The following is a 57,043-nucleotide window of genomic DNA, read 5'->3' as shown; positions in this document are numbered from 1 at the left end:
GAACACGATGCGGCAGAGGAAACCCAGGGCGACGACCGTGGCCCCGAGGGCGAGGGTGGTCTTGGGGCCGAACCGCTCGGACAGCTTGGCCGACACCGGCGACAGCAGCAGCATCGCGACACCGCTGGGCAGCATCGCCAGCCCACTGGCCAGCACCGAGGAGCCGAAGCCGTAGCCGGTGGCCTCGGGGGCCTGCACGTAGGAGGCGGTGCCGATCAGCATGGCGAACAGGGCGAACCCGACGCACACCGAGGCGATGTTGGTCAGCAGCAGGGACGGCCGGGCGTTGACCACCATGTCCACCAGCGGCGAGGCCACCCTCCGCTCGACGAGCACGAACACCACCAGCAGGACGGCGGCGGCCATCAGCAGGCCGACCGTCCTGGGGTCGTCCCAGCCCCACGTCGTGGCCTGGGCCAGGGGGTAGAGCAGGCAGACGAGCGCCGCGGCGAGCAGGACGGCACCGAGGTGGTCCATCCGGCCGGTGGCGATCCGTGGGGGTTCCTTCACCGCGAGCAGGACGCCGACCATGGCGATCACGCCGCCGACGACGCAGATCCAGAACAGGGCGTGGTAGTCGGCGTTCTCGGCGACCAGCGCGGCCAGTGGCAGGCCGAGGGCGCCACCGATGCCCAGCGTGGCGCTGACCAGGGCGATGCCCGCGCCCGCCCGGTGGGCGGGGAGGACGGAGCCGATCAGGCTGATGCCCAGCGGGATGGCCGCGGCGGACATGCCGGTGACGGCCCGGCCGGCGATGAGCCAGCCGAGGGAGTCGCTGAACGCACAGATCAGCGAGCCGACGGTGAGGGCGGCGGCGGCGACGGTGAGCATCAGCCGCTTGCCGTAGAGGTCGCCCAGCCGCCCGAAGACCGGGACGGCGACGGCGGCGACCAGCAGCGTGGAGGTCAGCAGCCACTGGGTTCCGCTGGTCGAGCTCCCCAGGCTGGCCTGGATCTGCGGCAGCACCGGCACCAGCAGCGTCTGGGTCAACGACACCAGGACGCCGCAGGTCGCGACGATGGCGACCGCGGTGACCTGGCGGGCGTCCCATCCGGTGTCCGGGGCAGCTGCGGCGTCGGGGGACGAGGCCCGGGCGGCCGTGGTGGGTGGGGGTGCCATGGGTTCTCCGTCGCGGAGGAGGGGTGCAGGAGCCCGGTGGCGACGGCAGTGGCGTCCGGGAAGGCGATGGCAGTTTGTGCCACCAGGCAGACTAGGCGCTGAGATGGTGGTGGCGAGCCGCTCCGGCGGCGGTCACCCGACTTGCGGGGTGTGGTTGGTCACTGCAACCGCATCGCGGCGGCGGGACGGTGGCGAGGTGGAGGGCGGGGAGGATGGCAGCCGAGAACGACGACGCCGGCATCGTGGGCGTCCGAGAGCGCAAGCGGGCGCACAGTCGCGCGACGACGGTCGACGCGGCGTTGACCCTGTTCGCCGAGCGCGGCTACGACGAGGTGACCGTGGCCGACATCTGCGAGGCGGCCCAGATCGCGCCCCGCACCTTCTTCCGGTACTTCCCCAGCCGGGAGGACGTCCTCGCCGAGCCCGCACGGCAGATGGCTGCCCGACTGACCTCGGCGATCACCGCCGCCCCGCAGCAGCTGGACGACGCCGCGGCGCTCGACCACGCGTTGCGCACGTTGGCCGGCTACGTCGTCGACCACCGGGAGCGACTGGCTCTCTTCCTGCGGGTGGCGGAGGAGTCCGCGGCCTCCCGGCCGAGCCCGTTCCTGCAGCTGGCCGACCGGGAGCGTGACGTGGCCGTGCGGCTGCTGGCTCGGCGCGGGGCGTTGCCCCCGGTGGGCTGGCGCACCCGGCTGGTCGTCGCCCGTGCGGTCGCCACGTTCCGGGTGTGGCTCGACGACGTGGTCACCGGCGAGCTGCCCGATCCGCTCGGGCACCTCGACGAGGTGCTCGCCGCCCGCTGAGCCGACCGGCCACCGGTCGGCTCAGCGGGTGTGCAGGTCCCGGGGTCAGACGCCGGTCGACCGGCGTCGTCGCGAGGGGGTGCTCTCCACCGGGGCGTCGGCCGTCGTGTCGTCGCCGAGGTGTCGTTCGAAGTGCGGTGGGACGACGAGGTCGGCCGGGCTGAGCTGGTCGACCGAGCGGTGGCCCAGGCCGACCAGGGCCGACCCGAGGCCGTCGCGGAGCAGGTCGAGGACGTTGCCCACCCCGGCCTCGCCGTTGGCGGCCAGGCCCCACAGGTAGGCCCGGCCGATCATGACCGCCCGGGCGCCCAGGGCGAGGGCCTTGGCGACGTCGCCGCCACGGCGGATGCCGCCGTCCATCAGCACCTCGACCTGGTCACCGACCGCCGCGACGACCGCGGGCAGCGCCCGGATCGCGGCCGGGGTGCCGTCGAGGTTGTTGCCCCCGTGGTTGGACACCGAGATCGCGGTGACCCCGGCGTCCACGGCGCGCTTGGCGTCATCGATCCGCATCACGCCCTTGAGCATGAACGGCCCGTCCCACTGCGAGCGCAGCCACGCGACGTCCTCCCAGGAGGGCATCGGGGAGGCGCTCCACTGCCCGTAGGCCCCGAAGAACGTCGGGGGCTCATCTCCCGGCTTGGCCACCATGTTCGGCACCGTGAGGTCGGGGAGCTTGCGGGTGCGGGCGAAGTCGAGCAGCCACCGCGGCCGGGCCAGCACCTGAGGCGCGTACTTCCGAGCAGCCTCGAAGTCGATCTTCTCCGGGATGAACGGGCTGCCCCAGTCCCGGCCGTAGGCGAACGACCAGTCCAGGGTGGCGATCATGCCGACCGCACCGGCGTCCTTCGCCCGCTGCATCCGGCCCAGCATCTCCTCCCGGGAGCCGACCCAGTACATCTGGAAGAAGGTCTGCGGGTTGGCCGCCACGACCTCCTCGATCGGCTTGCTGGCGAAGGAGGACAACCCCATCGCCACCCCGCGCGAGGCGGCCGCGCGCGCCACCGCGACCTCACCGTCGGGGTCGACCGCCTGCACCCCGGTGGGGCTGATCATGATCGGCATGGAGACCTGCTGGCCCATGATCGTGGTGGCCAGCTGCCGCTCGTTGCTCAACCCCGCCGTGTGCGGGGCGAACCCCAGCTCGGCGAACGCAGCCGTGTTGTCGTCCACGGTCAGCCCACGCTCCGAGCCGGCCACCAGGGCGCCGTACACCCCCTTGGGCAGGCGCTTCTTCGCTCGACGCTGCGCTTCTGCCACCGACTCGAACCACGCGTTCGCCATCTGACTCCTCCGTCGTCCCGAGGTCATGGCACTGAGTGCCAAGACAATTCGTGGCACAGGCTGCCACAACTGGTGGCACTCCGTGCCACGATGGCCCGACGCGCGTCAGGGCCGGGGCAGGAGACCGGCGCACGCCTGCGCTCACCGCTTCACCGACCGAAGGAGACGAGGACGTTGGCAGGACGGCTGGTTGGGAAGGTCGCGTTCATCACCGGCGCAGCGCGCGGGCAGGGACGCGCGCACGCAGTACGGCTGGCCGAGGAGGGGGCCGACATCCTGGCCCTGGACCTCGCCGGCGCCATGCCGCACGTCCCCTACGAGTCGGCGACGCCCGATGAGCTGGCCGAGACGGCCACTGCCGTCGAGGCCCTCGGTCGGCGGGTGCTCACCCACCAGGGCGACGTGCGCGACCTGGAGGGCATGAAGGCGTTCGTGGCGCGTGGGGTGGCGGAGTTCGGCCGGCTGGACGTGGCCGTCGCCAACGCGGGCATCTGCGTGCCGGCCGCGTGGGACGAGGCAACGCCGGAGATCTTCCGCGACACGATGGACATCAACGTCACCGGCGTGTGGAACACCGTGATGGCGAGCGCGCCGCACATGGTGTCCGCCGGCAACGGCGGGTCGATCATCCTGATCAGCTCCGCGGCGGGCAAGAAGATGCAGCCGTTCATGGTCCACTACACGACCAGCAAGCACGCCGTGACCGGCATGACCCGCGGGTTCGCGGCCGAGCTCGGCGCGCACGGCATCCGGGTCAACTCGGTCCATCCCGGCGGCGTGGCCACGCCGATGGGCGGCGGGGACATGATGGGTGCCATCCGGCGCACCTGGGAGACGTACCCGCGGCTCGCCCCCATGGGGACGACGTTCACCGACCCGCCGTACACGACCCCGGACCAGATCGCCAACGCCGTGGCGTTCCTGGCCTCCGACGAGGCCAGCTTCATCACCTCCGAGCACCTCTCGGTCGACGGCGGCACCCAGCACTTCTGACCGGTCCGGTGCTGCGGTGCGTGCTGGACGGTCTGGCCAGCACGCACCGCGGGGCCACGGGTCGTCGCCGCTCGGGATCTCCGTCAGGTGGGGACCGCCGTGACCGGCAGGCGTGGCTCAGGGGGCGGTGACCCGGGCCGTCCTCGCCGCATGGGCGCCGGCCCGGCGACCGGAGAAGATGCAGTCCGCCAGCGCAAGCCCGCTGATGTAGCTGTTCGAGCAGACCCCCACCGCATTGCGCCCGGCCGCGTAGACCCCGTCGACGAGGCCGCCGTCCTCGCGCACCACCAGGCCGGTCTCACCGTCGACCACCAGCCCGCCCAGCGTGAGTCCCGGGACCGGGAAGAACGGCGCGTTCTCGACGGAGATGTCGACGGCGTAGAACGGCGGGTTCAGCACCGGGGTGGAGTACTCGGGGTCCTTGTGCGCCGGGTCGCCGGTCCCGCTGGCGATGCCGGCGTTGTACGCGTCCACCGTCGCCTGCAGCCCGCGGGCGTCGACGCCGGTCTTCCGCGCCAGCTCGGACAAGGTCTGGGCCTTCTTGTGTCCGGCGCTGAACAGGTACATCAGCTGCAGCTTCTGGAAGATCTGGGCCTGCGACCTGACCTGCCCCCGGGCCTTCTTCCAGGTGGTGGAGTCGTAGACGGCCCATCCCTTGCCGGCGAACTCCCGCACCATCACGTTGCCGTGGGTCGCGCCGTAGAGGTCCTCGTTGGCGATCCGGGAGCCGTCCATGCCGACCGTCACGCCTTCGAGGAAGGCGCTGGGCGGGGAGAGGAAGCGCCAGGCGGTGACGTTGCCCATCTTGGCCACCGTGCCGCCGACGTCGAGGCCCAGCTGGATGCCGCTGCCGTCGTCGCCGGGGGTGCCCAGGGGGGAGATCCTGTCGAACTCCGGCGCGTAGCGGGCCATCCACTCGGGGTTGTAGACGAAGCCGCCGGCCGCCAGGACCACCGCGCTTCCGTGGGCCTCCTCGTCGACCGCACCCTCGTCCCAGATCGCATCGGCCTTGCCGTTGAAGAACTCGCCCAGCGGAGGTGACCAGTTGCCGAGCTTGCCGCCGCGCTTGACGTGCTTGGCGTGCCCGGCCCGCGCGGCCACGTCGGCGGGGAGGACGCGGTACTTCACGACGACCTTGCCGTCCACGACCTGGAGGTCGTGGACCCGGGCCAGCGGCAGGAAGGTGACGCCCTTGCGCGTGGCCGACGCGCTGAGGTGCTGCCACAACACCTTGCCCGAGGCCAGCCCCGAGGCGACGGTCCGGTGCCCCCGCGGCGCCGGCTCGGCGCTCAGCTTGTACGGGTGGGCCTTCTCGTTCCCGGAGAAGTAGAGGTAGTAGTCGTCGGTCGGGTAGGAGGTCTTGTACGGGACCAGGGAGCTGGCGAAGCTCGCCCCCTGCGCCTCCAGCCACGGGATCGTCCCAGGGCTCTCCTCGCAGAACCGCCGCAGGGTGGCCTCGTCGACGGCGTCGCCGGCCTCGAGCGCGAGGTAGTCGAACAGGTTCTCCGGGGTGTCGGAGTACCCGTTGGCCTGCTGCTGGGGCGTCCCGCCGCCGGCGTAGACGACGCCACCGGACAGGGCGCTGGCACCGCCGCCGTAGCTCCGGTCCAGGACCAGCACCCGAGCGCCGTTGTCGGCTGCCTCGATCGCTGCTGCCGCGCCGGCGTCGCCGAATCCCACCACGATCACATCGAACGTACGGACGGTGCTCATGTTGTCGACCTCGCTGTCATCGATGTACTCGGGAAGTCCCGCCGTCCTGAGCGCACCCGGGACAGCGGGGCCGCCCCGCCGGTCGGCGGGGCGGCCTTGCCTCAGTGCTGCCGACGGGTGCCGGCTGCGGTCGGTGCCGGTGTCACGCCCGCTGGGGCAGACCGATGGCCTTGAGCTCCATGTACTCGCGGAAGCCCTCGTCCCCGTTGCGCCGCCCCAAGCCGCTCTGCCCGTAGCCGCCCAGCGGCGTGGTGACCGAGAAGTAGTTCCCGCCGTTGACGGCGATGCTGCCCGCCCGCAGCCGCCGGGCCACCTCCAGCGCGCCCTCGTCGGTACCGCCGCTGACCTCCCCGGCGAGGCCGTAGATGGTCGAGTTGGCGATCTCCACCGCCTCGTCCACGGTGTCGTAGGGGATCACGCAGAGCACCGGGCCGAAGATCTCCTCCTGCGCGACTGCCGACGACGGGTCCACGTCGACCAGGACCGTCGGTTCGACGTGGTACCCCGGTCGATCGGTGACAGCGTGGCCACCGGTGAGCAGCCGAGCGCCCGCGGCCACCGCAGCGTCGATGGCCGCCACGATGTTGTCCCGCTGCCGGGCGCTGACCTGCGGCCCGTGGATGACCGCCGGGTCCCAGACGTCGCCGACGGGCACCCGCTCGAACACGGCCTGCAGGATGCGCAGCGCCTCGTCGTACCGGCTGCGGGGGAGCAGCAGCCGGGTCGAGAGCGTGCACCCCTGCCCGGCGTGCGAGCAGACGGCTGCGGTGTTCGGCAGCACCTGCATCAGGTCCGCGTCCTCGAGCACGACGTGGGCGGACTTGCCACCCAACTCGAGGAAGGTCTTCTTGATGGTGGCGGCGCCGGCGGCCAGCACCCGGCGGCCGGTCGCCGTCGAGCCGGTCAACGTCACCATGTCGACCCGCGGATCGGTCGTGAGCATCTCGATGACGTCGGTCGAGTCGGTGGTGACGACGTTGAACACCCCCGCTGGGATGTCGGTCTTCTCCGCGACGATGCGACCGAGCTCCAGCCCGCTCCACGGCGTGAGCGAGGCCGGCTTGAGGATGACGGTGTTCCCCGCGGCCAGGGCGGGCAGCGACTCGGCCACGTTGAGGTAGAGCGGGTAGTTCCACGGCGTGATCGCCGCGACGACCCCGGTGGGCTCGTACCGGATGCGGCGCCGGTGCATCTGCCCCCTCGACTCGTGCGCCGGCCACTCCTCCTCGTACTCGAACGACACCGCCTTCTCCGACCAGTACAGGGCCTCGTCGATCGGCTGCTGCAGCTGGACGCCGTGGGTGAGCGCGATGGGGCTGCCGGCTTCGGTGACGACGATCCGGCGCAGCCGCTCCCGCTCCTCCAGGAGCGCCTCGTGCAGCTGCCGGAGGCAGTGGCTGCGGAACCCGGGGTCACCGGACCAGCGGCCGTCGTCGAAGGCCCGCCGTGCCGCGGCGATGGCCCGCTCCATGTCCGCCGCGGTCGCAGATGCGGCGTGGCCGGCGACCTCACCGGTGCTCGGGTCGATGTTCTCGATCAACCCGCCGTCGGAGGCGAGCACGAGCTCGCCGTCGATGAACAGCCGTCGCTCGCCGGCCAGCGGGCCGGAGCCGGTGTCGGTCTCGGGGAGGGTGGTGGTCATGCGGATGCTCCTCGCTCGTGGGTGTCCTCGTCCTGGGTGTCTGCGTCGTCCTGGGCGTGTGAGTCCGTCGGCGGCGCCTCGGCCGACACATCGGCGATCGCCGCCCTGATCCCGGCCGCCAGGGCCGTGGCGTTGCCCCAGCCGACGTAGTAGGCCAGCTGCAGCAGCACCTCCTGGAGGCCGTCGGCGTCGAACTCCCCGCCCCGCAGGCCGCCGCGCACCTGCACCCGGAGCAGGTCCTCCCGCCCGAGCGCCGCCGTCGCGCCGATCACCAGCAGCCGGCGGTCCCGGATCGAGAGCCCCGGCCGTGCCCAGACCTCGCCGAAGAGGTGCTCGACGGTGTCGGTCAGCCAGGGGTCGGCCTCGGTGGGGGAGAGCCGGGCGGAGAAGCCGGGACCGTAGACGGCGTCCATCACCTCACCGCCGGCGCTCCAGCGGTCGGTCGCCGCGGGCCGGTCCGGCGTCTCAGAGGTCATCGCGGATCAACTCCGCGGCCCGCCAGGCCATCGCCATGGCAGGGGCGTTCAGGTTGCCGGAGAGCATCGCGGGCATCACCGACACGTCGACGACCCGCAGGCCGTCCACACCGCGCACCCGCAACCGGGAGTCGACCGGTGACGCGTCGTCCGGGCCCATCGCGACAGCTCCACTGGAGTGGTAGCCGGTGCCGCCGTAGAGGAAGCCGGCATTCAGGACCGACTCGTCGTCCTCGACCGCGCGGCCCGGCTGGATCTCGGAGTCGACCAGGTCGGCGATCGGCGACTGCGCGACCAGGGCGCGCATCTTCCGGAACATGGCGATCGACACGGAGCGGTCGTGCTCGGTGGAGAGGTAGTTCGGCACGATGCGGGGCGGCACGGTCGGGTCCGCCGACCGGATGTGCACGCTGCCGGTGCTGGTGGGCCGGAGGGTGAAGCCGAGCAGGGAGAAACCGGGACGGTTCTCCACGCCGACGCTCGCGGCACCCAGGCCCATCGAGTACGGGGTGAGCAGCACCTGGGCGTTCGGCCGGTCCACCTCGGGGGAGGTCCGGAAGAAGGAGAGCATGTCGTACGCCGGCGTCCCGATCGGGCCGCGCCGGGTGAGCATCCAGCGGGCGCCGCTGAGTCCCTGGCGCGGCCGGCTGGAGAGCAGCCGGTTGTAGCCGGTGTCCTTCTTCAGGCGCACCTGCAGCGGGAAGCAGCGGTGCTCACGCAGCCCCTCGCCGATGCGTTCGTGCTCGACCTTGACGTCGATGCCGGCCGCGCCCAGCACCTCGGGGGAACCGATGCCGGAGAGCTCCAGCAGCTGCGGGCTGGCGATCGCCCCGGCCGCCAGGATCACCTCTCGTCGGGCCCGGATGGTGACGGTCGAACCGTCGGACACCGCTTCGACGCCGACGGCCCGGCCGTTCTCGATCAGCAGCCTGGTGACCCGGGTGTCGGTGTGCAGCGTGACGTTCGGGCGCTTGAGCGCCGGTCGCAGGAACGCTCGCGCTGCGCTCACCCGGAGCCCGTTGCGGATCGTCGCAGGGGTGTACCCGATCCGCTCCTCGTCGCTGGCGTTCAGGTCCGCGACCTTCTTGATGCCCAGGTGTCCCGCGGACTCCATGAGCAGCTCGCCGACCTCCTCGGTGTCCGGTCGGACCCCCACCTGCAGCGGGCCGCCCGCACCCCGGGTGTCCGAGCCGCCCAGCGAGTGGTCCTCCATCGACCGGTACACCCGCAGCATCTCGGCCCACCCCCAGCCCGGGTTGCCCGCGGCCTCCAGGCCGTCGAAGTCCGCCTGCGAGCCGCGGTTGTAGACCATCCCGTTCACCGAGCTGGAGCCGCCGACCATCTTGCCGCGCAGCCAGTACTCCGTCTGGCCGAACGGGCCGAACGGCTCGGTCGGGTAGTACCACGCGTACTTGGGGTTCTTCAGCGTGAAGGCGATGCCCTTGGGGATCGAGACCATCGGATGTCGATCGGGACCCCCCGCCTCGAGGACGAGCACCTCCAACCCCGGGTCCTCGCTCAGTCGGTTCGCCAGCACGCAACCGGACGAGCCGGCTCCGATGATCAGGACGTCGCAGGACTGTTCGCTCACACTCAACTCCATCGTCGGTGGCACCACTTGCACTCAGTGCAATCCATCGGAGGTTACCCCGGTCACACGTAATGTCGAGGGGTGTCCTCGGCCCCCGTCGTCCCAGCCGCGCCCACTGACGGCGCCAAGACCGATCGGTGGCGCCGGCTGAGATCCGCTGCCATCGACCTGTTCGCCGAGCGGGGCTTCGCCGAGGTGTCGATCGACGACATCGCCGGGCGCGCCGGGGTCTCACGCCGCACCTTCTTCAACCACTTCGACTCCAAGGCCGCCGCGCTCTTCGACCCTGACCCGACCGAACAGGCAGTGCTGGCCTCTCGCCTGGCCGAGCACGCCGGCGGCGGGGCATGGACCGGGCTCACGACGGCGCTGGAGGAGCACCTCGTCGCGGAGCACCGGGTCGTCGCGGCCCGGCGGCAGATCCTGGCCAACGAACCGGAGCTGGACCGGCACCACGTCGTCGCGAACGCGAAGTTCGAGGTGGTGTTGCACCAGTGGCTGCGGGAGCAGGGGCTCGCCCCCTTCCCTGCGCGGGTCGTCGCCGGCATCGCCCTCGCCTGTGTGCGGGAGACGTTCATGTCGTGGGACGCCGCGGCAGGGCCGGAGGAGTTCACCTCGTCCTTGCGAGACGCGTTCGCGCTGGCTGCGGCAGGCACTGCAACAGGGATCTCGGTGTCCGGGGGAGCGAGCGTCGGTCTCTGACCCACCAGGCCCCGCCGTGAGTCGGATCAGGTGACGCGCGTTGCTGACCTGGCGTCGCGGCCGCGGTCCGCTGCTGCTGCCGGTGGTGCCGCAGGAGGGGTGGTGACCAGTTCGAGGAAGTGGCCGAGGATGTCGACGACCGGCAGGTCGCGGTCGTGCAGCCACTGCAGTTGCAGGCCGTCGAGCACGGCGGCCAGGAGAGCTGCGAGGCGTTCGGAGTCGATGTCGTCGGGCACCGCGCCGGCGACGAGGCGGGACCGCAGGTGCGCGGCCATGGCGCTGCGGGCCCCGGCATAGCGCTCGGCGAAGTAGTCGTGGGCCGGATGGGCGGGGCGTGCAGCGGCAGCGGTCATCTCCAGCCACAGCCGGACGAGCTCGGGTGCGGCTTGGCGCTCGGTGAGCAGTTCGGCGAGCAGCGGTGCCAGCGCGTCCTCCTCGCCCGCGGCCGGTCGTCGAGCCCGGTCGCGCGCGACCTCTTCGGCATCGCGCTGTTGCAGCAGCGCCACGACCAGTTCGTCCTTGCTCCGGTAGTGGTGGAGCAGTCCGGCGTGGGTCATCCCGGCGCGAGCGGCGATGTCGCGGAGGGACGCTGCGTCGACGCCGTGTTCGACGAAGCTGTCGCGAGCCGCGCGCAGGATGGCCTGTCGTCGCTCGGGGGTGCGCACGTTGGGCCCCCGCTGCCGTCCCACGGTGACTCCTCGCGTCGCGCTGCGCCCACCGGACCCGGTCGGCGAACAGCAGGGTAGTGGCAGGGCCTCGCTCCGGATCCGGACCGACCGCCGAGGTCACGACGGCGACGACTCGACACCACATGTGACCCGCGCGACACTGCTAGTGCTGACCACGTGGTTAGCTCTGACCCGGTCAGCGCGCGCGAGCACGTGGTCGCCCGTCGAGGCCTCAGCCGTCGACTCACACCCTGAGGAAGAACACGCTCATGACACAGACGTCCACCGGCCGGGCACGGAGGTCTGCCGCTGTGCTGACCGCCACGGGGCTCGCCCTCGGCCTGGCGGCCACTCCCGCCGCAGCCGCCCCCAGCGACGAGGGCGGGACGGTGGCGAAGGCGGTCTCCGACGAGGGCATCGTCCTGCTGGCGAACGACGCTGCGCTGCCGTTGAGCCGGGGGACCCAGCTGTCGGTCTTCGGTTCCACCCAGGTCGCGCCCTTCCTCGGCGGCGGCGGTTCCGGTTCGGTCATCGACGCCGGCGGCGTGGGGCTGCTCGACGCTCTGCGCGGCGAGGGCTTCCAGGTCAACGAGCCACTCGCACAGCGCTACGAGACGTGGTGGAACGAAGGGCTCGACGGCGGCGTGCCGGGCAAGGAGCAGGACTACCGGCCCGTCAGCGACACCGGCGGCACGTTCGACGAGTTCGGGATCAACTCCGTCGCGCGAGCGGAGATGGACCTCCCCAGCGACGTCCTGGCGCAGGCCGGCGACTTCTCCGGGACGGCCGTCGTCATGATCGGTCGCAACGGCAGCGAGGTCCACGACCCGGGCCTGGGTGACCTCGAGCTCTACCCGGACGAGCGGGAGATGATCGACGCCGTCGCGTCGAACTTCGACGAGGTCGTCGTGCTGTTCAACACCGGTGTCGCACTGGAGATGGGCTTCCTCGAGGAGCACGAGTCCATCAAGGCCGCCGCGGTCGTCTGGACCCCGGGGCAGGCCGGCATGCTGTCCGTCGCCGACATGCTCTCCGGTGACGTGAACCCGTCGGGCAAGCTGCCGCACACGATCGCCCACCGGACCGAGGACCACCCCTCGACGGTGAACTTCGGCGACTTCGTCAAGCCCGGGAGCGAGCCGGGACTGGACGAGTACTACGTCCAGTACGAGGAGGGCATCTACGTCGGCTACCGCTACTTCGAGACCTTCGACGTGCCGGTGCAGTTCCCCTTCGGGCACGGCCTGTCCTACACCGACTTCGAGCACGACGTCCTCGACGTCGAGCACGGTCCCGACGGGCTGTCCGTGGCGACCCGGGTCACCAACACCGGCGACGTGCCGGGCAAGGAGGTCGTCCAGGTCTACGTCGAGGCTCCCGCCGGTGAGCTGGAGAAGCCGGCCAAGGAGCTGCGGGCCTTCGGCAAGACCGACCTGCTCGAGCCCGGCCAGTCACAGGTCGTCACCACGACCGTCGACGCCTACGGTCTGAGTTCCTGGAGCGAGGAGCGGGGCGCCTACCTGCTCGACGCCGGCGAGTACACGGTCCACTCCGGTGCCTCCGTGCAGGACGTCGAGGTCACCGGGAGCTTCCGGCTGAGCGAGCCGGTCGTCATCGAGGAGGACCCGACGACGGGCGCTCCGTTGGAGAACCGCTTCGCCGAGGCAGGGGAGGGCCTGACGGTCCTGTCCCAGACGGACCCCGAGGCGACCGCCCCGACCGCGCCGGCCACCGGCACGCGGACGGTCCCGAACACCAGCCCGCGCGGCTCCGGCTTCAACGCCCAGGGCTCCGGGAACCCGCCCGGCTTCCTCAACGAACCCGACGCCATGCCGGCGCTGGTCGACGGGAACCGGATCGCGCTGGCCCCGGGGCAGAGCCCGGCGGAGGTCCAGCTCACCGACGTCCACGCGGACCCGACGCGCATGGACGCCTTCCTCGCCCAGTTCACCGACGCCGAGCTCGTGGCGATGCAGCTGCAGGGCGGGTTCAAGACCATCGGTCTGGACCGCCTCGGCATCCCCGCGACCGCCGCGACGGACGGACCCGCGCAGGTGAAGGCGCCCGCGGGCAGCGGCCAGCCGAACGGAACCGGGTTCCCGGCGGCCTCGATGCTCGCGGCGACGTGGAACACCGAGCTCGCCCATCGCTACGGCGCCGCCGCCGCCGCGGAGGCCCGCGCCCTCGGGGTCGACGCCTGGTACGCCCCCGGCGCCAACACCCACCGCAACCCGATGGGCGGCCGGAACTTCGAGTACTACTCGGAGGACCCGCTGCTGGGCGCCGGGATGATGGCCAACGTCGTCGTCGGAGCCGGCCAGCAGGGCGTCACCACGGTCGTCAAGCACTTCGTGGGCAACGAGCAGGAGCAGAACCGGCAGGGTGTGGAGACCTACATCTCCGAGCGTGCCCTGCGGGAGATCTACCTCAAGCCGTTCGAGTACGGCGTCAAGGCCGGCTCACTGGGGATCATGGCGTCGTTCAACCGACTCGGTGAGACGTGGGTCGGTGCGACTCCCGAACTCCTCCAGGGCGTCGCCCGCGGCGAGTGGGGCTTCGACGGGTTCGTGGTCTCCGACATCTGGATCTCGCCCTACATGAACGCCGTGAGCGCCTCCGCGGCCGGGACGGACCTCATGCTCAACATCCCGGTCCCGGGCTACGACCGGCAGGGGCTCGCCGACTTCTCCCGTGCACTCACCGAGGACCACGAGAGCACGCGAGCCGCGCTGGAGGCCAACGCCCGACGGGTCCTGACCTTCGTCATGACCACCCCCGCGTTCTCGGCGGTCCTCGGCTCGACGGAGAACACCACCCGGGCCCTCGACCCCGCCGCCCTGCCGTTCTCCGCCTCCACCGAGCTGAGCGGTGACGTGGTCGACCTGGACGGTCTCCGCCAGACCTTCCAGCGGTACCTCGACCGGGAGCACGTGTCGGGGCCGCTGGCCAGGCAGCTGGCCGCGGCGCTCGATGCCGCCGCCCGGCATGCGGAGCAGGGGCGTCCCGACCAGGCCGTCCGGCAGCTCGAGCGGTTCATCGTCCGGCTCGACAGCCCGGCCCGGCAGCTCACGGTCAGCGCCGAGGCCAAGGAGCGGCTGGGCAGCGGGGCCGCGGCCGTGGTGCAGACGTTGGCCGAGGACTGAGCCGGGAGGCAGTCAGCGGCGGGGACCACGCGCGTCCTCGCCGCTGACTGCCTGACCGAGGTGGACGACCGCGGACCCCGCGCGGGAAGCTGGGGCGGGGCGGGGTCGGCTGGACTTCGGGCCGTGCCTGCCGATGTGCCTGGTGTCCCCTGCGGGACGTACACCGACGAGGGGATGTGGGATGGAGTACTTGCGCCGTCTGCAGGTCGAGCGGCCTGTGGTCTTCTTCGCTGTCGTGCTGGTCGGCTTCTTCGTGGCCTTCCAGCTGCTGCTGTTCGTGGCGTCACTGCTGCTGGGCCCGTTCGGGCTGCCGCCCTGGCTGCCCATCGCGGTGGTGCTCGGCGGTCTGGTCGTCGTCGCCCGCCGGCAGCAGCGGCGCTGACGCTGCCGCCGCCTCGACGTCGGGGGAGCGGTCAGGTCGGCGTCGGGACGAGGACGACCGCCTCCGACGGCAGCAGGGTCCCCGACCACGCTGCGCCCTCGTCCCGGCCCGTCGAGGCGACCTGCACCGTCGCCGGCTCGGCCAGCGGCAGGTCGGCGGGTGCGTCCCGGAAGTTGACCGCGACGACCCGGCGATCGCCGTCCGCGCGCCGCTCGTAGGCCAGGACGCCGTCCGGGGCGGGCACCGCCGTCCACGAACCCCGGTGCAGCGCCGGTGAGCCGCGGCGGGCCGACAGCAGCCGCCGGTAGAGGTGGAGCACCGACGTCGGGTCCGCGCGCTGGGTCGCTGCGTTGCGGGCCGCGGCGTCCGGGGGGAAGGGCAGCCACGGCTGCGTCGGCCAGCCGTGGCCGGCGTCCGGCGTCCACGGCACCGGTGCCCGGCACCCGTCCCGGCCGCCCGGGTCCACCCGCTGTTCCGGGCTGACGACGGCGTCCTCCAGGCCCAGCTCCTCGCCCGCGTACAGGAACGGGGTCCCCGGGAGGGTGAGGAGCAGCACCGCGGCGGCGCGCGCCCGCTCCTCCGACCCGCCGTACCGGGTGCGGTGCCGGGGGTTGTCGTGGTTGGACAGCACCCAGGTCGGCCAGGCCTCGACGGCGCTCAGCGCGGCGAGGGTGTCGGAGATGGTGGACCGCCAGAAGTCCGCGTCCCAGGGCCCGAGCATGGGCAGGAAGTTGAACGCGAGGTGCAGCTCGTCGCCGACCCCGTGGTAGGGGGCGACCAGGGCCGGCGACCGCAGGTTGACCTCGCCGACCATCGCGCGGTCCCCGGGGAACTCGTCGAGCACCGCGCGGATCCCGCGGAGCAGCTCGTGGGTCACCGGCAGGTCGTGGCTGTGCACGATGTTCGTGCCGACCAGCTCCGGCGGGTGGTCGGGCAGGGCGGGGTCCTTGCCGATGAGGTGGACGACGTCAGCGCGGAAGCCGTCCACCCCGCGGCGCAACCAGAACCGCAGCACCTCGTGCATCGCCTCCCGCACCGCCGGCTCGCTCCAGTCCAGGTCCGGCTGCTCGGGCAGGAACAGGTGCAGGTACCACTGGCCGGTGCGCTCGTCCCAGGTCCAGGCCGGGCCGCCGGTGAACTGGGCCAGCCAGTTGTTCGGCGGCGCGTCCGGCGTGCCGTTGCGCCACAGGTACCAGCTCCGGCGCGGGGAGTCCCGGGAGCTGCGGGAGTCCAGGAACCACGGGTGCTGGTCGCTGGTGTGGTTCGGCACCCAGTCCAGCATCAGCCGCATCCCCCGGGCGTGGACCTCGGCGAGCAGCCGGTCGAAGGTCTCCAGGTCGCCGAACACCGGGTCGACGTCGCGGTGATCGCTCACGTCGTAACCGGCGTCGGCCATGGGGGAGGGGTAGATCGGGGACAGCCACAGCGCGTCGACGCCGAGCCAGCTGAGGTGGTCCAGGTGTGCCCGGATCCCCTCCAGGTCCCCGACGCCGTCGCCGGAGGCGTCGGCGAAGGACCGCGGGTAGAGCTGGTAGACGACGTCGGTGCGCCACCACGGCGGCGTCCCCGGGTTGGCTGCTCCCGGCTCGCCGGGGTGAGGGCCGGTCACAGCGCCACCTCGCTGCCGGCCACCCGGCCGCGCAGCCACCGGTAGCCGTAGGGGGAGAGCCGGAACACCGGCTCCGCCGGGTCGAGCGGGTCGAAGCGGTCGTTGCCGAAGACGTCGGCGAACTGGTCGAACTGCTGGAGCTCCTGCGGGTCCAGCCGGACCTCGACCTCGTCGCCGGACAGGTTGTGCACCGCCAGCGCCGCGCCCTCGAGCCATTGGCACCGGTGGGCGAGCACCCGGTGGTCGCCGGTCTCCAGGACGGCAGGGGAGCCCCAGCCGAACTCGGGTGACTCCTTGCGCACCCGGATCGCCCGTTCCACGCGGTTGAGCAGGGAGTCCTCATGCCGGCGCTGCTCGGCGACGTTCACCTCGCGGTAGCCGAAGGGCCCGCCGTCCACCAGCGGTGCAGTGAGGTCGTCGGCGGAGGTGGAGAAGCCGCCGTTGGGGCCGTCGTTCCACTGCATGATCGTCCGGACGCTGAGGCGGCCCGGCGCGGACAGGTCGTCGCCCATCCCGATCTCCTCGCCGTAGAGCAGCACCGGCGTGCCGGGCAGCGTCAGCAGCAGGCTGATCGACAGCTCGACCTGCCGACGGTCGCCGCCGACCATCGGCGGCAGCCGGCGGCGGATGCCCCGGCCGTAGATCCGCATCTCCTCCTCCGGCGCGAAGCTCGCCATGACGTCGACCTTCTGGTCCTCGGGGACGCGGGAGAGGTTCAGCTCGTCGTGGTTGCGCAGGAAGTTCAGCCACTGCGACGTCCGCGGCGGGGTGGGGGTCCGGCGGAGCTGCTCGGCCAACGGGCCGGCCTCGCCACGGGCCAGCGCCGCGAAGACCGCGCCGGACATGATGAAGTCGAACAGGCACGTCAGCTCGTCGCCGTCCGCGCCGAAGAACGTCTCGCGCTCGCCGGGGTCCAGGTTCACCTCGCCCAGGAGGACGGCGTCGCCGCGGCGCCGGGAGAGGAAGCCGCGCATGCCCTGCAGGATGACGTGCGGGTCCTGGGGCATCGCGTTCTCGATACCGGTGCCGCCGATGAGGTAGGGCGCCGCATCGATCCGGAAGCCGGAGACGCCGAGCTCCAGCCAGAACCCCATGATCCGGTTGATCTCGTCCCGGACGTCGGGGTTGGCGATGTTGAGGTCGGGCTCGGCGGAGTAGAAGCGGTGCAGGTAGTACTGGCCGGCCTCCCCGTCCCAGGCCCAGTTGCTGTCCTCCTGGTCGGGGAAGATGACCTTCCCCTGCTCTGCGGGCTCCTCGTCGGACCAGACGTACCAGTCGCGGTACCGGGAGTCGCGGCTGCGGCGTGCGTCGCGGAACCACGGGTGGTCGCTGGAGGTGTGGTTGACCACCAGGTCGGTGACCACCCGGATGCCGAGGTCGCGGGCGGTCCGGACGAACTCCACGAACTCCCCGAGGCTGCCCAGCCGGGGGTCGACGGAGTAGTAGTCGGCCACGTCGTACCCGTCGTCCCGCCCGGGGGAGGGGTAGAACGGCAGCAGCCAGAGGCAGGTCACCCCCAGGCCGCTGAGGTAGGGCAATCGCCGGGTCAGGCCGCGGAAGTCCCCGACCCCGTCGCCGTCGGAGTCCATGAACCGCTCGACGTCCACGCAGTAGACGACGGCGTTCCTCCACCACTGGTCACTGACCGCAGGATCGAACATGGGGCCTCGCTACCCCGGTCGACCGGCTCCGACGCGGGCAGGTCCCAGACTCCCCAGCGCCGGCGTCCGGGAGGCGGTCAGAAGGTGACCGGCAGCTGCTCGACGCCGTACACGAAGGACAGCCCGCGCCAGGGGAGCTGCTCCTCCGGGACGGCGACGGCGAGGTCGGGGAACCGGCGGAACAGGGCGGGGAGCACGATCCGCAGCTCCATCCGGGCGAGCTCGGCACCGACGCAGCGGTGCATCCCGTGGCCGAACGCCAGGTGCCCCCCGTCGGTCGACCGCCCCGGCTGGAACCGGTCGGGCTCGGAGCCCGCCCAGGCGGGGTCGCGGTCGGCCCCGCTGAGCGAGACGGCGACGAGGTCGCCCTGCCGGACCGGGCAGCCGGACAGCTCCAGGTCCTGCTTGGCGAACCGCGGGAAGGCCACCTGGACCACCGACAGGTGGCGCAGCAGCTCCTCCACCAGGCCGTCGACGTCGGCCGGTGACCCGTCCCGGACGAGCGCGGCGTGCGCGGGGTCCCGCAGCAGCACCATGGTGCCCAGGGAGATGGAGCTGGCGGTGGTCTCGTACCCGCCGGTGACGATCCCGTCGACCAGGCCCGCGAGGTCGTCGTCGGAGATGCCGTCGCCCTCGGCCTGCAGGATGCGCCCGATCAGGCCGTCTCCCGGTGCGAGCCGCTGCCGGGCCACCACGTCCAGGAGGATCCGCTTCTGTTCGGAGACCGCGCCGAGGGCCGCTGCGGCGCCGCCGGTCGCGTCGAACCGTTGGGTGCCCAGCCGGACGAAGGCCTCGTGGTCGGCGTCGTCCAGCCCGAGCAGCCCGCAGATCACGTCCATGGGGACCCGCCAGGAGACGTGCTCGGCCAGGTCCGCCGGTGATCCGGCGGCCGCGAGCTCGTCCAGCCGGCGGTCGACGATCGCCTGGACCGTGGGCTCCAGTCGGTCCAGCCGGCGCCGGGTGAACTCCGGGGCCACGAGCTTGCGCAGCCGGGTGTGCACCGGCGGGTCGGTGAAGCCGAGGCCGCCGACGTCGGCCGTCGAGCCCGGTCCGGCGTCGCGGAACAGATGCCGGATGTCGTTGCTGTAGGAGTCCCGGTCGGTGAGGACGGCGCGGGCCTGCTCGTAGCCGGTCACGAGGTGCACGGCGAGCCCCATGGGCAGGTCGAGCCGCGCCACCGGACACCGGGCGCGCTGCTCGGCGAGCTCCGGGACGGGGTCCACGCCGTTCCGCAGCAGGGGCAGCCGGGCGCTCTCCGGGAAGAACGTCAGCTCGGTGAGGTCGATGCCCTTCCGGCGGACCCGCCGCTCCACGAGGCGTCCCAGCCAGGCCTGGGCCAGGGCTCGGGCGCTGCGCTGGCGGCGCGGCCGCCGGCGCGACCCGCGGGTCGCCGGGCGGTCGGTGAGCGCAACGGGCCGACGCAGGCGGCGACGCCCGGGCCTGGGTGGTGAGAAGTCGGTCGTGGACATGATCCCTCGTCGTCGTCGGGGCACCGGCGCGGCGACGGGCCTCATCGGGCCCACCGGCCGGCGATGCCCTGGGCCGGCGCCGAGTGCTGACTGCGCTGCACCTCCCGCGCACCGGGTCCGGGGACCTCGTTCGGCTCACGGGCCGCAGGCGGTCGACCTCGACGGTGCCCGCGCCGGGGCGCGCCGTCCCGCAACAGCTGGTTGCCACCGACCCTCCCACGTCTGGGACCGGAGGTGGTCGGCGGGCCTCCGGCGCCGCCGACGGGACGTGCCGGGGGAGACGGGACGTGCCCCCTGCCCGCGGCGCGGACAGGGGGCACGGTCTGGACCCTCGTGGCTGGACCCGGGCGGGTCAGCCCGCCTGGTAGTTCACGTGCGGGTGGTCGAAGTGGTTCGCCGTGACGCTGCCGCGGTCGGCCATGGGGCTCCAGGAGCCGTTCGGTGAGGTGAGCATCCGCTGCTGCCAGATGATGTAGTCCACCCCGAGCTCGTCCCAGTGGGCGATGTGGTAGGCGACGATCGCGTCCCCGAGAGCGGCGTCGGACATCACCATGTAGTCCAGGGCGAGCCCCGAGGGGTGGCCGTTCGGGTCCGCGGCGCTGGCCCGCGTCCCACCGATGGTGATGCGAGCGGCACCCGGCACGTCGGTCACGACGGCGTCCGCAGCGGCCTGCGCCTGCGGCTGCACCGGACCGGAGCTGTTGGTGATGCGGGCGACCGCGGACGACGAGGCAGCGGTCACCGCCACTGCCGGAGCCGGAGCCGGAGCCGGAGCCGGAGCCGGAGCCGGGGCGGGAGCCGGAGCGGGCGCCGGGGCCGGGGCCGGGGCGGGTGCCGGAGCGGGTGCCGGAGCGGGTGCCGGGGCCGGGGCGACTGCCGGAGCCGGAGCCGGAGCCGCCTCGGGAGCGGGGACAGCAGCCACCTCGAGCGCCGGTGCTGCTGCCGGCGCCGGGGCCGGAGCCGGTGCCGCTTCGGGGGCCGGTGCGTCGTCCCTCATGCCGAGGGCGAACCGCAGCTGCCGGGGGGTGAGCGCGTCGGCACGCCCGTCGCGGAGGTCGGGGTTGCGCGCGTAGAGCTCCCGCCAGGACCCGCCGTGAGCGGCCGCGAGCGCGTCGAACGCAGCGCGACGCTCGACGGCCTGCTGGTCTGCCGGGGTGGCAGCGGCTGCTGCGGGTGGCGGGGTGGTGGTGTGGGCCTGCGCCGGGAAGGCCAGCAGCCCGAGCGTGACGGCGGAGACGCCGGCCACGACGGGGAGGCCGACGAGGAGCCCCCGGGTGCGGGCGAACAGGGGTGCAGAGTGCTTGGGCATGGTGATCTCCGATCACCGCCTGAGGGGTTAGCTGTCGGGTTCGGGCGATCGGTGCCCGGCCGGCGATGCCGGCTTCACCCCGAGACGAGCCGACTGGTCGTCGGCGCGTCGTGTGCGGTGGTTCCCCCACCCCTGCCTTGACGAGTTGCGGATGACGGTCGGCAGGCAGGGTTGGGCGGGCCGGCGCCACGCCCACTGAGTCGGCGCGACGGGCACGTTATGGAAAAGAGACCGGGCTGTCCTCGTGACGCATCTCACGCCGTCGGCGCGCCGCCGGCGGCACGCCGACCCGGGGCCGGAACTGGGGTCCCAGGCGGCCGAGGGGCGGCCCGGATGCGGCCGCGCGGGCGACGGCAGCTGCACCGTCGCCCGCGCGGGGATCGATCCTGTCCACCGGCTCCGGCGTGTGGGCACCGGAGCCGGTCCGGGTCAGCGACCCAGTGCGCGGGTCACGTCGCCGATCTCTGCGAAGGTCGTGTCTCCCAGGCGTCGCTCCAGCTCGGCGACGACGGCCTCCGGGGCTCCGCGGTCGCGCACCGCCTGCACCAGGTCGGACCCTGCGACGGGGAAGTCGACGCGGTCGAGCCAGCGCATCACCTGGTCACGGGAGACGACCGGGCTGGGGTGCGCACCACCGTCGACCTCACCCGAGAACAGCGACTCCTGGATGACCTGGTGCACGAAGGTGTTCTCGTAGTAGCCCGAGAGCCGCTCGGCGCCCGGTCCCATCGCGGTCAGCGGGACGTCGACGTTCGTGTGCCCGCTCGTCGTCCAGTCGACGACGAACTGGAACTCGGAGTCGGCGACGTCGAAGGGCCCGTCCTCGGTCGACGGCGGGATGCCGCTCTCGTCCTCGGTGCCGACGTCCTCGACCGCCATGCCGCCGGTCTCGTGATCGGCGGTGGTGACCAGCAGCGTGTCGCCGTCCTGCTCGGCGAACTCCTCGGCGACCGCCACGGCCTGGTCCATCAGGGCGACGGCCTCGATCGTCTTCTCGGCGTTGTTGGCGTGACCCTGCTCGTCGACCGCCTCCTCCTCCACGATCAGGAGGAAGCCCTTCTCGTTCTGCGACAGGACGTCGATGGCCTTCTGGGTCATCTCCTCCAGCGAGACGATGCGGTCGTTGGTGCCGACCGGCTCGGGCTCGGAGACGAACATCGTGCGGTTGGCGAAGAGGCCCAGCAGCTGGTCGCTCTCGGCGGTGGCGAGGCCCTCGGCGTCGCTCACGTACTGGTAGCCGAGCTCCTCCGCCCGCTCCACCAGGTTGCCCTGGTCGCTCAGGCCCTCGCCGCCCTCGATCGCGCCCTCGTTCCCAGCGGGATACCAGAAGTCCTCCCCGCCGCCGAGGAGCACGTCGACACCGGTCTCCTCGATGTACTGGCGGGCGATCTCCGTCTGCATGTCCCGGTCCTCGACATGGGCACCGAAGGCAGCGGTGGAGGCGTCGGTGATCTCACCGGTGGTGACCAGGCCGGTGGACAGCCCGGCCGCCTCGGCCTGCTCGATGAGGGTCTCGACCTCGTTGCCGGCGGCGTCCAGGCCGATCGCCCCGTTGTAGGTCTTCACGCCGGTGGCGTAGGAGGTCGCCGAGGCGGCGGAGTCGGTGACGAAGCCCTCCGGGTCGGCGGAGTCGGTCTTCACCAGGCCGGCGTAGGGCAGACTGTCCATGACCAGCGAGCCCTCGAGGCCGACGGTTGCGAGCGCCCCGGCGTTGCGCGCGGCCGCGCCCATGCCGTCGCCGATGAACAGGATGGCGTTCCGTGCCTCGTCCTGGTCGCGTGGTCCCTGGCCACGGTCGTCGTCGCCGGCGGCCGCGGTGCTGACCCCGCTGGCCGTGAACGCGACGGTCGCTGACAGTGCACCGACGGCGATGGCCAGCGGCCAGCGGCGCGCTCCGGACGGATCTGTCTGCTGCATGACTCTCCCAGTGAGCGGTGGGCCTGTCCGCCGGGACCGGCGGCGCTCCTCGACGCTAGGGAGCCCGAGTGAATCGGACGGATCCGTCCGGTAAACGGAGCCGGTACGGCCGGTCGACGGACGCTCGGTCGGTGTGCGCGCGTCGGTTCGTACGGTGAGGAAGGGCCCGTGCGCTGGCCGGCGGCGGTGACCCGGGAGCTGTGTGGGCAAGGCCACGAGCCGCCCCGTCATCAGCGGCGGTGCACGCCGCCCGTGATCCGTAGCCTGGCGGAGTGCCCTCCTCGACCCGCGGCCGCAGGCAGCTCTTCTCCCGCCTGCCGGACCGCGCGAGGAAGGCGATCTCGGGATCCGGGCCGCCGACGGCGCCCTTCGCGCTGCGCGCCCGGCCCAGCCCGGTCGACTCGGGCACCGCCCGGTCGGCGCTGGGTCTGGCCCTCCGCATCGGGGAGTCGATGATGGCGGTCGGGGCCTCGGCGGCCGACGTGACCGCCACGGTCCTGCGCGTGGCGGCGGCCTACGGGTTGACCGACTGCCAGGTCGACATCACCTTCACGTCGCTGACCATCAGCTGGGACCCGGACGACGTCCCGCCGCTGATGCTGATGCGCATCGTCCGACCTCGGGGGCTGGACTACACCCGGCTGCAGGGGGTCACGGACCTGGCGGCAGCGATCAAGGCGAAGGGGCTCGCGCTGGAGGACGCGCACCGCCAGCTGGACGAGGTCCTGGCTGCGCCGCACCCCTACCGCCGGTCCATCCACGCACTCGGCTGGTCGGGCGTGGCGGGCTGCGTCGCCTTCCTGCTCGGTGGTGGCTGGCTGGTGGCCCTGGTGGCATCGGTGACCACGGCCGCGATCGAGCAGACGATCCGCGCGCTCGACCGGCGCGGGCTGCCGATGTTCTTCCAGCAGGTCGCCGGTGCGGCGGTGGCCACGGCGACGGCCGTCCTGCTCGTCGTCTGGGAGGTCCAGGTCCGCACCTCGCTGGTCGTCGCCGCCGGGATCGTGGTGCTCCTGGCAGGCCTCTCCTTCGTGGGCGCCGCCGAGGACGCGATCAGCGGCTTCCCGGTCACCGCTGCGGCGCGGGGATTCGAGGTGCTCACCCTGACCACCGGGATCGTCGTCGGCATCGCCGCGGTCCTGGACCTGGCGCAGCGGGCTGCGGTCCCGTTGGCCGTGCTCGACCCGTCGGCGTACGGCGTGCCGTTCGCCGTGACGCTGGCCGCGGCCGCCGGGATGGCCGGGGCGTGGGCACTGGCCTCCTACGCGCGCCCGGCGGCCATCGCCGTCGCCACGATGGCCGGTGCGCTGGCGTGGGCGACCGCGTCGGCGACCGCCGCGTTCGGTGCCGGCCCCGCGGTGGCGAGTGCGGCCGCGGCCATCGTCGCCGGGTTCTGCGGGGAGTCGCTGACCGAACGGCTCCGGATCCCGCCGCTGCTCGTCGCGATCTGCGGCATCGTCCCGCTGCTGCCCGGCCTGACCATCTACCGCGGGCTGTTCGCGGTCGTCGTCGAGGGAGACGTCGGCGGTGGGGTGAACGGGCTCGTCGGCGCCGCGGCGATCGGGCTGGCGCTCGCCGCCGGCGTCGTGCTGGGCAGGTTCTTCGGCCGGCCGCTGGGCGCCCGGGGCGACCGTTTCGACCGGCGGGTGCGCCGGCAGGCGACCACGACCCACTGAGCAGCCCGGGACGGTCCACGCGTCCCTCGGCCGAGCCGGGACGTGCCGGGACAGCACGCTCACCGGACCCGTCCCCGTGCGGCTGGCTGTGGCGTGCGCGCCGCCGGGCGGAGCGGCCCACGGTGCGCGAAAGGGCGAGATCGGGTGCGCGCGATGGTCGTCGACGGGTGCGGTCCGGCCCGAGGGTCTACCGGACAGCGCACAGCCGCCGGGTGGTGCCGGGCGGAGCAGTTCGGCCCGGTCACCACTCGGCGGACCCGGCTCGCCCGTCGAGACCGGGGCCCGCCCCCGTCCCGCGCTGGAGAGAACGAGGCCCTCATGTCCGCACGCCGTCATCGAGCCACCGCCGCCGTCGTCGCGCCGCTCGCGGTGACCCTGGCCCTCACCGGTTGCAGCACCACGACCGAGAGCGGCAGCGCCGCGCCCGCTCCCGACGGTGGCGACACCGAGGTCGACACGATCCTCTTCGACTTCCCCTTCACGTCCCTGCCGATCTACGCGGTGCTGAGCCAGCAGATGCAGGACTACGCCGCGGAACAGGGCGTGACCGTCGAGTTCACCAACGACAACAGCGACCTGTCGACGCAGGTGTCGAACCTGACCACCTACCTCAACAGCGACGTGGACGCGGTGGTGTCCTTCCCGATGGACCCGGCCAGCGTCGACTCCCTCGCGCAGCAGTACATGGACGCCGGCAAGTACTGGGTCACCTACGGCGGCGACCTGGAGAACCAGAGCAGCACGCTGCAGTTCAGCTTCACCGAGTCCGGGCGGATGCTCGGCGAGGACGCCGGCCAGTGGGCGCAGGAGAACCTCGGCGAGGCCCCCACGGTGCTGGTGCTGGAGGACCAGCTGACCCAGATCGGGCAGGAGCGGACCAACGGGATCCTCGAGGGTCTGCGCGCCGCCGCCCCGGACGCCGAGATCGTCGCCCAGCAGCAGGCCGTCACCCCGCAGGAGGCGCTCACGGTCACCAACTCGGTGCTGGCCTCGAACCCCGACGTGGACATCGTGCTGGCCGCCGTCGGTGACGCCGCCCAGGGCGCCTACCAGGCCCTGCTGTCCGCCGGCCGGGCCGCGGACGACCCGGAGACCTACGTCGGGGGGCTGGACGGCAACCTCTCGCTGTTCCAGGAGATGCAGCAGGGGAACTTCGTGCGCGGCGTCGTCACCGTCAAGTCCGAGGACATCGTGAAGGCGACCATCGACATCCCGCTGGCCCTGGGCCGCGGGGAGGAGCCGGAGACCGATGTCCCGGTGTACCTGGTCACCCCGGACAGCCCCGACCTGCAGGAGTACATCACCGCCTTCGGCGGCTGAGCCGCCGGGAGCGGCGGCCGGCCCCCTGGCCGCCGTTCCCGGTCCCTGCCCCGTGCGTGACCGACCCGCGCGACTGCACCCCTGCACCCCGGATGACAGGACCCCGCATGACCGTCTCCATCCGTGGCCTCACCAAGAGGTACGGCCCGACCCTGGCGCTCGACGACGTCGACCTGGACATCGCCGCCGGTGAGGTGCACGCCCTGCTCGGCCACAACGGCGCCGGCAAGTCCACGGTGATCAAGTGCCTCGGCGGTGGGACCGCACCCAGCGCCGGCTCCATCACGATCGGCGGGACGACGTACGACGCACTGGACCCCCGGTCCTCCATCGCCGCGGGGATCGCGGTGATCTACCAGCACCTGAGCCTCATCGACCGGCTCGACGTCACCGAGAACCTCTTCCTCGGCCAGGAGACGACGACGGCGGGGGTCTTCCTGCGCCGGGCCGACCAGCGGTCGCGGGCGGTGCGCCTGCTGGAGCGGGTGGGCCTGGACGTCTCCCCGGACACCCCGGTCCGGCAGCTGACCATCGGCCAGCGGCAGCTGGTGGAGATCGCGAAGGCGCTGAGCCGGGACGCGCGGCTGCTCGTCCTGGACGAGCCGAGCGCCGCGCTGTCCCCGGTGGAGTCACGCCGGCTGGCCGACCTGGTGCGACTGCTCAAGGCCGAGGGGATCGCCGTCCTGTACGTGACCCACCTGCTCAACGAGGTCGTCGAGCTCGCCGATCGCACCACCGTGATGCGGGACGGGCGGGTCGTGTGGTCCCAGCCGATGGCGGGGGTCAGCAAGACCGACCTGGTGACCGCGGTGAGCGGCCGTGCGCACGGGGCGGCCGTGGCGCCGCGGCCGGTGGACCCGGACACGCCCCCGGCGCTGGCCGTCGACCACCTGGAGGCACCGGGCCTGCACGACGTCTCCCTGGTGGTGCGCCCGGGCGAGATCGTCGGCCTCTACGGGCTCGTCGGGTCAGGCCGGTCGCGGCTGCTGGAGACGCTCTTCGGTCGCCGGCCGGTCACCTCCGGCACGGTCGCCGTGGACGGGCGCACGGTGCGGGTCCGCCGTCCCGACGACGCGCTCCGCGCCGGGCTCGCGCTGGTCCCCGGTGACCGGCTCCGGCAGGGGCTCTTCGGCTCCCTGTCCTCCGGGGAGAACACCGTGCTGCGGGTCATGTCGCTCACCGCGCGCGCCGGGTGGCGCCGCCCCCGGGCCGAGCAGGAGGTCTTCCGGAACACCGCCGCCGCGTTCGGCCTGCGCCCGGCGGACCCGGAGGTGCCGGTGTCCCGGCTGTCCGGCGGCAACCAGCAGAAGGTGCTCATCGCCCGCTGGGTCAACGACCGGGCCGGCACCCGGGTGCTCCTGCTGGACGACCCGACCCAGGGCGTCGACGTCGGCGCCCGGGCCGAGATCTACGAGGTGCTGCGGCAGGTGGCCGCAGAGCGCGGCCTGGCGGTGCTGTTCGCCAGCAACGACCCCGACGAGGTGGTCGCGCTGGCCCAGCGCTGCCTGGTGATGCGCCGGGGCCGGGTCGTCGACGACCTCGACATGCGCCACACCGGCGAAGAGCAGCTGCTCGACCTCATCCACACCGAGCTGGAGCCCTCCTGATGACGACCGCCTCACCTCCCACCGTCGACGGTGCCGACCGTCGTCCCCCGTCCACCGGGCGCGCTGCCGCGGCACCCTCCCCGGTGGCCGCCGCCGCGGGCTGGCTGGTGAAGAACCCGCTGCTCGTGCTGCTGGTGGTGATGGTGGCCGGCGTCCAGCTGGCCACCGGGTCACAGCTGGGTTGGGGCAACCTGCGCGGGGTCTTCCTGGACGCGGCGGTCATCGCGATCGTCGCCGCCCCGGTCGCGATGCTGGTGATCGCCGGCTACATCGACCTGTCGGTCGGGTCGACCCTCGCCCTGGGCGGCGTGGTGGCCGGCAAGGTGGTGCAGTCCGGCGCATCCCCGCTGGTCGCCGTCGGGTGTGCGCTGCTGGCCGGTGCCGCGGTCGGGGTGGTCAACGCCGTGCTGGCCACCGTGTTCGGGCTCTCCTCCTTCATCGTGACCCTGGGCATGCTCACCGCAGTCCGCGGCGTCGCCCAGCTGGTCAGCCCGTTGCCGCTGAGCAACTTCGGGGAGGCCTTCGGCTTCCTGGGCATCGGCAACGTCGCCGGGATCCCGCTGCCGGCGCTGCTGGCGGTGGCCGTGCTCCTGGCCGCCGGGGTGTTCCTCACCCGCACGCCGGCCGGGCGGCACGTCTACGCGATCGGGGTGAACCGGGAGGCCGCCTACCTGTCGGGGGTCGACGTGCGGCGCATCCCGTTCCTGCTGTTCGTCACCAGCGGGGCCGCGGCCGGACTGGCCGGCGCCATCACCGTCGCCCGGCTCAACAGCGCCCCGGCCGGCCAGCTGGGCGCCGGTTTCGAGCTGTCGGTGATCACCGCCGTGCTGCTCGGCGGCATCGCGCTCACCGGCGGCGAGGGCAGCATGGTCGACGTCCTGGTCGGGGTGCTGTTCATGGGGCTGCTGCGCAACGGCCTCACGCTGCTGGGCGTCACCACCTTCTGGCAGAACGTCGCCAGCGGCCTCGCGCTGGTCGCGGCGATCGCCATCGCCGCCGGCACCCACGTCGTCCGCGGGAAGATGCAGGCCCGGGAGGCCCATCGGCCCGACGAGGCGGCCGCGACCGGCTGAGCCGGCGACCCCGGCCGGGGGCTGGTGCCCCGGCCGGGACCTCGGCTGGCGGGCGGGCCGGGGGCGGGTCAGGACCGGTCGACGGAGACCCGCGGGTCGAAGGGCACCGTGCCCACGTCCACGGCCACCTGCCCGCCGTCGACCGGGATGACCGCCGCGTTGACGTAGCGCGCCTGCTCCGACAGCAGCCAGGCGATGCACGCGGCGACCTCGTCGGCGCCGGCCGGCCGGCGCGCGGGGACCAGTGAGGTCACGAGTGCGTAGGCGGCGTCGCCGTCGAGGCCGCGGGGACCGCCGAACTCCGCCATCTCCGCGTCCGCCATCTCGGTCGCCGTCCAGCCGGGGCAGACCACGTTCGCCCGCAGCCCCTGGGGGCCGTAGTCGACGGCCAGGGACTGGGTGAGCGCGGTGGCGGCCGCCTTCGAGGCGGCGTAGACCGACATCTCCGCGCTGGCGCGCAGGCCGGCCACCGAGGCCACGGTGACCACCGCCCCCCGGGCCGCCAGCAGGTGCGGCAGCGCTGCCCGGAGCACGTGGTACAGACCGCCGACGTTGACCCGCAGCGTCGCCTCGAACGCCTCGGGGGAGACGTCCAGCAGCGCCCCGGGGTGCATCACCCCGGCGTTGAGCACCAGGCCGTCGAGCCGGCCGAAGTGCTCGACGGTGCGCTCGACGACCCGGGCGGCGTCGACCGGGTCGGCGACGTCGCCGGTCACGGCGAACCCGCCGGTCTCCTGCGCCGTCCGCTGCAGCGGCTCGGGGCGGCGACCGCAGACGGCGACGCGGGACCCGGCGCTCACCAGCGTGCGAGCAGTCGCCGCGCCGATGCCGGCGCCGCCGCCGGTGACGAGCGTGACCCGGTCGGAGCTCACGGGGTGCTGACCGGTGGCTGCGCCTCCGGGGTCGTCGCGCGGGTCATGCCTGCGCAGCCGGGGCGTCGGCGGTGTGCACCAGGCGGCCGGCGAACCAGGTGCGCAGCACCTGGGTGGCGTGCACCTGCGCCGGGGCCACGGTGAAGACGTCGCGGTCCAGGACGATGAAGTCCGCCGACCGGCCCGGGGTGAGCCGCCCGGCCACCTCGCCGAGGCCCATCGCCTCGGCCGGGTGCGTGGTGAAGGCGGTGACCGCCTCCTGCACGGTCAGCGCCTGCCCCGGGTTGAGCGCACCGGGCACCGCGGGATCGGGGTTGCGCCGGGTGACCATCGCCTCCAGCCCGGTCCACGGGTCCGGGGTGGGTGCGGCGCACGGCCAGTCCGACCCCGCGGCCACCAGCGCCCCCGAGTCGATGAAGTCGCGGAACGGCCAGGAGGCGGCGACGACGTCCTCGGGCACGTGGGCGGCGATGCTGTCCTGGATCACCCCGGGGAACCAGATGTACGGGGAGGCGTCGGCGACCACGTCGAGCGCGGCGAAGCGGCGCAGGTCGTCGGGGTGCACGTACTCGGCGTGCGCGATCTGGAACCGCGGGCCGGGCCCCCGGCGGGAGCGCACCTGCTCGACGGCGTCCAGCACGAGCCGCACGGAGGCGTCCCCGGTCGCGTGGAACTTCGCGCCCAGGCCGAGGTCGTGGCACCGCTCGACCTCCGCGACCAGGTCGGGCAGGTCGTAGTAGAGGTCGCCGGTCGTGGCCGGCTCGCCGTGCCGGCACAGGTAGGGCTCCAGCAGCGCCGTCGTCCGGGTCATCGGGACCCCGTCCAGCACGATCTTCACGAAGTCCGGCCGGACCAGGTCGCTGCGCTGCGCCCGCGCCTCGGCGATCAGCTCCCCGCCCACCGGGCCGTCCTCGAGGAAGGGCCGCACCGGGAGGGAGGCGACCACGCGCAGCGTCAGCCCGCCCTGCGCCTCGAGCTCGCGGAGCGCGGCCAGGGGCGCGCCCATGGTGGCGGCCTCCTGCACGCTGGTGATGCCGTAGGAGTTCAGCACGCGGACCGCAGTGGCGACCGCCTCCCGGATGCGGGCCTGCGGGTCGGCGACCGAGGCGGCGAAGGCCGACTCAGCCCGCGCGGAGGCCAGCTCGTGCAGCACGCCGGTGAGCCGGCCGGCGTCGTCCCGGACGTAGCGGCCGCCCTCGACGTCCGGGGTGTCCGGACCCACGCCCATCAGCTCGAGCGCCCGGGAGCTGACCCAGCGGTTGTGCATCGTGTCGTCGCGCAGCAGCACCGGTCGCCCGCCGCTGGCCTCGTCGAGGGCGAGCCGGTGACGTTCCTCGGCCAGTTGCCCGACCAGCGTGCTGCCGAGGATCCCGCCGACGACCCAGGCGTCCGGCTCCAGCCGGTCGGCCCAGGCACGCACCTTCGCCAGCACCTCCTCCAGCGAGTCGCTCGGCAGCAGCGGCAACTCGAACGCCGCCTGGGCCCCGGCCAGGTTCAGGTGCACGTGCCCGTCGACCAGCCCCGGCAGCACCAGCGACCCGGCCAGGTCGTGCACCTCGGTGTCCGGACCGCGGTGCCGTGCGACCTCCTCGACCGTCCCGACCGCCAGCAGCACCCCGTCGCGGGCCGCCAGCGCCTCGGCCCACGGGCGCGCCGGGTCCGACGTCCAGATGCGGCCTCCGGTGACGAGGAGGTCAGCGGCGAGCGGGGTGGGGGACATCAGGCCTCCGAGCGGCGTGGGCGGATGGGGACACGCAACGCCCGGGGCCACGGGTTGGACGGCCTGCCGAACGCGTGTGGACCGGTCGACCGGCGACCGGCCGTTGCCGACACCGGCCAGTCCACGACGGCGCAGCGGGAAGGGGTGACCATCGCGCGCACGCCCTGCCGCCATTTCGTGCACGGCGCCGGCCGGAGCGCGGCGCGGCCGGAGCGCGGCGGGTCAGGCCGCGGTCGTCTGCCGGCGGCGGAGCTCGGCGGGGGGCTCGCCGAAGGCCGAGCGGAACTGCCGGGCGAGATGGGTGACGTCGAGGATCCCCCAGCGGGCGGCGATCGACGCGGTGCTGCGGCCGGCGAGCGTCGGGTCGAGCAGGTCGCGGCGGATCCGCTCGAGGCGGCGGCGCCGGATCCACGCGGCGGCGGTGAACCCCTCCTGGGCGCACATCTTGTGCACCTGGCGCACCGAGACGCCGAGCGCCACCGCGATCGACTCGACACCGAGGTCGGGATCGCCGAGGTGTGCCAGCGCGTACGTGCGCACCCGGTCGGCGAGGGTCGGTCCGCTGCCGCCGGGGAGCTCGGGGAGGCCGGCGTAGACCGCGAGCACCATCGACACCAGGGCATCACCGAGGTGGCAGGCCGCGGGGGAGTCGCCCACCCCGGCGTCCTCGCACCGGGCCAGTTCCGCCAGCATCAACGCCAGCGCCCGTGCCGGTCCGCCCGTCGCGGGCACCGGCACCGCGGTGCGCTCGCTGAAGGGCCGGAGGTGCGGCTGGAGCCGGGCCCGCGGGACGGCGACGACGACCGCCGCCCAGTCCGGGCCCGCGCTGTCCAGCTGGTATGCCCGGGTCGTCTCGTAGACCACCAGGTCGTTGGGTCGCACTTCGCCCCGGCGGCCGTCCTGGCTGAGCCGGCTGACGCCCTGGCGCTGCCAGATCAGCTTGACGAACTCGGGATCGGTGGAGCTGAGCAGGCGGCCGGTGCGGGACACCGAGTTGGGGCTGGTCCGCAGTGCGGTGACCAGCAGCCCGTCGGCGGCGGCACTGCGCAGCCGGCCGCGGAAGGCGACGCCCTCCACCGGCCGGACCCGGACCGGTGCGCACGCGGAGGACACCGCCGCCTCGAAGCACCCGAGGGCTGCCTCGGCGTCCACCGGGGCGGGACCGGCCCGGTCGGCCGGGTCGCTCACCGCGTCGGGCCAGCCGGCTGCGGACGCCGGGGCGGCCGCGGGGGTGCAGGGCGTTGTGACCATGAGCTCCCTCGTCCCGCTCGATAAACGAACGACATGTCCGGTAAGAGGGGAACGCTAGGCCATGTGTGACCCGCCGCACAACGACGAGAGGTGTGCCGGGAGTGTTCTCCTCCCGGTCGACCGTCAGCTGTGGCGAGTCGGGGCCTGGACGACCGTGCCGGCGGCCAGCAGCGCGTCGACGTCGGTGATGCCCCAGTCCGACAGCGCCGCCCGGGTGTGCTCACCGGCGCGGGACGGCGGCCGGCCGAGGGTGGCCGGCGTCCGGGAGAACCGCGGCGCGGGCGCCGGCTGGACGACGCCGTCCCGCTCGACGTAGGTCTGCCGGGTCGCCAGCTGGGGGTGGTCGCGGGCCTCGGCGAAGGACAGCACCGGGGCCACGCAGGCGTCGCTGCCGGCGAACACCTCGACCCACTCGTCCCGCGTGCGCCGGCGGATCGTGTCGGCGAACAAGCCGCGCAGCACCTCGGGGTCTGCGTCGGCCCGGTCGGGTGCGCGATCGGTCAGGCCGAGCCGGTCGACCAGTTCGGCGTAGAACTGCGGCTCCAGCGCCGCGACGGCCAGGTGCCGGCCGTCGGCGGTCTCGTGGACGTCGTACCAGGGGACGCCGGAGTCCAGCAGGTTCACGCCCCGGGCGTCCTGCCAGACCCCGCCGGCCAGCATGCCGAGGACCATCGTCGCCAGGTGCGCGGTGCCGTCGACGATCGCGGCGTCCACCACCTGGCCCCGGCCGCTCGTGCGGGCCTCCAGCAGCGCGGCGAGCACCCCGACCACCAGGTACATCGCCCCGCCGCCGAAGTCGCCGACCAGGTTCAGCGGGACCTGCGGGGGCCCGCCCGCCCGGCCGATGGCGTGCAGGACGCCGGTGACCGCGATGTAGCCGAGGTCGTGCCCGGCCGTCGCCGCCAGCGGGCCGTCCTGGCCCCACCCGGTCATCCGGCCGTACACCAGGCGCGGGTTGCGGGCGAGGCACTCCTGCGGTCCGATGCCCAGCCGCTCGGCGACCCCGGGCCGGAAGCCCTCGAGCAGCACGTCGGCACGCTCGGCGAGGCGCCGGACCAGCTCCGCGCCGTCCGGGTCCTTGAGGTCGACGGCCACCGACCGCCGGCCCCGGGCCAGCAGGTCGTGCTCGGCGGCCGGCGTGGGGGGCCGGGCGCCGGGGCGGTCGACCCGCAGCACGTCGGCGCCCAGGTCGGCCAGCAGCATCGCCGCGAACGGTGCCGGGCCGAGGCCGGTGAGCTCCACGACGCGCAGCCCGGCGAGGGGTCCGGTGGTCATCCCCGAACCTGACGGCACCGGGGCGCCCGTCGTCAAGGGCCGGCCTCCTGCTGACGGTGCGCCAGGCGACCGGCCGGTCGCCGGGGGCACCATGGACGTCGGGCACTAGCCTGACCCGCGGTGGACGGCGAGGTGGAGCTGCGATGACGACGGCGGACGACCGGGCGGCCGGCATCCCGGCCGACGGTGCGGCCGACGGTCCGACGCGGCGCCGCCGTGCGCTGCCGAACCGGGACGAGCTCGGCGACCGCGTGTTCACGCTGCCCAACCTGCTGTCGGTCGTCCGGCTGCTGGGCGTGCCGCTGTTCCTGTGGCTGCTGCTGGGCCCGCACGCCGACGGCTGGGCGATCGTGGTGCTCGCCGTCTCCGGCGCCACCGACTGGCTCGACGGCAAGCTCGCCCGGGCGCTGGGGCAGTCCAGCCGGCTCGGCGCGCTGCTGGACCCGGCCGCCGACCGGCTCTACATCGTCGCGACGCTGATCGCCTTCGTGATCCGCGACGTGGTGCCGCTGTGGATGGTCGTCGTCCTGCTGCTGCGCGAGGTGGTGCTGGCCGGGACCCTGCTGGTGCTCCGGCGCGCGGGGTGGCCACCGCTGCAGGTGCACTACCTGGGCAAGGCGGCCACCTTCCTGTTGCTCTACGCCTTCCCCCTCCTGCTGCTGGCCGACGGCGCAGGGCCGGCGGCCGCGGTGGTCCAGCCGGTCGCCTACGCGCTCACGGTCTGGGGGGCGGCGCTCTACCTGCTCGCGGGGGTCCTCTACGTGGTCCAGGCCGTCCAGCTGCTGTCCGGGAGCCACCGGGCCGGAGTGGAGGCGTGAGCGCGCCCCTGCCCAGCCGGCCACGATCGCTGGGTGCCTCACTGCTGGACCAGGTGCTGGCCGACACCCTGGACCCGGCCTACGCCCAGGTGTCCGCGGCGAGGGCGGCCCGGGCCGCGGAGGAGGCGGCCGCGGGCACCGGTCCGGACGCCCGGCCCTCCTGGTTGCAGCGCAACCGGGGCGAGCTGCTCGTGGCCGCCGCGCTGCTGCTGGGCGGGCTGCTGGCCGCGGTGACCTACCAGGAGGCGGCGGCCGGTGCGCAGGGGCGCGAGGCGGCCCGGGAAGCGCTGCGCGAGGACATCGTCCGGGAGTCCTCGGTCGGCGACGAGCTGGCCGCCCAGCTGGAGGCGCTGACCGCGGAGGTCGCGCAGACCCGGCAGCAGGCGCTGGACACCAGCGTGGTCGGGCAGCGCGCGCTGAACCAGCTCGCACAAGCCCAGCACGGCGCGGCAGCGGTCGCGGTGGCCGGGCCGGGGCTGCGCGTGACGCTCGGCAACGCCCCGCCGGCCGCCGACAGCGACCCGGTCGGCGGGTCCGACCAGATCGCGCTGGCCGGGCGGGTCCAGGACGGCGACCTGCAGCTGGCGGTCAACGCGCTGTGGGCCTCCGGGGCCGAGGCGGTCAGCATCAACGGCCAGCGGGTGGGCCCGACCACCGCCATCCGCCAGGCCGGTGACGCCATCCTGGTCGACTTCCGCCCGGTGATGAACCCCTACGAGATCTCCGCCGTCGGTGACCCCGACGACCTGGCCCGGGCCTTCCTGAACACCCCCGAGGCCACCGCCCTGGCCGAGCTGACCAACGACTTCGGCGTGGTCTTCGACTTCGCCCGGGCCGATGAGCTCGAACTGCCGGCCGGCAGCAACGCGGAGCTGCTGTTCGCCGAGCCGCTGGCCGCCACCGACGAGCAGGGCGAGGCGCTGCCACCCGCCGCCGCCGAACCACCCATCGATGGAGGCTGACGCGTGATCCCGATCATCGGACTGGCGATCGGTGTGGTGCTGGGGCTGCTGCTGGACCCCAACGTCCCGCTCTGGCTGCAGCCCTACCTGCCGATCGCGGTGGTCGCCGCGCTGGACGCGGTGTTCGGCGGGGTCCGGGCGCGCTTCGACCGGATCTTCGACGCCAAGGTCTTCGTGGTCTCCTTCGTCTCCAACGTCGTCGTCGCCGCGCTGATCGTCTTCCTCGGTGACCAGCTCGGGGTCGGCGCGCAGCTGTCGACCGCGGTCGTGGTGGTGCTCGGCATCCGCATCTTCGGCAACGCCGCGGCGATCCGCCGGCACCTGTTCCGCGCATGAGCGAGGACCCGACCGTGGGTCCCCGGTCCGGCGCGGAGCCACCCGAGGGGGACAGCCCGGACACCCACACCCCAGACGCCCACACCGCCCAGGCCGACCCCGCCGGGGCGGACGGCGTGGGGGAGCCGGAGGCGGGCCCACCGGCCGCCGGGGACGGCGGCGGGGCGATGGCGGCGGGCGGACGACGGCGGCGTGATCCGCTGGCGGCGGTGCTCATCGGCGTGCTCACCCTGCTGCTGGGCTTCGCCTTCGCGGTGCAGGTGCGCAGCACCGACACCGACGCCCAGCTGGCCGGCCTGCGCGAGGAGGACCTCGTCCGCATCCTCGACGACCTCTCCGCCCGGGAGGACCGGCTCCGCCAGGAGATCAGCGACCAGCGGACGGCGCTGTCCCAGCTGGGCAGCTCCGACAGCGCCGCGGCCGCTGCCCTCGCGGAGGCCGAGCAGCGGGCCGAGGCGCTGGGCATCCTCAACGGCACCGTGGCCGCCCGCGGTCCCGGGCTCGAGGTGGTCGTCCGCGACCCTGCCGACCGGGTCACCGCCGGTGTCGTGCTGAACGCCATCCAGGAGCTGCGGGGGGCGGGAGCGGAGACGATGCAGATCGACGACGTCCGGATCGGCGTCAGCAGCGCCATCACCGGCGAGCCGGGCGCCCTGGAGATCGACGGGGAGCCCGTGGAGGCCCCCTACGTCATCCGGGTCATCGGCTCGCCCCAGGACATGGCCACCGCCCTGGACATCCCCGGCGGGTTCTCTGCGACGGTCAACCAGCGCCGGGGCGACGTGGAGATCACGCCCTCCCAGGACGTCGTCGTGGACGCGTTGCGGCCACTGGACACGCCTCAATACGCTGAGCCGGACGACGGGGACTGAGGAAGGGCCTCGGTGCCCCCCAGACCTCGCCGGCGCTCGGCCCGGGCCCCTGTACCGAGGCCGCGGCCACCACTGCAGCCACCGAACCGACCCCGATCTCTGGAGATGCCGCATGGCCACGCCCGATGACCGCCGTTACACCGACCAGCACGAGTGGGCGCTGGTCCAGGGCACCGAGGGTGCCGCGTCGGTGGTCCGGATCGGGATCACCGACCACGCCCAGGACGCCCTGGGGGACATCGTGTTCGTCCAGCTGCCCGAGGTGGGTGCGCAGGTGGCCCCCGGGAACCCGATCGGTGAGGTCGAGTCCACCAAGTCCGTCTCCGACGTCTACTCGCCGGTGGCCGGTGTCGTCACGGCCGTGAACGAGGCCCTGACCGACGCGCCGGAGACGGTCAACAGCGACCCCTACGGCGCCGGCTGGCTGGTCGAGGTCCAGGTGACCGGGCAGGACGGGGACCCCACCGGGGCGCTGCTGGACGCCGCGGCCTACGAGGCGATCGTCCAGGCGTCCTGAGCCGATCGTCCAGGCGTCCTGAGCCGATCGTCCAGCGTCCTGAGTCGACCGGGACCGGGTCGGCGGATCCCGCGTCGCGGGACCTGCCCCCCACCGTCCCGCCGGGGTGGTCGACGATCACTATCATCACTGCGACGGTCGGGCCGTGAGCTCCACGGCGGCGTCCGACCCTCACCCTGTACGTGCGGTTGACCCTCGGGTCGGCCGCTGGTTCCATGACCCCCGGCCCGACCGTGATCCTGCGGCGGCCGACCTACGACGGGCCGACCGGTCCGTCGTCCGCCGGCCGACCGCGGCCCGTACCACCAGGCCCGCGGCGGTGCCGCCTGCACCGGAGGAGACCGACGTGCTCTGCACTCGATGTGGCCACCAGAACCCAGAGGGCAGCCGCTTCTGCGCGCAGTGCGGGGCGGCGCTGAGCCCCGAGCGGGTCGGTGAGTCGACCAGCATCATCCCCAAGGTCGGCGGTGAGGACTCCGGCGAGCAGGCCGAGGTCGCCGAGTCGACCGCGGACGCGCACGCCGGCGCCGTCGAGTCGCTGCCGGCCGGGTCGGCCCTGCTGGTCGTGAAGCGCGGCCCCAACGCGGGCAGTCGCTTCCTGCTCGACCAGGAGGTGACCACCGCCGGTCGGCACCCCGACAGCGACATCTTCCTCGACGACGTGACGGTCAGCCGCCGGCACGTGGAGTTCCACCGCGAGGGCGGCGGGTTCACCGTGCACGACGTGGGCAGCCTCAACGGCACCTACGTCAACCGCGAGCCGGTCGACGTGGCCTCCCTCGCCGGTGGCGACGAGGTCCAGATCGGCAAGTTCCGCCTGGTCTACCTGACCGGGCCGCGGACGGGCGAGCCGGCCGGCGCATGAACGCCGCGTCGGGCACCGAGGAGCGGGCCGAGAGCGGACGCCGGTCATGACGGCGGTGCCCCAGCCCAGCCCCAGCGCTGACCGGGACACCCCTGAGACCACGCCCCGGTTCACCATCGGTGAGGTGCTGTCCGCCCTGCGCGGCGACTTCCCGGACGTGACGATCAGCAAGATCCGCTACCTCGAGTCCGAGGAGCTGGTCCACCCGCAGCGGACGCCGTCGGGCTACCGGAAGTTCTCCGTGGCCGACGTCGACCGGCTGCGGTACGTGCTGGCCGCCCAGCGGGACCAGTACCTGCCGTTGCGGGTCATCAAGGAGCACCTGGACGCCCTCGACCGGGGCGAGCTGCCTCCCACCGGCCACCCCGCCGGCGGGGTGGCCGGTGGGCCGGTCCCGAGCGCGCCCCTGCCGGCCGCCGAGTTCGCCGAGGCCGCCGGCCTGTCGGCGGCCCAGCTCGCCGACTGCGTGCAGTTCGGGCTGCTCAACGCCGACTCCCAGGGCCGGCACCGGGTCACCGACCTGCCGGTGGGCCGGGCCGTGGCGGGGCTGGCCCGGCACGGCATCGAACCGCGGCACCTGCGGGTGTACCGGACGGCGGTGGAGCGGGAGGCCGCCCTGCTGGAGCAGCTGGTGGCCCCGGTCCTGCTGGCCCGCTCCGAGGAGGCGCGCGCCCGGGCCGGTGAGCAGCTCCAGGAGCTGGCCGAGCTCTCCGCGCAGTTGCACGGTGGGCTGTTGGAGACGCGGCTGCGCGAGGTCCTCGGCGGCTGACCGCTGGCGTACCGTTGCGGGGGTGCGGGCGCCCCGGCACACCGGTCGGCTGCCTCGCGGTGGGCGGTTCGGGACCAGCGGGGCGGCCACGGGGAACTCAGCGGAGGGGAGCCAGACGTGCAGGAGCTCAGAGTCGTCGGCGTCCGGGTGGAGCTGCCCGGCAACCAGCCCATCCTGCTGCTCAAGGAGACCCAGGGGGAGCGGTACCTGCCCATCTGGATCGGTGCGACCGAGGCCGCGGCGATCGCCTTCGAGCAGCAGGGCGTCCGGCCGGCCCGGCCGATGACGCACGACCTGCTGCGTGAGGTCGTGACCGCCCTGGGGGCCACCCTGGAGGCGGTGCACATCACCGAGATGCGCGACGGCATCTACCTCGCCGAGCTGCAGTTCGGCGACGAGCGCACGGTGAGCGCCCGCCCGTCCGACGCCGTCGCCCTCGCCGTCCGCACCGGCGCCCCCATCTACGGCGCCGAGGCCCTGCTCGACGAGGTCGGGATCGAGATCCCCGACGAGCAGGAGGACGAGGTGGAGAAGTTCCGCGAGTTCCTGGACAACATCAGCCCCGAGGACTTCGGCGCCGGCTCCGGCTCCGGCGGCAGCTGAGCCACCGGCTCTGCGCGGCACCGGGACCACCACCCGCACGGGTGAGCGCAGCGACACGCCGCGCCCCTCGGTTGACCCCGTCCCGGCCCCGGCCTACCGTCAGCGAATCACGTGCGTGGAAGTCCCTGAGCCGCGCCCGTGACCGCTCCCGGCGACAGTGCGGGAACGGCCCAGGTGCTGGGTGTCGGAGTCGAGGAGGCGCTGGAGTGAGCGGGCCCGCGACCGACGGCACGAACCCAGCAGCGCCGCGACCGCGGCAGACCAGTGCCAGCGAGGAGTGCCCGTGAGCGACCAGGACAACGGTTCACAGGGTCAGCTGTTCAGCGACGCAGCGGTGGGGGCTCCGTCCTACGACGAGGTCGACACCGACGTCGTCGGCTACCGCGGCCCCACGGCGTGCGCCGCCGCCGGCATCACCTACCGCCAGCTGGACTACTGGGCACGCACCGGGCTGGTCGCACCCTCGGTGCGGACCGCCACGGGATCAGGCACGCAGCGGCTCTACTCCTTCCGCGACATCCTGGTGCTCAAGGTCGTGAAGCGGCTGCTGGACACCGGCGTCTCGCTGCAGAACATCCGCAAGGCCGTCGACCACCTGCGCACCCGCGGGGTCAAGGAGCTCTCGAACATCACCCTGCTCTCCGACGGCGCCACCGTGTACGAGTGCACCTCGGCCGAGGAGGTCGTCGACCTGCTCGCCGGCGGGCAGGGGGTCTTCGGGATCGCGGTCTCCGGCGCCCTCCGCGAGCTCTCCGGTGAGCTGGCGGAGCTGCCGGCCGAGCGGCTGGACGGGAGCGGTTCCGCCGCTGACGACGAGCTGTCCGCCCGCCGCCGTCGCCGCGCCGCCTCGGCCTAGGACACCCCCGGCTCCCGCCCTGCCTCGAGGACCGAACCGGTGAGGACGCGCTGGTACCGTCCCAGCAGTGGCCGACCGGACTCCTGGTTCTGATCCCGCACCCCTGACCGGGTCGCTCCCCGCACTCTCCGCGTTGTCGACGAGCGGGGCGTTCGCGGCCCGGCACATCGGCCCCCGCGCCGCGGACACCGCGGCGATGCTCGAGGTGGTCGGGCACTCCTCGTTGGCCTCGCTGGCCGACGCCTGCGTGCCCGAGGGCGTGCGCGACCGCACCCCGCTGGACCTCCCGGCGGCGGCCGACGAGGCCACCGTGCTGGCGCAGCTGCGCGAGCGGGCCTCGGCCAACGAGGTGTTCACCTCGATGATCGGGCTGGGTTACAGCGACACGATCACCCCCGCGGTCATCCAGCGGAACATCCTGGAGAACCCCGCCTGGTACACCGCCTACACGCCGTACCAACCGGAGATCAGCCAGGGCCGGCTCGAGGCGCTGATCAACTTCCAGACGATGGTCGCCGACCTCACCGGCCTGCCGGTCGCCGGCGCCTCGATGCTGGACGAGGCGACCGCCGCCGCGGAGGGGATGACGCTGGTCCGCCGGGCCGGGCGGGCGAAGGCCGATGCGGTCTTCGTCGTCGACGCCGACACCCTGCCGCAGACCCTCGCCGTGCTCCGCACCCGGGCCGAGCCGCTCGGCATCGGCCTGCACGTCGCCGACCTCTCGGCCGGCTGGCCCACCGACCTCCCCGAGGCCGGCGCCTTCGGCGTGCTGCTGGCCTACCCGGGTGCCAGCGGGGCCGTCCGGGACCACCGGGCGCTGGCCGCGGCCGCGCACGAGGCCGGCGCCGCCGTCGTGGTCGCCGCCGACCTGCTCGCCCTGACCCTGCTGGAGGCGCCGGGGGAGTGGGGCGCCGACGTCGCCTGCGGCACCACCCAGCGCTTCGGCGTCCCGATGGGCTACGGCGGCCCGCACGCCGGTTACCTGGCGGTGCGCGAGGGCCTGGCCCGCCAGCTCCCGGGCCGGTTGGTGGGGGTCTCGGTCGACGCCGACGGCGACGTGGCCTACCGGCTGGCGCTGCAGACCCGGGAGCAGCACATCCGCCGGGAGAAGGCGACCAGCAACATCTGCACCGCGCAGGTGCTGCTCGCGGTCATGGCCGGCGCCTACGCCGTCTACCACGGGCCGGAGGGGCTCACCGCGATCGCCGCCCGGGTGCACCGCAGCGCCCAGCTGCTGGCCGGCTGGCTGCGGGCCGGTGGGCTCACCGTCGTGCACGAGCACTTCTTCGACACCGTGACCGTCGCCGTCCCCGGCCGGGCCGCCGAGGTGGTGGCCGCCGCGGCCACGCGCCGGGTGAACCTGCGGCTGGTCGACGCCGACACCGTGGCGGTCGCCTGTGACGAGACGACGACGCCCGCCGTCCTGCGGCTGGTCGCCGAGGCCTTCGGCATCGGCGCGGACGACACCGCCCTGGACCCCGCGGCGCTCGACTTCGGCGGGGCCGACGCGCTCCCGGCGGAGCTGCGCCGGCGCACCCCGTTCCTCACCCACCCGGTCTTCTCCGCGCACCGCTCGGAGACGGCGATGCTGCGATACCTGCGCCGGCTGTCGGACAAGGACCTGGCGCTGGACCGCACGATGATCCCGCTGGGCTCCTGCACGATGAAGCTCAACGCCGCCACCGAGATGGCCGCGATCACCTGGCCGGAGTTCGCCGGCCTGCACCCCTTCGCGCCGCCTCAGCAGGCCCGCGGGTACGCCCGGCTGATCCAGGAGCTGTGCGACGGGCTGGCCGAGATCACCGGGTACGCCGCGGTCAGCGTGCAGCCCAACGCCGGGTCGCAGGGCGAGTTCGCCGGCCTGATGGCGATCCGCGCCTACCACCACAGCCGGGGCGACGCCCAGCGCGACGTCTGCCTCATCCCGTCCTCGGCGCACGGCACCAACGCGGCCAGCGCGGTCATGGCCGGCATGCGGGTGGTCGTGGTGGCCTGCGACGAGGCCGGCAACGTCGACCTCGCCGACCTGCGTGCCAAGGTCGACGCCCACGCCGACCGGCTCGCCGCGATCATGATCACCTACCCCTCGACCCACGGGGTCTTCGAGGTCGAGGTGCAGGAGATCTGCGCGGCGGTGCACGACGCCGGCGGCCAGGTCTACGTCGACGGCGCGAACCTCAACGCCCTGGTCGGGCTGGCGAAGCCGGGTCGGTTCGGTTCCGACGTCAGCCACCTCAACCTGCACAAGACCTTCTGCATCCCGCACGGCGGCGGTGGGCCGGGCGTCGGGCCGATCGGCGTCCGGGAGCACCTGGTGCCCTTCCTGCCCGGCCACCCCCTGGTGGAGACCGGCGGCACCGGTGCGCCGGTGTCCGGTGCACCGTGGGGCTCGGCAGGCATCCTGCCGATCTCCTGGGCCTACCTGCGGCTGATGGGCCCCGACGGGCTGCTCCAGGCCACCGAGCAGGCGATCCTGGCGGCCAACTACGTCGCCGAGCGGCTGCGGCCGCACTACCCGGTGCTCTATACCGGAGCGACCGGCCTGGTGGCGCACGAGTGCATCCTGGACATCCGGCCGCTGACCAAGGCCACCGGCGTGACCAACGACGACATCGCCAAGCGGCTGATCGACCTGGGCTTCCACGCGCCGACGATGAGCTTCCCGGTGGCCGGCACGCTGATGGTCGAGCCGACCGAGAGCGAGGACAAGGCCGAACTGGACCGGTTCGTCGAGGCGATGGTGCACATCCGCGGGGAGATCGAGAAGGTCGCCACCGGTGAGTACGACCGGACGGACAACCCGCTGCGCAACGCCCCGCACACGCTGAAGATGCTGGCGGGGGAGTGGGACCGCCCCTACTCCCGGGAGGTGGCCGTGTACCCCGTGCCGGGGCTGGTCGGGCGCGGCTACCTGGCGCCGGTGCGGCGCATCGACGGTGCCTACGGCGACCGGAACCTGGTCTGCTCCTGCCCGTCGCCGGAGGCGTTCGAGGAGCCCGCCGTGCCGCACGCACCGGTCGCGACCGAGCCCAGCCGCGCCGAGGGGGCCCCCGACGACCTGGGGACGACGAAGGACGTGGTGGGCGCCCGGTCCTGACACGCCGGGCAGGGGTCGACGGCGCGGTGTGGAGGGTGGACCATCGCGTCATGGGGACCCCGCTGCGTCGTTCGTCGGTCGGTGTGGTAGTGCTCGTCGGGGCGGCCGTGCTGAGCTCCTGCGCCAGCCAGTCCGGTGCCGCTGGCCCGACTGCGGTGAGCGAGGCGGCCGCCACGGACGCCGTGGACGAGGCCGCGGTGGACGAGACCGCAGCGGAGGACCTGGCCGGCGCGCTGCTGCCGGAGTCCGCGTTCGGGCCCGACGCCATGGTCCACCAGCTCCCGTCGGAGTGGATCGGCCCCTGGTCGGGATGGTGGGCGGGGGAGGAGTCGTGGGGTGACCACCACGGCTGGGCCGGGCACCGCGGGTGGGGCGACCACGGCGGGTGGGGCGGACACCACTGGTGGACCGGCGAGGACGGCACCGACGAGGACGGCACGGCAGCGGAACCGTCGGTCGAGCCGGCCGCCTGCGCCGACGCGCTGGCCGCCCTGCCGACGCGCGAGGACGAGGAGATGCCGGCGGTCGCGGCCCAGGTGGCCGCCACCGACCAGGTGCGCACCTTCCAGGTGGTCGCCGAGGGGCCGGCCGTCGAGGACCTGGAGCTCCCGGTCGACCAGCTCGTCGAGGCGTGCGCCGAGGCCACCGTCGACGCGCCCTGGGGCATGGAGGTCGGCTTCGGGGTGTCGGCGCTGGACGTGCCGGACCGCGGGGACTCCGCCGCCGGCCTGGCGGTCACGATGACCCACCCGGCCGGCACCGTGTCGATGCTGGTCGGCGTGGTCACCGACGGCCCGCGCGCGGTGATGCTGTCCCAGACCGGCACCGACGACGCCGCGCTGGACCAGGCGGCGTTCACCGCCCTGCTGACCCAGGCCGCCGACACAGCCGGTCTCGGCTGAGGGAGCCGCCCGGTCCGCCGGCAGGGCGGGCCGGTCAGGTGCCGGCGACGACCGCCTGCGCCACGCTGTCCAGGGCCGCCCGGGCCTCGCTCCAGCTGGTGCCGGTCGGGAAGTCACCGAGCAGCACCGCCACCCGGCCGTCGGCCAGGACCCCGACCGAGTGCAGCTGGCGCCGGGAGTCCACGCAGCACATCCAGCCCTGCTTCGCCGCGACCGGGTCCGCCGCCCCGGCGGTGCGGGACAGCAGCCCGAAGTCCTGGGCGAAGCCGTCCGCGGCGCGGTCGGTGGCCCCCTGGAGCCAGGAGGTCATCGTGGCCAGCTGCTGGGGCTCTAGCTGTGACCCCAGGTCGGTGAGGAAGGTCGCCTGGTCCCGGGCGGTCGTGACCGCCTCGCCCCACTGGCCGGGTTCGCTGGGGAGCCGGGTGCCGGTCAGCCCGAACTGGGCGGCGGCCGTCGTCACCAGCTCCGCGCCGCCCCAGCGGTCCCACAGCAGGCTCATGGCGCGGTCGTCGGAGACGGTGAGCGCCCGCCGCATCAGGTCGCGGTCGTTCGCGGAGAGGCTGATCTCGCCATCGGCGTCCCGGGCGAGCAGTTGCTGGACGACGAGCAGCTTGACCAGCGAGGCCGTGTAGCGCGGCTCGTCCGCGTCCGGGGTCACGACCAGCTCTTCCCCGGTGTCGTCCAGCACGACAGCGGCGATCGTGCCGTCGGCGATGGAGGCGGCGGCGTCCAGGGTGGCGAGCACGGCAGCGCTGTCGACGGCCGGGGACGTCGCCGCGGCCTCCGCGGTGTCGTCCGACGGGGGCTGGCCGGCGGTGGTCTGCGGTGCCGCCTCCGCGGGTCCGTCCGACGGCGGCGCGTCGGAGGTGGCCGCCGGTGCGGCGTCCGCGGTTGTGTCCGGAGGTGGCTCGCCGCCGGCGGTCCGTCGCGCCGTGTCCGGGACCTGGTCCGGGGGAGGCCCGCTGGACGTGGTCGGCGGTGCGGCGTCGGCACGGGCCTCCGGCAGGCCGTCCACGGTCGTGTCCGGCACCTGCCTGCCCGCGGTGGTCTCCGGTGCGGCGTCCGCGCTGGGCTCCGTCGGGTCGTCCGTCGTCCCGAGGGAGGAGGTGGTGCCTGCGGCGGCGGCCATCGGGTCCGCCGGCCGTGCCGGGTCGGCCCCACCGCCCGCCGCGCAGCCGGCGGTGACCGCCAGGGCGGCCAGCACGGCGGGCAGGCCGCGCAGGGGCACCCGGACGGACGGGGGGCGGGCCTGGGCCATGTGATCCAGGGTGCGCCACTCAGCTGTGCGTCACATGTCGGTCGTGTGACCGAGGTGTCAACGACCGCGCGGGCGCCGGGTCAGCCGGCGGCAGCCAGTGACCACGGGCGGGTCAGCACGACCCGGCCGTCGGGGAGCAGCTCGCCGTCGTCGTCGAACACGACGACGCCGTTGCACAGCAGCGTCCACCCCTGCTCGGGACGGCGGCTGATCGGCACCGCCAGCACGTGGTCGTCCGCGGTGGCCGGGGGACAGAGCGAGGGACGCGAGCACATCCGGTCCACTCCAGGGAGCCGGGCGAGGGTGCGGCCGCGGCGCTGCGGTGCCTGCGAGTGTCCGTCGCGTCACTTCCCGCGGAGGGCGGCGGGACCTCATGACGTCGGCGGCGGCCCCCGGCACGTCCTGACAGCGTGTGGTGGGTCAGAGCTTGCGCAGCAGCACCCGGCGCACGGAGTGGTCAGCGGCCTTCTGGAGCACCAGGCGTGCGCGGGACCGGGTCGGGGCGATGTTGAGCCGCAGGTTGGGCTCGTTGACCGCCCCCCAGATCCCGCGGGCCGTCGACGTGGCCTGCTCGTCGGTGAGGTCGGCGAAGCGGTGGAAGTAGGCGCCGGAGTCCTGGAAGGCCGTACGGCGCAGGGCCAGGAAGCGCTCCACGTACCACTGGGAGATGTCGTGCTCGGTGGCGTCGACGTAGACGGAGAAGTCGAAGAAGTCCGAGAGGAAGACCTCCGGGACCCGGCCGTCGTTCCGGGCGCCGGCCTGGAGCACGTTGAGCCCCTCCAGCACCAGCACGTCGGGGGAGTCGACGACCTGCCGCTCGTCGGGCAGCACGTCGTAGGACTGGTGGGAGTACAGCGGGGCGCTGACCGCCGGCTTGCCGGACTTGACGTCGGCCAGGAAGCGCAGCAGCGCCCGCCGGTCGTAGCTCTCCGGGAACCCCTTGCGGCCGAGCAGGCCGCGGGACTCCAGGACCGCGTTGGGCAGCAGGAAGCCGTCGGTGGTGACCAGGTCGACCCGCGGGGTGTCCGGTGCGGCGGCCAGCAGCGCCTGCAGCAGCCGGGCGGTGGTGCTCTTGCCGACGGCGACGCTGCCGGCCACGGCGATGACGAAGGGCACCTTCTCGGTGCGGGCACCGAGGAACTGGGTCTGGGCGGCCCAGAGCCGCCGGCTGGCGGTGACGTGCAGGTGCAGCAGCCGGGCCAGCGGCAGGTAGACGGTGGAGACCTCGTCCAGGTCGATCCGGTCGCCGAGGGTGGCCAGCTGCCGGACGTCGGCGTCGTCCAGCGGCAGCTCACCGCCCGCGGCCAACGCCCGCCACGACTGGCGGTCGAACGCGGTGAAGGGCGAGACCTGCGCTCGCTGACCGGCCGTCACGGCGCCCATGGTGCCGTCTGCCCGCCGCGCGCCCCCCGGCCGGGTGGGTGCGCGCACCCCAGCCGAGGGGTCCCGGACGGCTGCCGGCCCGTCCGCCACCCGCCGGCCGTTAGGGTCCGGGGGTGTCGTCGCCCGGGCTGCTCGACCGGATCGAGCGCTACTTCGCCCTTGCCCCGCTGGCTGATGCCCGGGTGCACTCCATCGGTGCGCTGCAGGTGCCCATCGGTCCACCGGAGTGGCCCTACCCGGCCCGGCCGCGGCCGGGGCACGAAGGGCACGTAGCGGTGGACGACGTCCGGGCTGCGATCGCGCTGCAGGAGAAGGCCGGGCTGCCGGCGTCGCTGGAGTGGCTGTCGGACCGCTGCCGCGGGCTGGCCACCGCGGCGCGGACGGCCGGGCTGGTGGTGGACGAGCTGCCGCTGCTGGTGGCCGACGACCCGGTCGCGGTGCTGCTGCCCAGCGAGGTCCGGCTCTACCTGGTGGGCGCCGACGACCCCCGGCTGGGCCTGTACCAGCGGCTGGCCGCTCTCGCGTTCGCCTCGCCCGGTCGGGCACCCGCCGACCAGGGGTCCCACAGCGGCCCGGAGGTGGCCCAGGACGACCCCGGTCCCGCCGAGGTGCCGCCGACCGAGGTGCTGCGCGACCGGGTCGCCTCGGGCTCGACGGTGATGATGGTGGCCGTCGACGACGGCGAGCCGGTCGCGATTGGGTCGCACCAGCCGCTGCAGGTCGACGGCACCGAGATCAGCGAGGTCGTGGGCGTCGCCACGCTGCCCCGGTTCCGCGGGCGTGGCCTGGGAGCCGGGCTCACCTCGGCCCTGGTCGAGCACGCCCGGCAGACGGCCGACCTGGTGTTCCTCTCCGCGGGCGACGACGACGTCGCCCGGGTCTACGAGCGCGCCGGCTTCGCCCGGGTGGCCACCAGCTGCGTCGCCGAGCGTCCTCCCGGCTGACGGACCGAGCGGCCGTCCGGCCGAGGCGGGCGGGGACCCGCCGCCTCCGCCGGACGACAGGTCAGTGCACCTCGTACGTCGCGACCAGCGTGGCCCGGGCGAGGGTGTGGCTGAACAGGTTGAAGCCGAGGTACGCCGGGGACGCCTCGGCCGGGACGCCGAGGTCGTCGGTGTCCAGCGCGTGGACCACGACGAAGTAGCGGTGCGGGCCGTGCCCGGCCGGCGGTGCCGCACCCACGTAGCCGGCGAACCCCGCGTCGTTGCGCAGCTGCACCGCGCCGGCGGGCAGCCCGCCGTCGGCGGCGCCGGTGGGCAGCTCGGTCACCGAGGCCGGCAGACCGGCGACCGCCCAGTGCCAGAAACCGCTGGCCGTCGGGGCGTCGGGGTCGTAGACGGTGACGGCGAACCCGCGGGTCCCGTCCGGGAACCCGGACCAGCTGAGCTGCGGTGAGCGGTCCTCGCCCCCCGGGACGCCCATCTTCCCGCTCACCTGCGGCTGGGGCATCGGTCCACCTGCGGTGAGGTCGGTGCTGGTCACCTGGAACGCGGGGACGGGGGGCAGGAAGTCGTAGGGGTCGGGCGGGGTGGGTCGAGCGGCCATGCGGGTCCTCCTCGGGTCGTGGGGCCTCGGCTGTGGCGCCGGGACGGCGTGCCCGCCGCCGACCCTAGGCAGGCGCGCGCCCGGGCGCCCGACCACGTGGGCACCGGACGACCTGTCCGATCGACCGTTATCCCTAACACAGCACTTGACGACCCGCCCGCGTAGTCACCGACCGCACCCTGCGGGTGCGGATCAGCAAGGGGAGGAGGTCCCGAGAGGTCCCGGCGGTGGTCTCGCCGTAGCGTGTCGGACGTGCTGGGACTCCCCGAAGACATCCGGGCCTGCCTGTTCGACCTCGACGGGGTCCTGACGCAGACGGCCAAGGTGCACCAGGCTGCCTGGAAACGCACCTTCGACGAGTTCCTGCGGAACCGGGACCCCGGGGCCGCGGAGTTCAGCCTCGCCGACTACAACGAGTTCGTCGACGGCAAGCCGCGCAAGGACGGCGTCCGGGACTTCCTGGCCAGCCGGGGGATCACCCTGGACGAGGGCAGCGACGACGACCTCGCCGACGCGCTCACCGTCGCCGGCGTCGCGACCCGGAAAAACGAGCTGATCATGGCCGAGCTGGACGAGCACGGCGTGCAGGTCTACGAGGGCTCGATGCGGTACCTGCGGGCGGCACGGGACGCCGGCCTGGCCACCGCCGTCGTCACGGCGTCGGCGAACGGTGAGCACGTCGTCGCCGTCGCCGGTTTCGCCGACCTGATCGACACCCGGATCGACGGGGTGGTCGCCGCCGCCCAGGGGCTGCGCGGCAAGCCGGCCCCGGACACCTTCCTGGCCGGTGCGCGGGCCCTCGGCGTCGAGCCGGCCGAGTGCGCCGTCTTCGAGGACGCGCTGTCCGGGGTCGCCGCCGGACGGGCCGGTGACTTCGGGTACGTCGTGGGGGTCGACCGGGTGGGCCAGGCCGACGGGCTGCGCGAGCGCGGCGCGGACGTCGTCGTCACCGACCTGGACCAGCTGCTGGGGGAGACCCCGTGACCGAGGGGCGCGCGCACTTCCTGGTCGAGCCCTGGTCGCTGACCGAGGTCGGCGTCGACCTGGCCTCCCTGGCGGTCAACGAGTCGGTCTTCGCCCTGGCCAACGGGCACATCGGGATGCGCGGCACGCTCGACGAGGGGGAGCCGGTCGTCGTCCCCGGCACCTACCTGAACGGCTTCTTCGAGGAGCGGCCGATGCCCTACGCGGAGGCCGGGTACGGCTTCCCGGAGCAGGGGCAGACCGTGGTCAACGTGACCGACGGCAAGCTGATCCGGCTGCTGGTCGGAGACACCCCGCTGGACCTGCAGTACGGCGACGTCGTCGACCACCGCCGCACCCTGGACCTGCGCAACGGGGTGCTGCGCCGCGCCACCGAGTGGCGGGGGCCCAGCGGGCGTCAGGTCCGGGTCACCAGCACCCGGCTGGTCTCGCTGACCCGGCGGTCGATCGCCGCGATCGAGTACACCGTGGAGTGCACCGACGACCAGGGCGACCTCTACATCGCGCTGCAGTCGGACCTGCTGGCCAACGAGTTCGTGACCACGACGCAGTCCGACGACCCGCGCGCGGCCTCGGCGATGACCCGGCCGCTGCAGTCGGAGCTGCACGTCGGCCGCGGCCGGCACGCCGTCCTGGTGCACCAGACCCCCGGCAGCCGGCTGCGGATGGCCGCCGGGATGGACCACGAGGTCGACGTCCCGGACTCGGCCACCGAGGACCTGGAGGTCTCCCCGGACCTGGGCCGCTACACCCTGGCCGCCCGGCTGCCGGCCGGTTCGAAGTTGCGGCTGGTGAAGTACCTGGCCTACGGCTGGTCCAGCCGCCGTTCCTCGGCCGCCGTCCGGGACCAGGTGGAGGGCGCGCTGGCCACCGCGAAGCTGGCCGGCTGGAACCGGCTGGTCCGGGAGCAGCGTGAGCTGCTGGACCGGCACTGGGAGGAGGCCGACGTCGAGGTCGAGGGCGACGACGAGCTGCAGCAGGCCGTGCGCGTCGGCATGTTCCACGTCCTGCAGGCCGGCCTGCGCGCCGAGCGGCAGCCGATCCCGGCCAAGGGCCTGACCGGTGACGGCTACGACGGCCACACCTTCTGGGACACCGAGACCTACGTGCTGCCGGTGCTCACCTACACCGCACCCGGCGCCGTGCGGGACGCCCTGCTGTGGCGGCACTCGACCTTGGACCTCGCCCGTGAGCGGGCCCGGGTGCTGGGCCACACCGGCGCGGCGTTCCCGTGGCGGACGATCCGCGGGGAGGAGACGTCGGGCTACTGGCCGGCCGGGACGGCCGCCTTCCACATCAACGCCGACATCGCCGACGCCGTCGCCCGGTACACCGCGGCCACCCTGGACGAGGAGTTCGACCGCGACCACGGCACCGAGCTGCTCGTGGAGACGGCCCGGCTCTGGGCCTCGCTCGGCCACTTCGACGACGGCCGGGGTTTCCGGATCGACGGCGTCACCGGACCCGACGAGTACACCGCCGTGGTGGACAACAACGTCTACACGAACCTGATGGCGCAGCGGAACCTGCGCGAGGCGGTCGCGGCCGCCCGCCGCCAGCCCGACACCGCGGCGCGGCTCCAGGTGGGCGAGGACGAGCTGGAGCTGTGGTCCCGCGCCGCGGACGCCATGCGGGTGCCGTTCAACGCCGAGCTCGGGGTGCACGAGCAGTCCGAGGGCTTCACCCACCACGAGGAGTGGGACTTCGAGGGCACCCGGCCCGACCAGTACCCGCTGCTGCTGCACTTCCCCTACTTCGACATCTACCGCAAGCAGGTCATCAAGCAGGCCGACCTGGTGATGGCCCTGCACCTGCGGGGGGACGCCTTCACCCTCGAGGAGAAGATCGCCGACTTCGCCTACTACGAGGCCCGGACGGTGCGGGACTCCTCCCTGTCGGCGTCGGTGCAGGCGGTCATGGCAGCCGAGACCGGGCACCTGGACCTCGCGCACGACTACTGGGCCGAGGCCGCGCTGACCGACCTGCAGAACCTGCACGGCAACAGCGGGCACGGGCTGCACATCGCCTCGCTCGCCGGGGGCTGGACGGTCGCGGTCGCCGGCTTCGGCGGGATGCGGGACCACGGTGGCCGGCTGACCTTCGCCCCGCGGCTGCCCGGCCGGATCCGCCGGCTGCGCTTCCGGGTGGTGTTCCAGGGGAAGTGCCTGTCGGTCACGGTGACCCCGGAGAAGGCCAGCTACCGGCTGGTCTACGGCGAGGGGTCGTTGGAGACCGCGCACCACGGGAAGCCGATCGTGGTCACCGGCGAGACGGTGGAGTACGAGATCCCGCCCGCCCCCGAGGTGGACCCGGTGCGCCAGCCGCCGCACGCCGCCCCCCGCCGCCGCAACCGCCCCGGCTCCGACTGACGAAGGGGGCCGTCACAGCAGGAGCCACCAGCCGCCGAGGAGCAGGGCACCGCCGTCGACCAGCAGGAAGACGCCCACCCACACCAGGCCGGGCAGGCCGGTCAGGCGGGCCAGCTGGTCGGCGTCGGAGTCCCGGGCCGAGCCGGACCGGCGCTTGGCCTGCAGCTCCAGGACGGTCTTGGGTGCCGCCAGCAGCAGGAACCAGGTCACCCCGTGGGCGAAGACCGACTGGCCCTCGGCAGGCAGCCACCAGGTGGCCGCGAAGACCAGTGCGCCGGTGACGAGCACCGACCACAGGCCGTACCAGTTGCGGATCTGCACGAGGAGCAGGGCGAGCAGCAGCAGCAGCGCCCACAGCAGCCCGATGGCGTACCCGGTGGCCAGCAGCGCCGCCGCACCCAGCCCGAACAGGCCCGGGCCGGTGTAGCCCGCGGCGGCGGTGAGCACCATGCCGGGGCCGCGGGGCCGGCCGGCCGAGACGGTGACCCCGGAGGTGTCCGAGTGCAGGCGGATGCCGGCCAGCCGCCGCCCGGTGACCAGCGCGGCCAGGCCGTGCGCGCCCTCGTGCGCGATCGTCACCGAGTGCCGGGCCCGCTGCCACAGGGTGGGGGAGAGGACGAGGCAGGCGGCGAGCGCCGCGGTCAGCGCGAGCAGCCAGCCCGGCAGCGGGGGAGAGGTCGCCGAGACCTGTTCCCAGAGCGAGCTGACGACGTCCACCCGGGCATGGTCGCCAGCGGACCTGTGCACCAGGTCAGCGCCACGCCGCAGCCGGCAGGGTGACCGATCCGACATCTCCGCGTCATCCGCAACGGCGATGCTGGGGACATGGAGCGCACTGTCCCGGTGCCGGCGCCGGCGGAGACCCCGCAGTTGCCGGTGACCGTCTCGTTCACGCGGCGGGCCGACCCGGCCCACGCGGTGGAGATGACCGCCTGGATCCGGGCGGGACTGACGATGGCCGAGGCCTTCCCCGGGTTCCTCGGCGGTGGCTGGGTCCGCCCACGCCACGGTGCCGAGGAGTGGCACATGCTGTGCCGCTTCGACTCACCGGCCACGCTGACGGCCTGGGAGGCCAGTCCGGAGCGGCGCTGGTGGCTGGGGTCCGCCCAGGGGCTGGCCGAGGTCACCCGAACCGAGCGGCGCACCGGCATCGAGGGCTGGTTCGACGCCCCGGCCGACGCGTCGACCGAGCTGCCCGTGGCCGCTGCACCCCCGCGGTGGAAGCAGGCGGTGACCATCTGGCTGGTCTTCTTCCCGCTCAACCTGCTCGCCACGCTCACCCTGGGCGCGGTGCTGGCCGAGGCCCACGTCGTCCTGCGGGTGGCCGCGATGACGCTGGCCCTCACCCCGGTGATGACCTACCTGCTGCTGCCCTGGGTGACCCGGCAGCTGGGGTGGTGGTTGGCCGGACGCCGCTGGCGCGACCGCTGACCGGCGTCACACCAGGTCGGCGTCGTGGGTGAGCAGCGCGATCTGGACCCGGTTGGCGACCTCCAGCTTCACCAGCAGCCGGGAGACGTGCGCCTTCACGGTGGCCACGCTGAGGTACAGCTCCGCACCGATCTGGGCGTTCGACAGCCCGCGCCCGACGGCGAGCGCCACCTCCCGCTCCCGGTCGCTGAGCAGGGCGAGCCGCGTCCGGGCGCGGGTCTGCCGGTCGTCGCCCGGGCCGGCGGGTCGCACGGCCGAGACATGCGCGATGAGCTGACGGGTCACGGTGGGGGAGAGCATCGGCTCCCCGGCCGCCACCCGGCGCACGGCCTCCAGGATCGTCGCCGGCGGGGTGTCCTTGAGCAGGAAGCCGCTGGCCCCCGCCCGCAGGGCACGGAGCACCTGGTCGTCGGCGTCGAAGGTGGTCAACACGATCACCTCCGGTGGGTCCGGCCGGGCCTGCAGCAGCTCGGTGGCGGTCAGCCCGTCGGTGCACGGCATCCGGATGTCCATCAGGACGACGTCCGGCGCGCTGGCCGCGACGGCGGCCGGCACCTCGGCACCGTCGGTGGCCTCGCCGACGAGCTCCAGGTCATCGGCGCCACCGAGGACCATGGCCAGCGCCGCGCGCACCAGCGGATCGTCGTCCACGACGAGGACCCGGACCGGCTCCCTCACGCCGTCGCCGGCCAGGGCAGCTCGGCGCGCAGCCGGAACTCCCCGTCGGTGGTCCACCCGTGCTCCAGGTGGCCGCCGCCCAGGCTGACCCGCTCCAGCAGCCCGACCAGGCCCGTCCCGGCGCTGGGCAGCGGCGTGGCGTGCTCGCCACCCGCCGGCGTGGGGTTGCGCACCTCCACGGTCAGGCCCGTGCCGGGGCCCCCGGAGACGAGCACGGCGGCGACGGTGCCCGGCGCGTGCTTGCGCACGTTGGTCAGGCCCTCCTGGACGACGCGGTAGGCGTTGCGCCCGGTGGCTGTCGGGGCGGAGCCGAGCTCGGGCACCCGGTACTCCGCCCGCACCCGGACCCCGGCCCGCCGGCACTCCTCGATCAGTGCGGGCAGGTCGGCCAGGGTCGGCTGGGGGCGGGTGCTCGGGTCGCCGTCGCCACCGTCGCGGAGCACTCCGATCACCTCCCGGAGGTCCTCCAGCGCCTGTCGGGCACTGGCCCGGACGACGCCGGCGGCCTGGGCCACCTCGGCCGCGGGGGCGTCGGGGCGGAACTCCAGGGCGCCGGCGTGCATGCTCAGCAGGGACAGCCGGTGGGCGAGCACGTCGTGCATCTCCCGGGCGATCCGGGTGCGCTCGAGGTGCCGGGCCTGCTCGACCCGGCGCTGCTGCTCGTCCTCCGCGCGCACCGCGCGCTCCCGCAGCGACACCACCAGCTGGCGGCGGGCACGCACGAACAGACCCCAGGCCACGACGGCGGCGATGAGCACGACGCCGAACCCGACGAACAGCGGCACCGGCATGTCCTCGGTCGGACGCAGCAGGCAGTAGGCGAGGAAGGACACCAGGTTCAGCCCCGCCACGGCCAGCACCGGTGGGAGCCGGCGGTGCACCGCGACCGTGAACAGCGCGATCAGCACCGCTGCGCCGCTCATGTCGGAGAAGATGCCGATCGCCGCCAGCACCACGGCGACGCCGACCGGCCACCGGCGCCGCCACCACAGCAGCAGGCAGCCGATCGTCCCGGCCGCGATGTCGGCGGCGATGAGCGCGTCCGGGTGCGGCCCGGGTTCGCTCAGCGTGCTGCCCACCACGACCAGGCCGAAGGCGATCGCGAACACGAACGCCGCGACGTCGACCGCCCAGTCCCGGACCGAGCGGCGGACGCGGCGGGGTCGGCCGGTGCCGGACCCGGTGTCCGGGCTGCGCTCGGGCGCGGCACCGGGGTCGCCCAGCAGCTGGGCGGGCACCAGGGAGGGGTGCTCCACACCGGAGGGAGGTCCCGACCGCATCGCCACGCTCACAGGGGGAGGCTACGGACCCCCGTCGGCGCCTGGAACAGACCAAGGTCTACGTCTGGGCCGCCGTGAGCCGGGTTCGGCCCAAGATCACCTACTTCTGGCCGATGCGCGGGACCGCCTGGTCGGGGCAGGGTCTGCACCATGATCACGATCGAGCACCTGACGAAGAGGTACGGCGCACAGGTCGCCGTCTCCGACGTCTCCTTCTCCTGCGCACCGGGCACCGTCACCGGCTTCCTCGGCCCCAACGGCGCCGGCAAGTCCACCACGATGCGCGCCCTGGTCGGGCTGGCCGAGCCGAGCAGCGGCACGGCGACCGTGGGTGGACGCCGGTACCGCGACCTGCCCAACGCCGGGCGGTCGGTGGGCGTGCTGCTCGACGCGGGTGCACAGCACAGCGGGCGCACCGGTCGGGAGGTGCTCACCCTGACGTCCCAGGTCCTCGGCGTCGAGCGGCACCGGGTCGACGAGGCGCTGGAGCGGGTCGGGCTCGCCGGCCGGCCGGCCGGCAAGCGCGTCGGGAAGTACTCCCTCGGGATGCGGCAGCGGCTGGGGCTGGCGACGGCGCTGATCGGTGACCCCCAGGTGCTGGTCCTCGACGAGCCGGCCAACGGGCTGGACCCCGAGGGCATCTTCTGGATGCGCGGGCTGCTGCGGGACTTCGCCGACCGCGGCGGCACGGTGCTGCTCTCCTCGCACCTGCTGCACGAGGTGGAGGCGGTCGCCGACCAGCTGGTGGTCATCGCCGGCGGGCGGATCGTCGCGCAGGGCAGCAAGAACGAGCTGCTGGCCGGCACCGGCGGCACCCTGGTGCGCGGCCCGGACCGGGCCCTGCTGGCCAAGGCCCTGGAGGCCGCCGGGATCGGCGTGTCCGCCGGCCCGGACGACGCGCTGGTGGCCGATGCCGAGGCCCTCGCCGTCGGGCAGGCGGTGGCGGCGGCGGGCGTCGTCCTCACCGAGCTCCGCGCTGCCGGGGGAGCGGGGCTGGAAGACCTCTTCCGCTCCCTCACCGGTTCCTCGCACGAGGTCCAGGAGGTGCAGGCATGAGCACCGCGACCCTCACCGATCAGCCGCGGACGCTGGTCGACCACCCGGCGCCGTCCCTGCTCCAGCTGGTCCGGGTGGAGCTGCGCAAGTCCGCGGACACCCGCGCCGGCCGCTGGCTGCTCATCGTCATCGGCCTGGCCGTGCTCGGCGTCGTCGCGATCTCCGTCTTCGTCGAGGACGCGCCCAAGACGTTCACCGACCACTTCGGCATCACCCAGCTGCCGATCAGCATCCTGCTGCCGGTCCTGGGCATCCTGCTGGTCACCAGCGAGTGGTCGCAGCGCACCGCGATGACGACGTTCACCCTGGTGCCCCGGCGGTCCCGGGTGCTCGTCGCCAAGGTGCTCGCGGCCACCGTGCTGGCGGTGCTCGGAGTCGTCGTCGCGGCCCTGGCCTCCGTGCTGGCGACGGCGTTGACCCCGGTCTTCTCCGACGCGGAGCGGGACTGGGGGATCTCTGCCGCGCTGGTGGGTCAGGTGCTCGTCGTCCAGGTGGTGACCGTGCTGGCCGGTGTCGCGTTCGGCATGCTGCTGCTCAGCTCGCCGCTGGCGATCGTCCTGTACTTCGTGCTGCCGACGGTGTTCAACATCGTCGTCAACCTGATCGCCGCCCTGGACTGGGTGCGGGACTGGCTGGACCTGTCGACCACCTCGATGCCGCTGTTCCAGGACGGGCTGGACGGCCAGGGCTGGGCGCAGTTCGGCACCTCGGTCGGGCTGTGGGTGGTGCTGCCCATGGTGATCGGCTGGCTGCGCATCCAGCGGTCCGAGGTCGCCTGACCCGACGGTCGGCGGCGGGGAGGGCTCCCGCCGCCGACCGGATCAGGCGTGCTCGCCCGGGACCCGCAGCGCCCCGCTGAGGTGCCGGGCGGTGTTGACCAGCCCGACGTGGCTGAACGCCTGCGGCGTGTTGCCCAGGTGCCGGCCGGTGCGCGGGTCGTACTCCTCGCTCATCAGGCCCAGGTCGTTGCCCAGGCCGAGGAGCCGCTCGAACAGCTCCCGGGCCTCGGCGGTGCGGCCGATGCCGTTGAGGGCGTCGGCGAGCCAGAAGCTGCACAGCAGGAACGGCGCCTCGTCGCCCGGCAGTCCGTCGACCCGACCGTCGGCGGAGGTGTGGTACCGGAGCAGGAAGCCGTCGGAGGTCAGTTCGCGCTGCACGGCCTCCACGGTGCCGATGACCCGTTC

50 protein-coding genes and 1 riboswitch (2 of these 51 cut by a window edge) are annotated in these 57,043 nt (G+C 73.8%); of the genes, 26 read left to right on the top strand and 24 right to left on the bottom strand.

The window, feature by feature from the left end:
• Nucleotides 1–1,119, bottom strand: the 5' portion of a protein-coding gene (locus O2W16_RS09335; protein ID WP_269158540.1) for an MFS transporter. It extends 363 nt beyond the left edge of the window; only the first 1,119 of its 1,482 coding nucleotides appear in the window; the start codon lies at nt 1,117–1,119; its stop codon lies beyond the left edge, outside the window.
• 212 nt (nt 1,120–1,331) lie between these two features.
• Between O2W16_RS09335 and O2W16_RS09330 the strand changes: the two genes are divergently transcribed.
• Nucleotides 1,332–1,925, top strand: a complete 594-nt coding sequence (locus O2W16_RS09330; protein WP_269158539.1) for a TetR family transcriptional regulator — start codon at nt 1,332–1,334, stop codon at nt 1,923–1,925.
• A 45-nt stretch (nt 1,926–1,970) separates the two neighbouring features.
• Here O2W16_RS09330 and mftD read toward each other — a convergent pair whose 3' ends face one another.
• Nucleotides 1,971–3,209 (bottom strand): pre-mycofactocin synthase MftD, encoded by a 1,239-nt coding sequence (mftD, locus tag O2W16_RS09325; protein WP_269158538.1) that lies wholly within the window; start codon nt 3,207–3,209, stop codon nt 1,971–1,973.
• Between the two features lie 174 nt (nt 3,210–3,383).
• Between mftD and O2W16_RS09320 the strand changes: the two genes are divergently transcribed.
• Entirely contained in the window at nt 3,384–4,202 is an 819-nt protein-coding gene (locus tag O2W16_RS09320; RefSeq protein ID WP_269158537.1) for a mycofactocin-coupled SDR family oxidoreductase, read from the top strand.
• A gap of 117 nt (nt 4,203–4,319) precedes the next feature.
• Here the strand turns inward: O2W16_RS09320 and O2W16_RS09315 are convergent, their stop codons facing one another.
• The 4 genes from O2W16_RS09315 to O2W16_RS09300 all read right to left on the bottom strand — a co-directional run bounded on the left by O2W16_RS09315 (nt 4,320) and on the right by O2W16_RS09300 (nt 9,624).
• Nucleotides 4,320–5,915 (bottom strand): FAD-binding protein, encoded by a 1,596-nt coding sequence (locus O2W16_RS09315; RefSeq protein ID WP_269158536.1) that lies wholly within the window; start codon nt 5,913–5,915, stop codon nt 4,320–4,322.
• A 142-nt stretch (nt 5,916–6,057) separates the two neighbouring features.
• Nucleotides 6,058–7,557, bottom strand: a complete 1,500-nt coding sequence (locus O2W16_RS09310; RefSeq protein WP_269158535.1) for an aldehyde dehydrogenase family protein — start codon at nt 7,555–7,557, stop codon at nt 6,058–6,060.
• A complete protein-coding gene (locus O2W16_RS09305; protein WP_269158534.1) occupies nt 7,554–8,033 on the bottom strand; it encodes a carboxymuconolactone decarboxylase family protein in 480 nt (159 codons plus the stop codon). The genes O2W16_RS09310 and O2W16_RS09305 overlap by 4 nt, the downstream gene beginning before the upstream one ends.
• Nucleotides 8,023–9,624 carry a GMC family oxidoreductase gene (locus O2W16_RS09300; protein WP_269158533.1) on the bottom strand — a complete coding sequence of 534 codons (1,602 nt, stop codon included), beginning with the start codon at nt 9,622–9,624 and terminating at the stop codon, nt 8,023–8,025. Before O2W16_RS09300 ends, O2W16_RS09305 begins: the two co-directional genes overlap by 11 nt.
• Before the next feature lie 81 nt (nt 9,625–9,705).
• Between O2W16_RS09300 and O2W16_RS09295 the strand changes: the two genes are divergently transcribed.
• A complete protein-coding gene (locus O2W16_RS09295; protein WP_269158532.1) occupies nt 9,706–10,326 on the top strand; it encodes a TetR family transcriptional regulator in 621 nt (206 codons plus the stop codon).
• A 26-nt stretch (nt 10,327–10,352) separates the two neighbouring features.
• On the opposite strand, the gene O2W16_RS09290 is transcribed toward O2W16_RS09295, so the two are convergent.
• The gene (locus O2W16_RS09290) at nt 10,353–11,015 is read right to left on the bottom strand and encodes a TetR/AcrR family transcriptional regulator (protein WP_269158531.1); all 663 of its coding nucleotides are present in this window, start codon (nt 11,013–11,015) and stop codon (nt 10,353–10,355) included.
• Between the two features lie 290 nt (nt 11,016–11,305).
• Between O2W16_RS09290 and O2W16_RS09285 the strand changes: the two genes are divergently transcribed.
• Both O2W16_RS09285 and O2W16_RS09280 read left to right on the top strand, forming a co-directional pair.
• Complete coding sequence (locus tag O2W16_RS09285) at nt 11,306–14,137, top strand: glycoside hydrolase family 3 N-terminal domain-containing protein (RefSeq protein ID WP_269158530.1); 2,832 nt, start codon at nt 11,306–11,308, stop codon at nt 14,135–14,137.
• A gap of 181 nt (nt 14,138–14,318) precedes the next feature.
• Nucleotides 14,319–14,519 carry a hypothetical protein gene (locus O2W16_RS09280; RefSeq protein ID WP_269158529.1) on the top strand — a complete coding sequence of 67 codons (201 nt, stop codon included), beginning with the start codon at nt 14,319–14,321 and terminating at the stop codon, nt 14,517–14,519.
• A gap of 31 nt (nt 14,520–14,550) precedes the next feature.
• Here O2W16_RS09280 and O2W16_RS09275 read toward each other — a convergent pair whose 3' ends face one another.
• From O2W16_RS09275 to O2W16_RS09255, 5 genes are all read right to left on the bottom strand, one after another.
• Entirely contained in the window at nt 14,551–16,128 is a 1,578-nt protein-coding gene (locus tag O2W16_RS09275; protein WP_269158528.1) for an alpha-amylase family glycosyl hydrolase, read from the bottom strand.
• Nucleotides 16,125–17,789 (bottom strand): alpha-amylase family protein, encoded by a 1,665-nt coding sequence (locus O2W16_RS09270; protein ID WP_269158527.1) that lies wholly within the window; start codon nt 17,787–17,789, stop codon nt 16,125–16,127. Before O2W16_RS09270 ends, O2W16_RS09275 begins: the two co-directional genes overlap by 4 nt.
• 77 nt (nt 17,790–17,866) lie before the next feature.
• Nucleotides 17,867–19,258: a cytochrome P450 gene (locus tag O2W16_RS09265; protein WP_269158526.1), complete on the bottom strand. Its 1,392-nt coding sequence runs from the start codon at nt 19,256–19,258 to the stop codon at nt 17,867–17,869.
• A 352-nt stretch (nt 19,259–19,610) separates the two neighbouring features.
• Nucleotides 19,611–20,567: a hypothetical protein gene (locus O2W16_RS09260; protein ID WP_269158525.1), complete on the bottom strand. Its 957-nt coding sequence runs from the start codon at nt 20,565–20,567 to the stop codon at nt 19,611–19,613.
• A 1-nt stretch (nt 20,568) separates the two neighbouring features.
• Nucleotides 20,569–20,727, bottom strand: a riboswitch (cyclic di-AMP (ydaO/yuaA leader).
• Nucleotides 20,728–20,996: 269 nt separating this feature from the next.
• Nucleotides 20,997–22,484, bottom strand: coding sequence for an alkaline phosphatase (locus tag O2W16_RS09255; RefSeq protein WP_269158524.1), 1,488 nt, complete (start codon nt 22,482–22,484; stop codon nt 20,997–20,999).
• Between the two features lie 272 nt (nt 22,485–22,756).
• Between O2W16_RS09255 and O2W16_RS09250 the strand changes: the two genes are divergently transcribed.
• The 4 genes from O2W16_RS09250 (at nt 22,757) to O2W16_RS09235 (ending at nt 28,160) form a co-directional block, all read left to right on the top strand.
• Entirely contained in the window at nt 22,757–24,160 is a 1,404-nt protein-coding gene (locus tag O2W16_RS09250; protein ID WP_269158523.1) for a threonine/serine ThrE exporter family protein, read from the top strand.
• A gap of 318 nt (nt 24,161–24,478) precedes the next feature.
• Entirely contained in the window at nt 24,479–25,480 is a 1,002-nt protein-coding gene (locus O2W16_RS09245) for a sugar ABC transporter substrate-binding protein (RefSeq protein WP_269158522.1), read from the top strand.
• Nucleotides 25,481–25,587: 107 nt separating this feature from the next.
• Nucleotides 25,588–27,087 (top strand): sugar ABC transporter ATP-binding protein, encoded by a 1,500-nt coding sequence (locus O2W16_RS09240; protein ID WP_269158521.1) that lies wholly within the window; start codon nt 25,588–25,590, stop codon nt 27,085–27,087.
• A complete protein-coding gene (locus O2W16_RS09235; protein ID WP_269158520.1) occupies nt 27,087–28,160 on the top strand; it encodes an ABC transporter permease in 1,074 nt (357 codons plus the stop codon). Before O2W16_RS09240 ends, O2W16_RS09235 begins: the two co-directional genes overlap by 1 nt.
• A gap of 68 nt (nt 28,161–28,228) precedes the next feature.
• Here the strand turns inward: O2W16_RS09235 and O2W16_RS09230 are convergent, their stop codons facing one another.
• The 4 genes from O2W16_RS09230 to O2W16_RS09215 form a co-directional block, all read right to left on the bottom strand.
• A complete protein-coding gene (locus O2W16_RS09230; RefSeq protein ID WP_269158519.1) occupies nt 28,229–29,032 on the bottom strand; it encodes an SDR family NAD(P)-dependent oxidoreductase in 804 nt (267 codons plus the stop codon).
• A gap of 43 nt (nt 29,033–29,075) precedes the next feature.
• Nucleotides 29,076–30,752, bottom strand: a complete 1,677-nt coding sequence (locus O2W16_RS09225; protein ID WP_269158518.1) for an amidohydrolase — start codon at nt 30,750–30,752, stop codon at nt 29,076–29,078.
• A 222-nt stretch (nt 30,753–30,974) separates the two neighbouring features.
• Nucleotides 30,975–32,003, bottom strand: coding sequence for a helix-turn-helix domain-containing protein (locus O2W16_RS09220; RefSeq protein ID WP_269158517.1), 1,029 nt, complete (start codon nt 32,001–32,003; stop codon nt 30,975–30,977).
• 123 nt (nt 32,004–32,126) lie between these two features.
• Entirely contained in the window at nt 32,127–33,278 is a 1,152-nt protein-coding gene (locus O2W16_RS09215; protein WP_269158516.1) for a CaiB/BaiF CoA transferase family protein, read from the bottom strand.
• 143 nt (nt 33,279–33,421) lie between these two features.
• Between O2W16_RS09215 and O2W16_RS09210 the strand changes: the two genes are divergently transcribed.
• The 11 genes from O2W16_RS09210 (at nt 33,422) to O2W16_RS09160 (ending at nt 43,875) form a co-directional block, all read left to right on the top strand.
• Nucleotides 33,422–34,096: a CDP-alcohol phosphatidyltransferase family protein gene (locus O2W16_RS09210; RefSeq protein ID WP_269158515.1), complete on the top strand. Its 675-nt coding sequence runs from the start codon at nt 33,422–33,424 to the stop codon at nt 34,094–34,096.
• Entirely contained in the window at nt 34,093–35,058 is a 966-nt protein-coding gene (locus O2W16_RS09205) for a DUF881 domain-containing protein (protein ID WP_269158514.1), read from the top strand. The genes O2W16_RS09210 and O2W16_RS09205 overlap by 4 nt, the downstream gene beginning before the upstream one ends.
• Nucleotides 35,059–35,061: 3 nt before the next feature.
• Nucleotides 35,062–35,394: a small basic family protein gene (locus O2W16_RS09200; RefSeq protein ID WP_269158513.1), complete on the top strand. Its 333-nt coding sequence runs from the start codon at nt 35,062–35,064 to the stop codon at nt 35,392–35,394.
• Entirely contained in the window at nt 35,391–36,266 is an 876-nt protein-coding gene (locus tag O2W16_RS09195; protein WP_269158512.1) for a DUF881 domain-containing protein, read from the top strand. The genes O2W16_RS09200 and O2W16_RS09195 overlap by 4 nt, the downstream gene beginning before the upstream one ends.
• 112 nt (nt 36,267–36,378) lie before the next feature.
• Nucleotides 36,379–36,783, top strand: a complete 405-nt coding sequence (gene gcvH / locus O2W16_RS09190; RefSeq protein WP_269158511.1) for a glycine cleavage system protein GcvH — start codon at nt 36,379–36,381, stop codon at nt 36,781–36,783.
• 319 nt (nt 36,784–37,102) lie between these two features.
• Nucleotides 37,103–37,648, top strand: coding sequence for an oxoglutarate dehydrogenase inhibitor Odhl (gene odhI, locus O2W16_RS09185; RefSeq protein WP_164702279.1), 546 nt, complete (start codon nt 37,103–37,105; stop codon nt 37,646–37,648).
• A 46-nt stretch (nt 37,649–37,694) separates the two neighbouring features.
• Nucleotides 37,695–38,417: a transcriptional regulator FtsR gene (ftsR, locus tag O2W16_RS09180; RefSeq protein WP_269158510.1), complete on the top strand. Its 723-nt coding sequence runs from the start codon at nt 37,695–37,697 to the stop codon at nt 38,415–38,417.
• Between the two features lie 117 nt (nt 38,418–38,534).
• On the top strand, nt 38,535–39,020 hold the full coding sequence (locus O2W16_RS09175; protein ID WP_036332790.1) for a bifunctional nuclease family protein: 486 nt from the start codon (nt 38,535–38,537) through the stop codon (nt 39,018–39,020).
• Nucleotides 39,021–39,303: 283 nt separating this feature from the next.
• Nucleotides 39,304–39,876, top strand: a complete 573-nt coding sequence (locus tag O2W16_RS09170; RefSeq protein ID WP_442928904.1) for a MerR family transcriptional regulator — start codon at nt 39,304–39,306, stop codon at nt 39,874–39,876.
• 67 nt (nt 39,877–39,943) lie between these two features.
• Nucleotides 39,944–42,973 carry an aminomethyl-transferring glycine dehydrogenase gene (gcvP, locus tag O2W16_RS09165; protein ID WP_269158509.1) on the top strand — a complete coding sequence of 1,010 codons (3,030 nt, stop codon included), beginning with the start codon at nt 39,944–39,946 and terminating at the stop codon, nt 42,971–42,973.
• A gap of 50 nt (nt 42,974–43,023) precedes the next feature.
• Nucleotides 43,024–43,875, top strand: coding sequence for a hypothetical protein (locus O2W16_RS09160; RefSeq protein ID WP_269158508.1), 852 nt, complete (start codon nt 43,024–43,026; stop codon nt 43,873–43,875).
• A 34-nt stretch (nt 43,876–43,909) separates the two neighbouring features.
• Here the strand turns inward: O2W16_RS09160 and O2W16_RS09155 are convergent, their stop codons facing one another.
• The 3 genes from O2W16_RS09155 to coaA all read right to left on the bottom strand — a co-directional run bounded on the left by O2W16_RS09155 (nt 43,910) and on the right by coaA (nt 46,516).
• Nucleotides 43,910–45,133 carry a serine hydrolase gene (locus O2W16_RS09155; RefSeq protein WP_269158507.1) on the bottom strand — a complete coding sequence of 408 codons (1,224 nt, stop codon included), beginning with the start codon at nt 45,131–45,133 and terminating at the stop codon, nt 43,910–43,912.
• Between the two features lie 80 nt (nt 45,134–45,213).
• Nucleotides 45,214–45,408, bottom strand: coding sequence for a DUF5999 family protein (locus O2W16_RS09150; RefSeq protein ID WP_269158506.1), 195 nt, complete (start codon nt 45,406–45,408; stop codon nt 45,214–45,216).
• Between the two features lie 145 nt (nt 45,409–45,553).
• Nucleotides 45,554–46,516, bottom strand: coding sequence for a type I pantothenate kinase (gene coaA, locus O2W16_RS09145; RefSeq protein ID WP_269158505.1), 963 nt, complete (start codon nt 46,514–46,516; stop codon nt 45,554–45,556).
• A gap of 113 nt (nt 46,517–46,629) precedes the next feature.
• Here coaA and O2W16_RS09140 point away from each other — a divergent pair, with 113 nt between their 5' ends.
• Complete coding sequence (locus O2W16_RS09140) at nt 46,630–47,460, top strand: GNAT family N-acetyltransferase (protein ID WP_269158504.1); 831 nt, start codon at nt 46,630–46,632, stop codon at nt 47,458–47,460.
• 61 nt (nt 47,461–47,521) lie between these two features.
• On the opposite strand, the gene O2W16_RS09135 is transcribed toward O2W16_RS09140, so the two are convergent.
• Entirely contained in the window at nt 47,522–48,061 is a 540-nt protein-coding gene (locus O2W16_RS09135; RefSeq protein ID WP_269158503.1) for a YbhB/YbcL family Raf kinase inhibitor-like protein, read from the bottom strand.
• Between the two features lie 252 nt (nt 48,062–48,313).
• Here O2W16_RS09135 and O2W16_RS09130 point away from each other — a divergent pair, with 252 nt between their 5' ends.
• Together O2W16_RS09130 and O2W16_RS09125 are read left to right on the top strand one after the other, a co-directional pair.
• Nucleotides 48,314–49,045 (top strand): HAD family hydrolase, encoded by a 732-nt coding sequence (locus tag O2W16_RS09130; protein WP_269158502.1) that lies wholly within the window; start codon nt 48,314–48,316, stop codon nt 49,043–49,045.
• Nucleotides 49,042–51,414: a glycoside hydrolase family 65 protein gene (locus O2W16_RS09125; RefSeq protein WP_269158501.1), complete on the top strand. Its 2,373-nt coding sequence runs from the start codon at nt 49,042–49,044 to the stop codon at nt 51,412–51,414. Before O2W16_RS09130 ends, O2W16_RS09125 begins: the two co-directional genes overlap by 4 nt.
• Nucleotides 51,415–51,426: 12 nt before the next feature.
• Here the strand turns inward: O2W16_RS09125 and O2W16_RS09120 are convergent, their stop codons facing one another.
• Nucleotides 51,427–52,131 (bottom strand): M50 family metallopeptidase, encoded by a 705-nt coding sequence (locus O2W16_RS09120; protein WP_269158500.1) that lies wholly within the window; start codon nt 52,129–52,131, stop codon nt 51,427–51,429.
• Between the two features lie 108 nt (nt 52,132–52,239).
• Here O2W16_RS09120 and O2W16_RS09115 point away from each other — a divergent pair, with 108 nt between their 5' ends.
• Nucleotides 52,240–52,845 carry an antibiotic biosynthesis monooxygenase gene (locus O2W16_RS09115; RefSeq protein ID WP_269158499.1) on the top strand — a complete coding sequence of 202 codons (606 nt, stop codon included), beginning with the start codon at nt 52,240–52,242 and terminating at the stop codon, nt 52,843–52,845.
• A gap of 6 nt (nt 52,846–52,851) precedes the next feature.
• On the opposite strand, the gene O2W16_RS09110 is transcribed toward O2W16_RS09115, so the two are convergent.
• Nucleotides 52,852–53,496 (bottom strand): response regulator, encoded by a 645-nt coding sequence (locus O2W16_RS09110; protein ID WP_269158498.1) that lies wholly within the window; start codon nt 53,494–53,496, stop codon nt 52,852–52,854.
• 23 nt (nt 53,497–53,519) lie between these two features.
• Nucleotides 53,520–54,815 (bottom strand): sensor histidine kinase, encoded by a 1,296-nt coding sequence (locus O2W16_RS09105; RefSeq protein WP_269158497.1) that lies wholly within the window; start codon nt 54,813–54,815, stop codon nt 53,520–53,522.
• Between the two features lie 138 nt (nt 54,816–54,953).
• Here O2W16_RS09105 and O2W16_RS09100 point away from each other — a divergent pair, with 138 nt between their 5' ends.
• Both O2W16_RS09100 and O2W16_RS09095 read left to right on the top strand, forming a co-directional pair.
• Nucleotides 54,954–55,859 carry an ABC transporter ATP-binding protein gene (locus tag O2W16_RS09100; RefSeq protein WP_269158496.1) on the top strand — a complete coding sequence of 302 codons (906 nt, stop codon included), beginning with the start codon at nt 54,954–54,956 and terminating at the stop codon, nt 55,857–55,859.
• Complete coding sequence (locus O2W16_RS09095) at nt 55,856–56,638, top strand: hypothetical protein (RefSeq protein ID WP_269158495.1); 783 nt, start codon at nt 55,856–55,858, stop codon at nt 56,636–56,638. The genes O2W16_RS09100 and O2W16_RS09095 overlap by 4 nt, the downstream gene beginning before the upstream one ends.
• A gap of 42 nt (nt 56,639–56,680) precedes the next feature.
• On the opposite strand, the gene O2W16_RS09090 is transcribed toward O2W16_RS09095, so the two are convergent.
• On the bottom strand, nt 56,681–57,043 hold the end of the coding sequence (locus O2W16_RS09090) for a glycoside hydrolase family 15 protein (RefSeq protein ID WP_269158494.1). It continues 1,428 nt past the right edge of the window; only the last 363 of its 1,791 coding nucleotides appear in the window; its start codon lies off the right edge, out of view; the stop codon is at nt 56,681–56,683.

The organism is Modestobacter sp. VKM Ac-2984, assembly GCF_026967985.1.
Classification (GTDB): Bacteria; Actinomycetota; Actinomycetes; order Mycobacteriales; family Geodermatophilaceae; genus Modestobacter.
This window is presented reverse-complemented; position numbering and strand designations above follow the sequence as displayed.

Excerpts from the sequence above, each read along its gene's own strand:
- O2W16_RS09330 (WP_269158539.1), top strand. The coding sequence starts at position 1,332 with ATGGCAGCCGAGAACGACGACGCCGGCATCGTGGGCGTCCGAGAGCGC.
- mftD (WP_269158538.1), bottom strand. The coding sequence starts at position 3,209 with ATGGCGAACGCGTGGTTCGAGTCGGTGGCAGAAGCGCAGCGTCGAGCG.
- O2W16_RS09315 (WP_269158536.1), bottom strand. The coding sequence starts at position 5,915 with ATGAGCACCGTCCGTACGTTCGATGTGATCGTGGTGGGATTCGGCGAC.
- O2W16_RS09310 (WP_269158535.1), bottom strand. The coding sequence starts at position 7,557 with ATGACCACCACCCTCCCCGAGACCGACACCGGCTCCGGCCCGCTGGCC.
- O2W16_RS09305 (WP_269158534.1), bottom strand. The coding sequence starts at position 8,033 with ATGACCTCTGAGACGCCGGACCGGCCCGCGGCGACCGACCGCTGGAGC.
- O2W16_RS09280 (WP_269158529.1), top strand. The coding sequence starts at position 14,319 with ATGGAGTACTTGCGCCGTCTGCAGGTCGAGCGGCCTGTGGTCTTCTTC.
- O2W16_RS09270 (WP_269158527.1), bottom strand. The coding sequence starts at position 17,789 with ATGTTCGATCCTGCGGTCAGTGACCAGTGGTGGAGGAACGCCGTCGTC.
- O2W16_RS09265 (WP_269158526.1), bottom strand. The coding sequence starts at position 19,258 with ATGTCCACGACCGACTTCTCACCACCCAGGCCCGGGCGTCGCCGCCTG.
- O2W16_RS09260 (WP_269158525.1), bottom strand. The coding sequence starts at position 20,567 with ATGCCCAAGCACTCTGCACCCCTGTTCGCCCGCACCCGGGGGCTCCTC.
- O2W16_RS09255 (WP_269158524.1), bottom strand. The coding sequence starts at position 22,484 with ATGCAGCAGACAGATCCGTCCGGAGCGCGCCGCTGGCCGCTGGCCATC.
- O2W16_RS09245 (WP_269158522.1), top strand. The coding sequence starts at position 24,479 with ATGTCCGCACGCCGTCATCGAGCCACCGCCGCCGTCGTCGCGCCGCTC.
- O2W16_RS09240 (WP_269158521.1), top strand. The coding sequence starts at position 25,588 with ATGACCGTCTCCATCCGTGGCCTCACCAAGAGGTACGGCCCGACCCTG.
- O2W16_RS09235 (WP_269158520.1), top strand. The coding sequence starts at position 27,087 with ATGACGACCGCCTCACCTCCCACCGTCGACGGTGCCGACCGTCGTCCC.
- O2W16_RS09225 (WP_269158518.1), bottom strand. The coding sequence starts at position 30,752 with ATGTCCCCCACCCCGCTCGCCGCTGACCTCCTCGTCACCGGAGGCCGC.
- O2W16_RS09220 (WP_269158517.1), bottom strand. The coding sequence starts at position 32,003 with ATGGTCACAACGCCCTGCACCCCCGCGGCCGCCCCGGCGTCCGCAGCC.
- O2W16_RS09215 (WP_269158516.1), bottom strand. The coding sequence starts at position 33,278 with ATGACCACCGGACCCCTCGCCGGGCTGCGCGTCGTGGAGCTCACCGGC.
- O2W16_RS09210 (WP_269158515.1), top strand. The coding sequence starts at position 33,422 with ATGACGACGGCGGACGACCGGGCGGCCGGCATCCCGGCCGACGGTGCG.
- O2W16_RS09195 (WP_269158512.1), top strand. The coding sequence starts at position 35,391 with ATGAGCGAGGACCCGACCGTGGGTCCCCGGTCCGGCGCGGAGCCACCC.
- gcvH (WP_269158511.1), top strand. The coding sequence starts at position 36,379 with ATGGCCACGCCCGATGACCGCCGTTACACCGACCAGCACGAGTGGGCG.
- ftsR (WP_269158510.1), top strand. The coding sequence starts at position 37,695 with ATGACGGCGGTGCCCCAGCCCAGCCCCAGCGCTGACCGGGACACCCCT.
- O2W16_RS09160 (WP_269158508.1), top strand. The coding sequence starts at position 43,024 with ATGGGGACCCCGCTGCGTCGTTCGTCGGTCGGTGTGGTAGTGCTCGTC.
- O2W16_RS09155 (WP_269158507.1), bottom strand. The coding sequence starts at position 45,133 with ATGGCCCAGGCCCGCCCCCCGTCCGTCCGGGTGCCCCTGCGCGGCCTG.
- O2W16_RS09150 (WP_269158506.1), bottom strand. The coding sequence starts at position 45,408 with ATGTGCTCGCGTCCCTCGCTCTGTCCCCCGGCCACCGCGGACGACCAC.
- coaA (WP_269158505.1), bottom strand. The coding sequence starts at position 46,516 with ATGGGCGCCGTGACGGCCGGTCAGCGAGCGCAGGTCTCGCCCTTCACC.
- O2W16_RS09135 (WP_269158503.1), bottom strand. The coding sequence starts at position 48,061 with ATGGCCGCTCGACCCACCCCGCCCGACCCCTACGACTTCCTGCCCCCC.
- O2W16_RS09115 (WP_269158499.1), top strand. The coding sequence starts at position 52,240 with ATGGAGCGCACTGTCCCGGTGCCGGCGCCGGCGGAGACCCCGCAGTTG.
- O2W16_RS09100 (WP_269158496.1), top strand. The coding sequence starts at position 54,954 with ATGATCACGATCGAGCACCTGACGAAGAGGTACGGCGCACAGGTCGCC.
- O2W16_RS09095 (WP_269158495.1), top strand. The coding sequence starts at position 55,856 with ATGAGCACCGCGACCCTCACCGATCAGCCGCGGACGCTGGTCGACCAC.